Consider the following 56,289-nt stretch of genomic DNA (forward strand, 5'->3'; position numbering starts at 1 on the left):
AACTACTCGCCGCCGCACCACGCGGCATACACGCCGCAATCCTCGGCGCCGCACCAGACCTATTCGTCGACATCCTCGGCGCCATGGCCGAACGCGGCCGAGTCGCCTGGACCGCAGACACCGGAGTCCCCGCCCACGCCACAACCGACGGCCACATACCCACCGCCGGCCTCACAGCAGTCCTCCGACGCGGCATCCGCGTCATCGGCTACCGAGCCTCACACTTCCAACACCTACGAGACCAAGTAGAAGCACTACTGACACCCGAACTCACAGCAGGACGACTCGCCGTAGAGCCCGCAGCCCCGCGCCGCTTCACCGACCTCCCCAAAGAACTAGCCGACACCGCCAACGGCTCACCCCACACAACCGACGCCTACCAGATCACCGACCAACCCGGCCCGCGCATTGACGAACGTGCTGCTCAAAGCGCGTGACCTTCGGGTAGGAGGGCAACCTCACCGTCCACTGAGGTACGCACCTCGATACCGAAGGCGGTGCCCAGGGCGTCCAGAGCGGGCTCGGTAAAGGCTGAACACGGCCGCAGGGCGCGTTGTCCCATATTCAGCTCTGGTCGGGCGCCCTCTCGATGATCAGGTCCCCGGACCCCGGTTCCAGCTCGACCGAATCGGTCAGGTGCAGGTGGCTGCCGGGGGGCACGTCCGCCTGGGCCAACGTGAGGCAGTGCTGGGCGAGTGACACCAGGCCCGCGGTGTTGGCGCGGATGACGACCTCGCCGGCCGCGGCGTCGATCTCGATGCGGAACCCGTCCGCCCAGGCGAACCGCAGCGATCCGCCTGGTTGGTAGTCCGGTAGTGTCACTCGCCGTTCCGTCATTGGATGCATCCGTTTGTGAAGTAGACATCGCCGTTCTAGGCCACGGCCATGCGCCACGTCTTCGGGTCGGGCTGCATGTACTCGAAGTCGCATAGGACCCGCCTCCGTGCTGCCCAGGATATGGCTGTCGCCCCCTCACCGGCGTTGAGCGTGTCGTCCACGTTGAGTTCCTAAGTCCCCCCTTCCGACCCGACACCAGGCGCCTGATAGCGCCCGCTACCCGAAATCGCAGGCTGAAGCCGGGCCTCACACCCCTCGTTCGGGGCGTTCGGAGCGTACGGGGCGTACGGGGCGTACGGGGCGTACGGGGCGTACGGGGCACGGACTCCGCGTTGTGGGTGGTGACCGCGTCGATCGCCCGGTACCCGCGGTCCGGCCATGTCGGTGCCGTAGGAACACCACGACCGGCCTGGCTCGCGGAGGCAACCGCCGCGGCGCCGCCCGCCGGACGGCCATGCGCCGGGACGGTGAATTCAGCGGTATAGCTTGATCTTGAGGGAGGCACCTGCGACAGAGCTGATAGCAGAGCCCATAGAAGCCCTCGGTCCGGAGGATCCGAACCGCCGGCGGCGTCAGCCGATGCGATCGACGCCCTGCTGCTGGACCGGCCGGTGAGCCGCAGGACCGGGCTCGATATTGCTCAAGACAGCGTCCAGAAGCCCTGGGAACCGCGTGTTGAACTCATCGCCCCGCAATCGAGCGCTCTGCTGCCGGCCCTGATGGTTCCGCCAGATCAAGCCTGACTCGCGCAGGATCCGGAAATGATGGGAGGCGTTGGACTTGCTGATGCCCAGCGCGCTGTAGATCACCGAGCACTCGGTCTCGCCGTCGCGCGCCAGCAGCTCCACGATCCGCAGCCGCAGGGGGTCGCTGAGTGCGTGCATCGCCGCTGCCAGGGGCACGTCGGCCGGGTCGGCGTGGAAGGCGTCGCGCATACGGCGAGTCTACCCCGCGGTCCAATGGTTCAACGTTTGTTGTACCTTTGAACTCATGCTGAACCCACGGATATACCTGCTCGCGCTGGGCACCTTCACCGTCGGCACCGAGGGCTACGTGATCGCCGGGGTGCTGCCACAAGTCGCCCGCGACCTGCACACCAGCGTTCCCGTCGTCGGACAGTTGGTCACCGTGTTCGCCCTGGCCTACGCGATACTCGGGCCGCCGCTCATCGCCCGTGCCCATGCGCTGCCGCCGCGCCGGTTGCTGGTCGGCGCCGCGCTGCTGTTCGCCGCCGCCAACGCCGTCGCCGCGCTCGCCCCCGGGCTGGGCGTCCTGGTGGCCGCGCGCATCGTGGCGGCGGCGGGCGCCGCGCTGTTCATGGCGCCGGCGGCCGCGATCGCGGCCGCCCTGGCCCCGCAGGATCAGTTGCCCAAGGCCATCGCCGTCACCGCCACCGGCAACGCCTTGGCTCTGACCGCCGGAGCGCCGCTGGGCACCGTCATCGCCTCCGCTTTCGGCTGGCGCGCGGCGTTCTGGTTCGTCACCGCGCTGGCGCTGGCCACAGCCGCCCTGGTCGCGACCCTGCTGCCGGACGTGCGCCCGGCCGGCGCCGGCCCCGGGCAGCGCGCCGACCTGGCCCGCTCCCCCGGCATCGGCTGGGCCGCCGCGACGACCTTCGCCCTGTTCCTGGCCGCCTACACGCTCTATACCTACCTGTCGCCGGTGGTCGCGGCAGCGACCGGGCGGGGCAGCGGCGCCGTCGCGATGTTGATGGTGACGTTCGGAACCGGCGGCCTGGTCGGCGGACGCCTCATCGGTCACGTCCTGGCCCGTGCCGGCCTGGCCCGCACCCTGCGCGCCGGCTTGGGCGTCGTCGCCTCGGTGATCGCGACCATCGCCGTACTCACCGCCACCGGACCACATCAGGACGCGCACCTCGTCGTGCTCTTCCCCGCGATGCTGATCCTGGGCGCCGCCTGGTGGTGCACGGGCATCAGCCAGCAGACCCGCTTCGTGCTGCTCGCCCCGGGCCAGCGCTCGACCGCACTGAGCCTGCACTTCTCAGCGCAGTTCCTCGGCGTCGCCGCCGCGGGCGCGCTCGGCGGCCTCACGCTGACCGCGTTCTCCGCGACCGGCATACCGCTCGCCGCCGTCGTGATCGCGCTGCTCGCGCAGCCGACTATCAAAAGGCTGCCTTAAACCGCCGCGGCAGAACGCGATAGTTCACACTGGCCCCTGCCTTGCCCTGCCCCGCCCCGCCACGCCCGGGATCGGCATCTCGGGGGCGGGTACGGCCGGCCGATCCGCTCGGCGATCACCGGCCCCGGCATCCGCGGCCCAGAGCCAAGCTTCGGTCGGCACGGGCCGACGCGTAGGGATCGGTCGCCAGGACGGGTCCTCTAGAACACGGCATAGTCTCAGGCCCCCTATACAGTCCGCGCTGTTTGCGGACGGCAAGAACGCTTCAGAATTGCGAAGGGAGTCACCATGGGGCGGGTTGTCCGTTGCTCCTGGTTCTTGGCGGTGCTCGCGGCGGCCGGGTGCTCGTCGTCTGGTCAAATCGGTGCGGCCCGGCCGAGCGCGGCCCAAAACGCCGCCGCTTCCACAGCCACATCCACGTCCACGTCCACAGCCACGCCCACATCGCCGAACGCGAACGCATCGCCTGCGGTCGATGTGAGCGCCTCGGGGACCTTGACGGTCTGGCTCGAGGAACCTGCGCAAGCCACCTGGCCAGATGCCGTGCGCCTCGCCGCCAACAAGTTCGACCAGGCCTATCCGAACGTCAAGATCACCGTGGCTTTCCAGAACTGGAGCAGCGGCTACGCGGCGAAGGCCGAGGCTGCGATCCAGTCGACGACGCCACCTGACGTCGTGGAACTCGGCACCACCGAGACCGGCGGCATCATCAGCCAGGGCTCACTGTCGGACATCACGGCGGACAAAGCCACCTTCGACAACTCTTCGACGTGGCAGGACGTCCTGGCTCAATCGTGCACATCGAACGGCAAGCTCTTTTGCGTGCCGTACTACGCCGCCAAACACGATGGCGTCATCGTCGGCGGCTCGGACCTCGCGATCCCGGCGACGTCACAGCATCGTCTCTGGGCCGAGGCCTGGATCAAGGCGTTCACCTCGGACGCCACCGAGCAGATGTTCGCGCAGAAAGGCAGCGGCGCGCCTGGCGGCTTCACCTACCTCGCCAACACCACCTCGATCCCCTGACCAACGATATCCACGATCCCGCAGCTCAGTGGCGCTAAAGCTGGTGATGGCTGTACCGCCCTCATCGGTTTCCTACTCCTCGCCCACCTTGATCGCGGCGTCGAACAGCGCCGCGGCCGCCGCGCGGGCCGTGGTGGCGGCCGAGGGGTCGCGGTCCATCCGGGCCGAGACTCCGGACCCGTCGTACAGCAGGTGCAGCTGCCGGGCGAGACCTTCGGAGTCGGCGACGCCGGCCTCCCGGGCCAGGTCGGTGAACATCGTCCGCACCCAGTTCCGGTACCGGGCGTTGGCGCACTCGACCGGCCCGCCGGGCTGAGCCTCGGCGCTGGCGGTGATGTGGGCGCAGCCGTTGAAGCCGGGCTCGGTGAAGATCTGGCCTTGGGCGTCGAAGACCCCCAGCAGACGCTCGCGGGGCGTCCGGAACCGGGTCAGGGTGCGCTCGATCCCCTCGCGGGTACGGTCCGTGCGGGCGTCCAAGTAGGCCTGGACCAGCTCGTCCTTGCTGCCGAACACGTTGTAGAGCGAGGCCTTGGCGACGCCGGCCCTGTGCACCACGCGGTCGATGCCGACGGTCTGGATGCCCTCGCTGTAGAACAGCTCATCGGCGGCGGCGAGCAGGCGCTCGCGCACGGACGGCTTCGCGGCAGCCGCGGCGGCCGTGGCGTTGACCTTGGCGGGCATGGATTCCTTCTTCCAGACTGGCGGTACAGTCCATTGCTCGACTCGGGGCCCTATCCGACTCCTACCCGCTTCAACAAGACTAGACAGACCGGTCTTCCCAGTCAACGCGAAGAGGCGGTCCCGCGCCCCGGTGACCGCCTCTGGCGTGCGCGGCCCGGCTAGTCGGCCGCCCTGTTTGCTACCTGTCCAGGAACAGCTTCGTGTGGGTCACGAACCGCTCGGGGTACTGGAAGTGGGCGCCGTGGTTGGCGTCCGGGTAGAGGATCAGCTCGGCGTCCGGCAGGAACTGCTGGAGGATGTAGGAGTTGATCGTCGCGATGATGATGTCGTCGGTGCCGTTGACCACCAGGACCGGGACCTTGATGCTCTTCAAGATCGCGTACGCCGGGTCCTTGGTGGTGCCGTAGGTGTGGATGGCGGTGCCCTGACCGGCATAGACCTGCTCGCCGAACGGGGAGGCGTCTCGGTCCTCGCGGGCCACGATCCGCTCGACGTACTCCCGGCCCAGCTTCTGGCTGGTCTCGGTCGGCGCGAACAGGATCGGCAGCCACATGTCCTCCTGCCGAGGCAGCTTGACGCCGAACAGCGCGCCGATCTCCGCGGGCGACTCGCCGATACCGACGCCGCCGCGGGGGCCGGTGCCGACCAGCACGAGCTTGCGGACCAGGTCCGGCCGCTGGAGGGCGACCTGCTGGGCAACCAGGCCGCCCATCGAGTGGCCGACCAGGTCCGCGGCGGTCAGACCCAGGGCGTCGATGAAGGCCGCGGCGTCGGTGGCCATCTGCTCGATGGTGTCCGGCACCACGCCGGACGTGGAGGCGACTCCGGTGTTGTTGAACAGGATGACCTCGCGATCGGCGGCGAACCCGTCGCCGATCGCCGGGTCGTGATCGTCGAGGTTGCCGATGAAGTGCTGGAAGAACACGACCGGGGTCCGGCCGGAATCCTGGTTGCCGAAGCGGCGGTAGGCGAAGCGGATGCCGCCGGCGTCGACGAACTGGGTGGGGGCGGTGTCGTGTGTGTGGTCGCCCATGGTGGCGCTACTCCTCGGATCGGTGGTTGACGTGCGTCGGCTGGCCGCGCGGTGGTCAGTTAGCAGCCGGTTGGCGGTCAGCTGGTGGTCATGCCGCCGTCGACGTTGAGGATGTGGCCGGTGATGTACGAGGCCTCGTTCGACGCGATGAACACGATCGCGTCGGCGAGTTCTTCGGACAGACCGAGGCGATCCAGCGGGACCTGCGCCACCAGGGCCGCCTTGTTCTGCGGCGTGCCGGTGAACCGGGTCAGCATGCCGGTGTCCGTGGGGCCGGGGGCCACGGCGTTGACCCGGATTCCCGCCTCGGCGACCTCCAGCGCCACCGACTTGGTGATGCCTTCCACGGCGTGCTTGCTGCCGACATAGACCGAGGCCCCGGCCGCACCCGCATGCCCGTAGGTCGAGGAGATGTTGACGATGCTGCCGCTGCCCTGCTTCTGCATGACGCGCACCTGGTGCTTCATGCTCAGGACGACGCCCAGGACGTTCGTGTCGAACGTGTCGTTGAAGCTCTCAGGGCTCTGGTCGGTGATCGGGCCGGGTCGGCCTTCGGTGCCGGCGTTGTTGACCGCGACATCCAGCCGGCCGAACCGGGCGACGGCCTGGTCGACCATGGCGCGGACATCGTCGTCCCGGCGGACGTCGGCGTTGATGAACTCAGCCTCGGCGCCGAAGGCACGCAGCTCCTCGGCGAGTTCCTTGCCGGCCTCGTCACGCCGACCGGTGACGACCACGTTCGCGCCCTTCTTGGCGAAGGCGACGGCCGCGGCGCGGCCGATGCCGGTGAGCGCACCGGTGATCAAAACAACAGGCTGATCCATGTTCATGCTCCTGTGGGTGGGTTTCGTGCGATGGGGGTGCGGTCAGACGGCGGTGCGGGTCAGCCGACGGTGCGGATCAGACGGCGGTGCGTCCGCCGTCGACGGGGACGACGGCGCCGGTGATGTATCCGGCGGCCGGTGAGGCCAGGAACGCGATGACGTCCCCGATCTCCTCGGCCTGTGCCGCGCGGGACAGAAGCGTGGTCTTCCCCAGGGTTGCGATACGGTCTGCCGCGGCGCCGCCGGTATAGGCCGGTCCGGGGGCGATGGTGTTGACCCGCACGCCGCGCGGGCTGTACTCGGCGGCCCAGGAGCGGGTCAGCGCTGCCAGCGCCGCCTTGGTGGCGCTGTAGGCGGCGCTCCCGGCCAGGCCGATCTGCCCGACCATGCTGCCGAGGTTGATGATGCTCCCCCGGCCGCGCTCGGCCATCTTCGGCGCGATGGCGGCGGTGAGGTAGTACGCGCTGCGCACGTTGGCGTCGAACAGCGCGTCGTACTTCTCGGGTTCCAGCTCGGCGCTGGGGCCGAACCAGGAGAACCCGGCGTTGTTGACCAGGACGTCGACGCCCCCGGCCGCAACCGCCAGTTCCCTGATGGCTTGGACGTCGGTGAGGTCGGCGGCGAGGAACTCCGCGCTGCCGCCGGCGTTCTCGATCTCCTTGACCACCGCGGCTCCGCGCTCAGTGTCACGGCCGTGGACCAGGACCTTGAATCCGTCCCGGGCGAGCTTCAGCGCGGCGGCCCGGCCGATACCCGATGTCGCGCCGGTGACCAGGGCTGTGGGCGTCTCGGTCATGATCGTACCTCCGATTTATGATTAGACCGGTCTGTCTAGTCATGGCTTCAGCTAAACAGGCCAACCCTGTCTCGTCAAATCGAGAGGACAAGCATCGATCGGATTGGCCAGCATGCTGCTTATTGACGTCGAAGGAAGCCAGTGCCTACGATTGCCGCACGAACTAGACAGACTGGTCTGGATATTCTCGAAGGCAAGGAACAGCGCATGACCACACGAGAGCCCAAGATCCCCAGGCCCGACCACCCGATCACCGTCGAACCCACCGGCGCGCGGGTCGTGGTTCGCGTCGGCACGCACGTGCTGGCCGACACCACCAGTGCCCTGACGCTGAGCGAGGCCGGCTATCCGCCGGTGCAGTACATCCCGTTGGTCGATGTCGACCTGAGCTTGCTGACGGACAGCACCACCGAGACGCACTGCCCGTAAACCGGCTCTCCGGCGATCGGCAGCTGACCGAAGGCCGCCTACTCCCCCCAGGCGCTGGCCATCGCCCACGCCGGACGGTAGTTCCTCGCCAGCGACTCGTCGAACAGGACCACCAGCGAGTCCGGAAAATACCGCGGTTCGCCGTTCCCGCCGATCTCGCCCAGCGCGATGGCGACGCTCGCGCCGCCTTCGAAGTCGATCCGCGTTGAGAACAGGCTGGGCGGCGCGTCGGTGTCGCTCTCCTGCCATGCGAAGACTACGTTCTGGACCTTTCTGCCCATGATGGGTGCCCATTGCCCCGTCGTATCGGCACGGACACCCACGGATCCGCCCGATTCAGGCACGTCGGCGAGGTAGCCCACTGAGATGCCCTCGACGACGCCGTCCCGCTCCCAAGTGAACGCCGCAACCGTCCGGTCGGCGAGGACGAGGAAGACGTCCAGGTCGACTTCGTGGCACTCGCCTTCGGGGGCCGCGCCGTGGCCGCCGGATCCGGTCTGGCGGTACCAGACCTGCGCGATGGCTGTGGTCGTGAGAGCGGAGCGGATCCCCGCGACGCGGGCGGTGTCCGCCATCAGGACTGGGAGATCCTTCATGGGATGTAGTCGACCTTCCCGAAGTGTTGGAAAGCGCCCGAGTTGCATTCGGTCCCGCAGGCGTCGCGCCATTGCAAGCTACGGCTGCGCTGATGGCTGCGGTGGGCGACGCCGCCGCATACTTACCCAGGGCGGAGAAGTGGCGGCGATACTTCAGTGCCTGCGTTCAGAAGCCGGCCTTCGTCAGTTCCTGCGAGCTGCACCGACCCCGACCACCACTACACCTTCGGGCACTACACCTTCAGGCCCGCGCGCGTCGGTGCCTACGTCGCCGCACATCCGCGCGCCGGGACACCCCCGACACCCCTGACGCCATCCGCCGTACCGCGGGCGTGTCCATCGCCGCGCTCAAGCAGCGTACGACTCTGATCCGAGGCCAGGGTGCTGTGCCGCATCGCCGCGGTCGCGGACAGCACGTACGTCCTCGCAGTCAGTCTGCGCTAACAGAGAACGCGTTAGCAGAGAACAGAGAGAAGAACACTGTGAAGAACAGGTTGTCGAGTAGGTTCGGCCTGCGCGAAAACGGCGGGCTTCCCGAAAGCGCCGACTCATCCGAGAACACCGGCCTGACGCGGCGTGCGCTGGTCGGTGGTGCGGCCGCCGTCACGCTGGGCCTACCCGCAGCCGCCACCTTCGCTCTACCCGCCTCCGACGCCGTCGCGGCGGCGCCGACCGACTCCCCCGGCGGTGGCGACGAGGCGACGTCCCGGGAGCTGGCCCGCGAAGTCCTGCTGGTCAGCGCCGACGAGCAGAGCGATCTCAAGCTCGAGTACCTCAAGATCCTGATCGACGGCCGGCTGCCCGCGCCGACAGCGCGCAAGCGGGTGCTGGTCGTCGGAGCCGGCGCGGCCGGGCTGACCGCGGCGCGCCTACTCATCGCGGCCGGGCACGACGTGGTGATCTTGGAGGCCAACGGCAGTCGGGTCGGCGGGCGGATCAAGACCTTCCGCGGCATCTTCTCCGACCCGCGGCTGCACGCCGAGGCCGGCGCCATGCGGCTGCCGGACGCCCACCCGCTCGTCCTCGCGCTCGGCGACAAGCTCGGCCTGACCCGCCGTCTGTTCTACAACGCCGACGTCGCCCCCGGCGCGGTGTCCACCGGCAAGATCCCGCCGGTGACGTACACCTCGTTCACCGGCGAGACCTGGACCAACGGTCCCGGCGGCACGGGGTTCAGCGCGCCGCCGGCCACCGGACTGTCGCTGATCACCTCGAACGACCTGACCCGGACCCGGAACGCGTACGCGCAGAATCCGAGTGCGCTCAACAGCCTGTTCGGCACGGATCTGGCCACCACGACCACGGCCGCGGCGAGCGCGGCGTTCGCTCCCGTGGTCGTGTCCGGCACCACCCCGATCGCGACGCAACTGGACGGCTGGACGCAGCTCTTCCGTGATTTCGACGGCTACTCCACCCAGCGGTACCTCGTCGAGAACCAGGGCTGGGACACGCCCCGGCTACAGGCCGTCGGCACCGTGGAGAACCTCACCTCACGCCTGCACTACTCGCTGATCCCGACCCTGTTCGACCACGCGCTGATCAGCCCGACGAACCGGTACTGGGAGTTCGAGAACGGGACCGCCTCCCTCACCGACGCCCTCGCGGCCCCGCTGAAGGGCCTGATCCGCACCAACCGCAGGATGACCAAGCTCATCCAAGACGGACAGGGAGTGACGATCGAGACCACCGCCGAGTCGGGAAGCGAAGACTCCTGCGACGGCGCACCGATCGGCCCGGTCGAGACCTTCCACGGCGACTACGCCATCATCGCCGTCCCCTTCAGCGCCCTGCGCTTCTGCCAGATCTCACCGCTGATGTCCTACCCCAAGCGGCGCGCGGTGGAGGAACTCCATTACGACAGCGCGACCAAGGTGCTCCTGGAGTTCAAGACGCGCTTCTGGGAGCGCGGCCCCGGCGGCTTCACCGGCGGCGGCAACATCTCGGACTACCCGAGCCGCTTCACCTACTTCCCCTCGCACGCACCCCAGGGATCCCGCGGCGGCGTGGTGCTCGCGGCCTACTGCTGGTCGGACGACGCGATGCGCTGGGACTCCCTGACCCCGGGCGAACGCTACGCACTCGCCCTGGCCGACATGGCCCGCATCTACGGAAACCAGGTCTACACCGAGTTCACCGGTATCGGCGCCACTCAGTCCTGGGCCAGGGCCCGCTACGCCCTCGGCGAGGCCGTCGTCGTGACCCCCGGCCAACTGCACGAACTACACCCGGCCACGCGCACGGTCGAGGGCCGGGTGCACTTCGCGGGCGAGCACACCAGCCTCAAGCCGGCCTGGATCGAAGGCGCGCTGGAGTCCGCGGTACGTACCTTCCTCGAGGTGCACGCACGCTGATTGAAGCGTCCCGGGTCCCGGCCACGGCGATAGCTTTGACAGCAGGTCAGGACCCGTTGACTTGTACGCACCGCCCGCTAGGGCGGCAGGTACAAGTCAACGGGTTCCAATTTGCTAACTGTGGTGCACCCGATGGGACTCGAACCCACACGCCCGCGAGGGGCCCCGGCTTCTCAGGCCGGGCTGTCAACCAGTTGCAGCACGGGTGCTCGCCGGTGGTCGCGCCGCCGATGGGGGCGCGGCCGCCGGTTGTGCTTCCGGCGGGATTCGAACCCGCACTGGCGGCGTCCTGAACGCCGTGCCTCTGCCGTTGGGCTACGGAAGCTTGTGGTGGTTGGGCTGGGGGCGGACGGAAAAGGGCCGCCCGGCCGGAGGTCTTCCTTCCGGCGGGCGGCCCTGGGACCGTCACGTGGTGACGGTCAGGCCGAGAGCTCCTCCGGAAAGTGCGCAAGGGACAGGGACCGGAGGACGCACAGTCGGGTCGCTTCGACGGTCATGTCCCTGCTCCTTCCTTCGATCTCGGCTTCGGAACTGCTTTGATGGGGACAGTTTGCCGGGTTCGCAGAGTGCGGACAACTGATTTATCCGGCCGGTAAACTTATCCGGCCGGAGCGGAGGGGCGGACGCGGCCGGTGCGCTTGACCGACGCGAGGATCGGCGTCACCTCCAAGCTGCGCACGTCCTCAAGCGCACCGATGGTCGTGGTGAGGAAGGTGTAGAGCGCGCCGAGGTCTTCGGCGGCCACTGCCACCATCAGGTTGGCCGCCCCGGTCGTCGCGGCGGTGAACCGCACTTGGGGGTGGCGGCTCAGGGTGTTGCCGGCCGCTTCCAGGGTCGCGGGGCCGGTGGCGATCCAGAGCAGCGCCTCACTGGCGATGCCGAGCAGGCCGAGGTCCACTTCGCACGCGAGGCGGACCATGTTTGCGGCCAGCAGCGTGTCCAGCCTGCGGCGGACCGTTGATGCGGACGTGTCCAGCAAGGCCGCGAGTTCGCTGTAGCCGGCCCGGGAATTGACGATGAGCTGGTTGATGAGTGCCTCGTCGAATGACTGGATCGCGGGCGCCTCGATGGGCTCGTGCTCGATGGACGTCATCGCTTCCAGCTCCTGCGTGCTCAGCAGCCCGCCGCTCCAGGCGAAGCCCGCCGGGAACACCTTCATCAGGTCGTAGGCGTCCCACGACAGCACGTCGGCGGTAGCGGGCAAGTCCCGCAGCAGCAGCGTGTTGCGCGACTCGGCGCCGTCGAGAAACAGGACACTGCTGATCTCGTTGCCGCCGCCGAGGATGTCCACCCAGATCGTGTCCGGACGCCGCGCCAGCCCGGCGGCGATGGCCTTGATCCGGCTGGGGCGGCAGCGGATCCGCAGGACGATCGGCACGATCCCGGGGAACCGTGCGGGATTGCGCACCGCGGTCAGGCGGAGCGTGCCGTCGTGCAGCAGCGGTGCGGCCCGGCGCACGATCGTGCGCTCGGACAGGCCGAGGAAGTCCCCGATGGTGCGCCACGACGCCCGCGGTGCGGCCATCAGCACCGCCGCGATCCGCCGGTCGGTCTCGTCCAGCTGCGCGCGCCGCGCTTGTCGTGGATCCGCCATCTGGAGCACCTTTCTTGTCTGCTATCGATCAGAGTAGGCCATATCCTCGATGGTTTCCGCCGCTCGGCGATACACCAGAGACGTCCCCACCAACGCAAGGGAAACGCAAGGAAGGTGACATCGATGAACATGCTGAACCGCCCGATCGCCGACACCGAGTCCGGCAACGTCCAGGGAGTCCTTGAGGACGGCATCGCGGCGTTCCGCGGCGTCCCGTACGCGGCCTCCCCGGTCGGCGATCTCCGCTTCGCCGCCCCGCAGCCGCACCCGAAGTGGATGGAGCTGCGCGACGCGTCCCGCCCCGGCCCGTCCGTCCCGCAAAGCGCCTCCCGGCTCGAAGCCGTGATGGGCCGCCGCACGCCGGACTGGGACGAGGACGGCTCGCTCACCCTCAACATCTGGACGCCGCAGCATGCTGACAAAGCCTCCGAGGCGCGGCCCCGGCCGGTCCTGATCTGGTTCCACGGCGGCGGCTTCTCCAGCGGCTCCGGCGGCTGGGACTGGTACGACGGCCGCAACCTGGCCGCCGCCGGCGACATCGTCGTGGTGACCGCCAACTACCGCATCGGCCCGCTGGGCTACCTGTATCTGCCGGAACTCGGCGTGGAGAACCTCGGCACGCAGGACCAGGGCGCCGTGCTCGACTGGGTCGCGCGCAACATCGCCGGCTTCGGCGGGGATCCGGAGCAGATCACGGTCGGCGGCCAGTCGGCGGGCGCCTTCTCCAGCCTCTACCTCGCCGCGTCCCCGACCACCGGGCCCATGGTCAAGCGGGTCATCATGCAGTCGGCGCCGTTCGGGCTGGTGGCGCAGGATCCTGATGAGGCTGCCGAGCACGCGCGCCGCTTCGTCGACGTCCTCGGCCTGACCGGCAGTCTGGACGTGCTCGGCGCGCTCCGAGCCGTCCCGGCCGAGCAACTGCTGAGCGCCTATGGACGACTCGCCGGGGAACTGTCCCGTCCGGGCGACGTCGCGCCGCCGATGTATCCGGTGCTCGGCGGCCCCGGGATGCCCGCGGCGTGGGAGCAGGCGGTCGCCGACGGACGCTTCGACGGCAAGCAGATCCTCGCCGGTACGACGAAGAACGAGATGACAGCGTTCTTCGGCTTCGATCCGCGTATCTCAGCACTCAGCGATGATCAGGCTCGTGCGATCGTGGCCGGTCAGGTCGCGGATGGCGCCGAGCGGTACGACCGCATCGCCAGTCACGGCGCCGCGCCGCGCGACGTCCTCACCGAACTCGTGACCGAAATCGTCTTCCGTGACGGGACGCTGGCCATCGCCGACCACCAGGCCGCCGCCGGTTTCGACACGTACGTCTACGAGTTCGACTACACCCCGATCGACGACCCGGCGCACCTCGGCAGCACGCACTGCGCCGAACTCCCCTTCTTCTTCAACACGATCGACACCTACCCCGACAGCCCCATGCTGGGCCGCCCGACCACCGCGACCCGCGAACTCGCCGCGAAGTTCTCCCGCGCCGCCGCGACCTTCGTCGCCACCGGCCGCCCGGCCGACAGCGACTGGCGCCGCTACGAGTCCGGCGACCCCGGCGACTCTGGCGGCTCCGGCGGCTCCTCGACCGTCCGGCACCTCATCTGAACCCTGAAACGCGTTCATTGACGCGCCCGGTCTCCGGCGCGACACTGGGCCAGCAACATTCATAACCCTGTCACCATTTCACATACGTGAAACATCCATGCTGGGCGGAACAGGAGACCTTCGTGATACGCAGACGCACGACATCCCGGATACTCGCGGCCCTCACCCTCGTCGCCGGCTTGCTGGTGCCGTCGGCCGCGGCCTCCGCCCAGCAGAGCCCGCAGCCGGCAGGAGCGGCGGGAGCGGCGCACGGGTTCCAGATCCCGCAGACCGTCGTCCTCAACGGCGTCCAGATGGCGGTGACCCGAGAACTCGTGCGCGCCGGGGTCCCGGCCTTCCAGACCCCGCTGGCCGAGCTGCGTCAGCAGGCTGACGCCGCGCTCACCACCGGCCCGTGGTCCGTCATGGACAAGCCGCAGCTGCCGCCGAGCAACGACAAGCACGACTACCTGAGTCAGGCCCCTTACTGGTGGCCGACCACGCCCGCCACCACCGCGAACCCGTGGGGCTGCCCGTACGTGCAGAAGGACGGGGTGCGCAACCCGGCGATCGACGACATCACCGACCACGCCGAGCGCGGCGAGATGTTCAACGCCGTCTACGACCTCACGCTGGCCTGGTACTACACCGGCGACCCGGCGTACGCGCAGCGCGCGGCGTTGGACCTGCGCACCTGGTTCGTCGACCCGGCGACCCGGATGAACCCGAGCCTGGACTACACGCAGTTCATCCCGTGCATGGTCAGCGGCCGGGGCATCGGCATCATCGACTTCTCCCAGCAGTTCACCGACATCCTGGACGCCGTCGCCCTGCTGAACACCGGGGCGCCCGGCTGGACCGGCGCCGACCAGGCCGGGATGACGACCTGGAACAAGCAGTTCCTGACCTGGTTGCAGACCAGCAAGAACGCCTCCGACGAGGCCGCCTCGACCAACAACCACGGCTCGTTCTTCGACATGCAGGAGGCGGCGCTCGCCCTGGCGACCGGGCAGCCGGCGCTGGCCCGGTCGATCGTCGTGACGGCGGAGAGCAAGCGGCTGGACGTGCAGATCGCCGCGAACGGCGGGCTGCCGTTGGAGCTGTCGCGCACCCGCAGCTTCCACTACTCCACGTTCGACCTGGTGGCGCTGACCCGGCTGGCGATGATCGGGCAGCATGTCGGCGTCGATCTGTGGCACTACAGCACACCGGACGGCGGCACCCTGTTCAAGGCGGTCGACTTCGTCGTGCCGGCGGCCACCGGACAGGCGGCCTGGACGTATCCGGAGCTCCAGTTCCAGGCGTTCGCCGCCGTCGACGTGGTGCACGCGGCGGCCGATGCCGGGGATCGGACGGCACGCGCCGCCGTGGCGAAGCTTCCGGTGCCTCCGGGTGGGGATTTGTGGCTGCTGCGGCCGGCGCCTGAGCAGTTGGACCCGATCAGCGGTTCGTAGTTAGCAGGAACTCAGTACCGGAACTCAGTACGGGAATTCAGTACGGGAATTACAGCAACTCAGTGCAGGAACTCGGTGAGTAGCGCCAGCAGTACCTCCGGCCGGTCGAGCGGAATGATGTGTCCGCACTCTGCGATGTCGCGTCCGGTGACGTCGTCGGCGATCGGCCGGAGCTGGTGGTAGAGCGCCGGGCCCACTGGCTGCGCGCCGATCGCGAGGGTCGGGACGGTAAGGCGACCACGACCGCCGGCCGTCGCGTCGTCGATCTGGCGGGCGGTGGTGGGCATGGCACGGTAGTGCTCGAAGGCGCAGCGCAGGGATTCGGTACCGGTGTAGGCGGCGGCGAACGCGTCGCGGACATCGGCGGGGATACCGCGTCCCCGCGTTCCGGCTGCCAGGAACCAGTCCACGTATTCGGGCTCGTGGCCGGTCAGGACGGTCTCGGCCAGGCCCGGCACAGCGTGGAAGCCGAACCACCACGGCGCGCCGCCGGACAGGAAGTCCTCGGCACCGGGCAGGCGGCCGAGGAGCGCTTCCATCAATACCAGCTGACGGACGAGGTCCGGGCGGCGCATGGCGAGCAGGAAGGCCGGGGGCGCGCCGGCGTCGATGCCGACGACCGCTGCCGAGTCGATGTTCAGGGCGGCCAGCAGGGCTTCGGCGTCGGTGGCGAGGTTTTCGGCGTCGTAGCCGTCGGCGGCGCGGGTGGTGGCGCCGAGGCCACGCAGGTCTGGGGCGATGACCTGGTAGTGCTCGGACAGCGGGCCGATGACCGCGCTCCACAGCTGCCAGGTGTGGGGGAAGCCGTGCATGAGCAGGAGCGCCGGGCGAGTGCCGGCTCCGCTGACGGCGACGTTCACCTCGATCCCGTTGGCGGGGACACGGAGCAGTTTTATGGGCGGCAGCTCTATTGGCGGAAGTTCCATGGGCGGCAGTTCTATGGACGCGGGCATAGGTTCTCCCAGGTGCGATGCGGTTACCATTGGATATCACGTAACTGTAGGAGAGCGATGGAGCGGCGCCAAGACGGCACTTCTCCGTCAGGTGGTGAGGTGGAAGTGACCGCCCTGGTGGACGACGCGCGTGGCGACCTGTTCGATCCGGCCTGCCCGACCCGCGAGTTGCTGGACCGGATCGGGTCGAAGTGGACGTCGATGGCCGTGAAGGTGCTGGCCGAGGCGGCGCCGCAGGAGGTGCGGTTCGCCGAGCTGCGGCGCCGGATGCCGGGCGTCTCGCAGAAGATGCTGTCGACGACGTTGCAGGCATTGGTACGGGACGGGCTCGCCGGGCGGCGCGTGGAGCCGACCGTGCCGCCGCGGGTGCACTACAGCCTGACCAGGCTCGGGCTGTCGTTGGAGCAGCCGCTGGCTGTGCTGCGGGCTTGGGCTGAGGAGCATATGGCGGAGATCGACCGCGCCAATCGGGAGGCGATCGATGCGATCGCCAGCCAAGGTGGGTCTGCCGGCCTGGACGCACTCGCTGCTCCGGGCGTGTCCGGCACTCAGAGCGCGTCCCCCGGCCAGCCCGCGAACCTGTAGCGCCCCACGGTCCGCAGCCATAGCCTGGACTGTGTGGAGTCCCCAGCCAGTCCGGCGCCGGGGGCCACGGCCTCGACCGGCGTGATCCGTACCCGGGAACTGACCAAGGTCTACCGGGGCACCGACTTCGCCGCCGTCGACCGGCTGGACCTCGATGTGCGGCCGGGTGAGATCTTCGGCCTGCTCGGCCCGAACGGCGCGGGCAAAACCACCACGGTCGGCATGCTCACGACCCGGGTCGTGCCCACGTCGGGGCAGGCGTCCGTCGGCGAGGTGGACGTGGTGGCGCGGCCGGCGCTGGCCAAGCAGCTGCTCGGCGTGGTGTCGCAGCAGAACACGCTGGATCGGCAGCTCACAGTCTGGGAGAACCTGTACGTGCACGGGCTGCTGTTCGGCGTCCCGCGCGCCGAATCGCGCCGCACCGCCGACCGGCTGCTCGACCAGTTCCATCTCGCCAAGTGGGCCAAGGCCTCGGTCTTCGCCCTGTCCGGCGGCATGGCGCAGCGGCTGATGGTGGCGCGCGCCATCTTCCACCGGCCGGCGGTGCTCTTCCTGGACGAACCGACCGCCGGCCTGGACCCGCAGAGCCGGCTGGCGTTGTGGGACATCCTGGGCGAGCTGAACGCCGACGGCCAGACCATCTTGCTGACCACGCACTACATGGAGGAGGCCGACCGGCTGTGCCGGCGGGTGGCGATCATGGACCACGGCCGCATCCTGGCCCTGGACACGCCGGCCGAGCTCAAGCACGGGATCGACGCCGACACAGTGGTAACCCTGCGCGCCCGCGGCGACCTCGACGCGCTCGGCGCCGCGCTGCGCGGGGAGGTCAGCGGCATCACGCGCGTGCGGGCCGCCGGCGGCAGCCTGGAACTGCACCTGCGCGGCGCCGACGGCTCGCTGGCGCGGATCGTCATGGCGACCGAGGCGGCGGGGTACGACGTGGCCGACCTGTCGGTGGCCGCGCCGAGCTTGGAAGACGTGTTCATCGGGCTGACCGGCAAGGAGCTGAGGGACTGATGGCGGCCATGCAATGCATATCGAGACGGCCCGCCGCTCCGACATCGCCGACATGGCTGACGTCGCTGACGTCGCTGACGTCGCCGGCAATAGCGCCGAGCTCCGCGACCGCGTGACGGCGCCGAGCCCGAGGAACCACCTTGTCGACCACGCCGGTGAGGAGCTGAGCAGCTGATGGCGACCGCACGAGCCGACTCCGCCCGGCCCGGCGCCGCGCTGCCCGGCGCCGCCCGGCCGCAGATCCGCTCCCATCCCGCGCGCTCGGCGGCGGCCGCGTCGCGCACCGCGCTGGGGGCGCTCATCCTGCGCGATCTGATGGTGCTGAAGAAGCACTTCGGCGAGTTCGTGGCGCGGACGCTGGTCCAGCCGTTCCTGCTGGTCTTCGTGTTCCTGTACGTGTTCCCGACCATCGGGCAGGGCATCGGGGGCGGGGGTGGGGCGCGCAGCGAGTCGGCGTTCGCGACGGTATTGGTGCCGGGCGTGGTCGGTATCTCCATCATGTTCCAGGGCATTCAGGCGGTGGCACTCCAGCTGGCGTCGGAGTTCGGCTACACGCGCGAGATCGAGGACCGGGTGCAGGCCCCGTGTCCGATCTGGTTGGTGGCCTCGGCGAAGGTGCTCTCGGGGGCGGTGCAGGGCATGATCTCGGCGCTGCTGGTGTTCCCGATCGCGGCGGTGGTGCACGCCAAGGGCGTGCACGCGGACCTGTCGTACCACTGGTGGATCGTGCTGACGCTGATCCCGCTCGCCTGCGTCGCGATGACGTCGCTGGGGCTGCTGCTGGGCACCACGTTCGAGGCGCGGAACATCGGGCTGATGTTCGGGTTCGTGGTGCTGCCGCTGACGTTCCTGGGCGGGACGTACTACGAGTGGACGCGGCTGGCGCCGGTCAAGGTCGGCGGGTTCCCGTGGTTGCAGACGGTGGTGCTGGTCAACCCGCTGATCTACATCAACGAGGGCATGCGGGCGGCGCTGACGGATGCTCCACACATGCACTTGTACGTGGTGTACCCGGTGTTGATCGGGTTTCTGGCGCTGTTCCTCGGCGTGGGGCTGCGCAACTTCAGGCGGCGGGTGCTGTCGTAACGGGTGCTGTCGTAGCGAGTGCTGTCGTAGGAGAAAGAACAATCAGAGCGCGGGCGAAACGGCCGGGCGCCGCACGCCGAACCACTGCATGGCGGCGAACTCCTCGAACCGCTCCACCTCCGTGAACCCCAGCTTCGCCGCGAGACGCCGCGCGCGGTCGTTGGCGACCTGCGTGCAGAGCACCACCGGCTCCCCGGGACGCAGGTCGGCTATCCAGTCCAGCGCAGCCTCGCACGCCTCGGCCGCATACCCGCTCCCCCAGGCGTGCGGGAAGAACAGGTAACCGATCTCGGTCTCGCCGCCCTCCCGACGTACGTGCCCCGGACGCTCCGCGGCCCGCCGGTCGAGCGTTATCAGCCCGATCAGCGCCCCGGCGAGCTCGACCACGAAGAAGCCGAAGCGCTGCCCGGGCACTTCCGGCGCCGTGCGCTCCAACTGATCCCGCGGCCGGCCGCCGCCGATGTAGGCGCCGACTTCCGGCGAGGCGAACATCTCGATGATCGCCGCCCGGTCCCGGGCCTGCGACGCCCGCAGCATGAGCCGTTCGGTCCGGATCGGGGCGGGGGGCCAGGCAGGCTCGGATTGCGACACAACCGGCAAAATATCGCAGGATCCTGAAGGCTGGAATCTCCCGCGCCAGCCGTCCGGCACCGCAGCAGACACCCACCGGCGGTACCTCACCCTTTGACCGGATACGAGTCCTGGGCGCTACTGCCTGTTACGGCGGTGAGGGTCCCGGCGACGACCAAGACCGGGATGCCGAGCAGGAATGGGGCGTGGAGTCCGAGGCGGCTCGCTGTGATGCCGCCGAGGCCGGCCCGGGCGAGGGAGGCCGCGGTGATGACGGCGCCGTTGATGCTGATCACTCGTCCCAGCAGGTGCGCGGGTACGGTGCGCTGGATGGTGGTGCGCGCCTGCACGTTCCAGATGGCGAAGGCCATGCTGCTGGTGGCCAGGACCGCGGCTGTGAGGCTCACTGAGCTCGTCGTGCCCAGGGCCAGTGGCCGGCGGCGGCCAGGGCCAGGCAGGCCAGGGTCGTCATTCTCACTCCGATCCGCCGGGTGAGGGCGGCGGCGAAGAATCCACCGCTGAGGCCGCCAATGGCTAGCGGGAACGCCGCCGCGCGGACGCCGTCGCCCAGATTGGACAGCAGCGTTGCCGACCAAAGCCGCCGATAGGTGCACCCAGCGCCAGTGTCGCCATCCCCGGGCTCCTCGCGATTGGCACTCCACTATTGAGAGTGCCAACGAAATCGGTGTTGGCACTCTCGCGCCAAGAGTGCCAACACTGATTCAGCTGTATCAGCTCCCGTACACCTCGAACGACCACAGCGAATAGCCGTAGCCGGTCCCTCGCGCCGTCCCGTACATCCGGACGTACCGCCCCGACCCGGCTAGGCCGGTCAGGTCCTGCGTGCCGCCGGATCCGGTGGTCGTGTCGTAGATGGTCGTCCAGGTCGTACCGTCATTCGAGGTCTGGATCTGGAACGCCTGCCCGTAGGCCGCCTCCCAAGCCAGCTTCACCTCGTTGATCGTGTGCGTGGCGCCCAGATCCACCTGGAGCCACTGCGGATCGGACGGGTCGCTGGACCACCGGGTGTTCGGGTTGCCGTCGGTGGCCAGGTTCGCCGCGTAGTTGCCGCCGGACTGCGCCGAGGATGCGGTGGTCGGCTTGTTCTGGGCCAGATCGTTCCCGGCCACGGTCCAGGTGAAAGTGGCATTGCCCGCCGCGCCGGTGGTGTCGGTCGCGGTGACGACGGCCGTGGTGGCGCCGTTGCCGGTCGGAGTACCGGTGAGCTGGCCGGTCGTGGTGTTGACGGCCACGCCGTTCGGCAGGCCGGTGGCGCTATACGTGAGTTTCTGCCCGGCCGCCGAGTCGGATGCCCGGATGGCCAGAGGACTGATAGAGGTACCGGCAGCAGAGGTCTGATTGCCGGGGCTGGTCACCGTGATCGTGTTGCCGGGGTGGCCGGACACCGCCGTGAATCCGAGCGCCTGCGCGGAAGCCGGCCGGGTGTCTCCGCCGCTCCCGGAGTTGTCCCAACCCCGCTGCGGGGAGGTGGCGACCGGCAGCGAACCCGAGCCGGTCAGGCTCAGGGCGAGGCCGCTGTACCGGTTGACCAGGCGGTAGGACCCGGTGGCCGTCGAGTGACCGCGTGCGGACGGGGACTGCACGATCGTCTGGATCGACCACTGCTGTCCGGTCGTCGGCGCGGCACCGGGCGCGGCGGCACCAGACGTATCGGCGCCGGGCGTGCCGGCACCAAGCGCGCCGAGCGAGACCGGCGCGTCCCAGGCGCGTCCGGTGTTCGAGGTCGAATTCACCCCGAGCACCCGGCCCGAACCACTGTTGGCGACGGTGAAGAACCCGTCGCCGGTCGGCGTGAACTTCCACGCCTGGGCCGAAGACGCGCCAGCCGAGCCGGCGACCGTCGTCAGCGCCGAACCGCGCTGCGCCAGGTACCGGCCGTCGCCGGCGCCGATCTCATACGACACACCGCTGCTGACCGGACCCTTCGGCAGCGCGGCCGAGGACTGCGGCGCGATCGTCACCGGCGAGTACTCGCTGGTGTAGGTCGAGCAGTAGTACGCGCAGTAGGAACGGAACGTCTTCCCGACGACCGTGGAACTGGTGACCGTCGAGGAGTCCAGGAACCACCGGTACCACGCCGCGTTCGGCAGGCTGGACACCAGCCCCATGTCCGTCCACTTCTGCGTGGCCAGGTCGTCGGTGGTGTAGAAGTGCAGCGGCGTCAAGGTGTTCGTGGCCTGCGCGATGTTGTTCTGCGGCGTGCCGATGTACTTGCCCAGATACGCGTCCCACGCCACGTTCATCACCGCGAGCTGCGAGTTGTCCGGCATCGTGCCGGCCGCGACCTGCGCGCCGACGCTTCCCGAGGTGGACGGCTGGTAGTCGTCCCCAGAGGCGACGTACCCGCTGCCGACGCCCTCGGCCGGGATGATGTCGCTCTCCGGGCCGCCGACGCCGGGGCTCTGCCACGCGCCGTCGTACCACTTGCGCCAGGACGAGGTCGCCATCTTCTGCGAGATCGGGGCGCGCGCCACGTGTTGCAGCCACACCGTCCCGCCGCCGCTCTTGTCCAGGACCCGCGTGGCGTAGAAAGCGTAGAAGTAGCCTGATGCGTAGTCCACGAACAGGCGCTGGTCGCCGTCGCCGTAGTAGTAGGTCTGGTTCGGGAACTGCTTGGTGTCATCCCGGGCGGTGCTGAAGGGCGAGGTGACTGCGTGCCCGGCGATGCTCCAGGTCGCGCCGTGGTCCTTGGAGACCGCGTAGTCGATGGCGTCGTAGTGCAGGCCGTCGCCGAACGGCTGCGGGGTGAACTCGTTGTGGATCAGTCCGTACCACCAGCCGGTGTCCGGGTCGACCCAGGTCCCGGACAGGTCGCAGTAGTTGCGTTCGGCGTATCCGGACCCTGATGGGGCGTTGGTCGACGTGACCCCGGTCGGACTGTTGTTGCAGCGCCAGGTGGTGTCGCCGTTGCTGTCGTTCTTGTTGGCCGGGTTCACCGCGGTGCTGATCGGGGCGAGGGTCGCGGTGTCGAAGTCGCTGCCGGAGTAGAAGCTCCACTGCCGGCTGTCGGTCGCGCCGTACAGCGAATGCGACTGCTGGTAATAGAACTGGCCGTTGGCGTCGGTGTAGACCGAGGCCGGGGTGTCGTCCGGATTCGGGTAGTTCACCGGGGTTCCGGCCGACAACGTGTACTGCGGCGGCGGCGCGGTGGTGGCCTTCCACACCTCAAGGGACTGCGAAGGGTCACACGGTTCCAAGCCGATCCGGGCGTTGTCGGCGGCCGATCCGCCTTGCACTTCCAGGCATTTGCCGGACTTGACGCTGTACACGGTGCCGTCCGGCAGCCACTTGAACTTCTGCTGCGCCGCGCCGGGCGAGCAGGCGTAGAGCTGGGCCAGGGCGCCGTTCGCGTCGGAAGCGCCGGTGATGTCCAGGCACTTGCCGGAGGCGGTCACGCTTCCGTCGCCGTTCCAGGTCCAGTTCTGCGCGGACGAGCCGTCGCAGGCGGCGAGTTGGACGACGTTCTGCGCCTCACCCAGACATTTGCCGCCGATCGTCACCACGCCCGCGGTGGGCGCCGTGGCGGCTGAGGCTGTCGGAGCGGGGGCGGCTGCCACGCCTACTGCCGCCAAGGCCACAGCTCCCAGGGCGGTGGCCACCCTCGTCGGTATCGCCGGTCTCGTTCTCACAGGTCGAACCTCCGGTCGTAGTTAGTTAAAGTAGGATCCAAACTATTGAGGCGGACGTCAATACCCGGGACGATCGCGCATGCCACGATGGGCCGGAACGAAAGGGGCAGGGGATGAAGGCGGATCTGCGGCCGGTGCCGGATTCGACGCCCGCGGTCGGGCTGCTGCGGCCGAGCGACCGCGCGTCGATCCGGCGGGACAACCTCGGCGTGGTGCTGCGGCTGCTGCGCGACGCCGGGCCGCGCTCGCGGGTCCGGATCGCCGCCGACACCGGGCTGCCCAAGCCGACCATCACCGGGCTGGTCGGTGAACTCGTGGCCCTGGGGTTGGCCTCGGAGGGGACGGTCGAGCGCGACGGATCCATCGGGCGTCCGGGGTTGTCAGTGCACTTAGACGGCCGCGACGTGTGCGGGGTCGGCGCGGAGATCAGCGCGGACTATGTCGGCGTGCTGGCGATGACGCTGCGCGGCGAGACGGTCTTCGAGCGGCGCGTGCCGGTCGCGGTCGCGGCCGCCGAGGTCGGATCAGTGCTCGACTTGCTCGCCGGCCTGATCACCGGATGCCTGGCCGACATCGCCGGCCGGGGCGTGCGACCGGCCGGGATCACGCTGGCCGTGCCCGGAGTCGTCGACGTCGCGGCCGGGCGGGTGGACTACGCGGCGAACCTGGGCTGGCGGGACGTGGACGTCCTGGCGGCGGTCGGGCGGCGCCTGGGCCCGGACGTGCCGGAGCTGCGGCTGGAGAACGACGCGAAGCTCGCCGCGGTCGCCGAATACCTGGCGATCGACGACGCCGACGTCCACGACCTGCTCTACGTCACCGGCGAGACCGGCATCGGCGGCGGCATCATCAGCGGCGGGCAGCTACTGCGCGGCGCGGCCGGGTTCGCCGGCGAGATCGGGCACATGCCGCTGGATCCCGAGCGCCGGCCGTGCGCCTGCGGGCGGCTCGGCTGCTGGGAGACGATGGTCGGTCTCAGTGCCCTGCTCCGGCTGGCCGCCGACCCCGGCGATCCGGTCCACGACCCCACGGTGGACGTCGAGCAGCGCCTGGCCGTTCTGATGGCCCGCGCGCTGGCCGGCGACGAGCGGACCCTGGCCGCCTTCGACCGGGTGGCGGCCGACCTGGGGCTGGGCATCGGCCTGCTGGCCGACGTCCTCAACCCGCGCGCCGTGATCCTCGGCGGCTACTTCACCCATGTCGGGGAGCTGATGCTGGACCGGATCCGCTCGGTGGTGCGCGAGCGGGTCATGGCCCCGGACGCCGGCGGCTGCCGGGTCGAGGTGTCCCGGCTCGGGTTCTCGGCACCGGCGCTGGGCGGTGCGCACTCGGCGTTGGAGCGGGTGTATCAGGATCCTGCCGCCAGGCCGTGATCGGGTCGGCTGCGACGCGGTGCGGGAGTCAGGCGGCCGAAATCCGATGGAGCGCCGCCGACTCCGGCACTAAGTTCGGCGGGTGCAAAGCGTCGATGTACTGTTCCTCCACGGATCGCCGGGCGCCGGAAAGACGACCCTGGCCCGGGCCGTCTCCGAAATCCTTCGGGCGGCCGGCCTGCCCCACGGAGTGATCGACCTGGACGAGATCTCCCTGGTGTTTCCGGGTCAAGATCATTCCTTCGCACGTGCGAACCTGAAGGCCATCTATCCCCATTACGCCGCGGTCCCCGGTCTCAGACTCCTGCTGTCCGGCGTCATCGAGGACGAGAAGGAGCTGGCGCTCCTGCGCGAAGCCGTGCCCGGCGCGAACCTCGCCGTGTGCGAGCTGACCGCGCCGGAGGCGATCCTCAAGCAGCGGGTGACGGCGCGCGAGCCGAACGAGTTCTGGCAGGAAGGCCTGCGCCGCTGGGTCGACGTCTTCCACGCGCGGACCGACCTCGACAAGATCCGGGACTTCCTCGTCTCCACACACGACAGGTCGCAGGAGGACTCAGCTCGCGAGATCATCGAAAAGGCCGGTTGGCTGGCCCGGCGGCAATAGCCTCAGGTCGGCGTCGAGGTCAGCGTCGAGGTCAGCGGCGATCAGGGTTCCTCGTCGTCGTAGACCCAGCTCGTCATTCCGAGCAGACCGAACTCCTGCCGCAGTCTCCCAAGCGCCCACTCGGTACCGGCGACTGCTTCTTGGAAGACGCCGACCTCACACGGGTTGGGACTTCTGCGGAGTTCGCTGTCATCGCCCACGCGGGCTTTGAACAGTCCCCATTCGGTGATGAACAGGTCCATACACCGGTCGGACTCGCGCGCACAACCGGCCCAGATCGGCCGGGCCAGGGTCCCCTTGGTGCGCGCGAGGATGTGGTTGATCTCCTCGTCGGCCGCGATCATCCGGGCGGCGAGCGCACGGCTTTGACCGAGGATGTGCGGGCGGCCCAGGATCTCGACGACGACGCTCCTCAGCGAATTCACCGGGTTCCTCTCAGTCCGTCAACGCACGACCGCACGGGCCAGGATAGAGGCGGGTGGGCTCGGCCGCCCGAGATGGCGTGGCCGCCCAGCTGGCGAGGAGCTTGAGCCGGTCTTCGGATGGGGTGCCGGGTTCGGCGGTGTAGGTGATCAGGTTGTGCACGGCTGGGCCGGACAGGGGTAGGTCCAGGGACTGGAAGGTCAGTTCCAGCTGGCCGACATCGGGGTGCTGGAGCCGTTTGCTGCCGTCGTGGCGGATCAGGACGTCGTGCGCGGCCCATACGCTGCGGAACTCGGGGCTGAGGGTGCACAGTTCGCCGACGAGTTCGCGTAGTGCCCGGTCGTGGGGCTCGCGCCCGGCTTCGGCGCGCAGCAGGGCGGCGGTGGCGTTGCCGGCGGCGTCCCAGTCGGCGAAGAAGTCCTGTGCGCCGGGGTCGAGGAAGATGTAGCGGGCGATGTTGGGGCGGCCGCGCTGGTCGGCGGTGGCGCTGTCGAACATCGGCGCGTGCAGGGCGCGGGCCAGGGCGTTGCTGGCGACGACGTCCGTGCGGCCGTCGCGGATGAACGCCGAGGACATCGTCATGGCGTCGAGCAGCCACTGGACCCGGGGCGGGACCTCGACGTCCCGGCGGCGCGAGGGCGTGCGGCTCTTGGGCCGCGATGACCGGGCCAGGTCGAACAGGTAGGTGCGTTCGTCGTCGTCCAGTCGCAGGGCGCGGGCGACCGCGGCCAGGACGTCTTCGGACACGCCGCCGATGTGGCCCTTCTCCAGCCGCGTGTACCACTCCGCGCTCACGCCGGCCAGGACGGCGACCTCCTCGCGCCGCAGCCCGGCGACCCGGCGGCGGGCGCTGGTCGGAAGACCGGCCTGCGCCGGGGTGATTCTGGCGCGCCGGCTGGCAAGGAAGTGCCGGATTTCGCCGCGGTTGCCGGGCTGCTGGTCCATGTCGTTCACGGTAGTCGCTGATCACGGCGCGAGGGGGGTTGAGGTCATACCCCCCATAAAGCGGACCTTCTCCGGTGGGTGCGATCGGGGTCTCCTGGGGATCTAACGTTGCGACACGATCCCGGTGAATGGAAGTAGGGAACATGACGAGCAAGACGTTGACCGCGCCGGCGGTGGCGCTGGGCACGTGGGCCTGGGGAGACAGCGGCCAGGTGGGCGACGGCTATTTCGGCAGTCAGCTGACCGCGTCCGGACTGCGAGAGGTCGTCGACAAGGCGCAATCGAACGGGTTCACCCTGTGGGACACCGCGGCGGTGTACGGCATGGGCCACTCGGAGACGGTCCTCGCTCAGGCGCTGAGGGGCCACGCCCGCGGCGAGTACCAGCTCTCGACGAAGTTCACCCCGCAGATCGCGGGCGACGGCGACGACCCGGTCGCGGACATGCTGGAGCAGAGCCTGGACCGGCTGGGCACGGACTATGTGGATCTGTACTGGATCCACAACCCTGCCGACGTGGCCCGTTGGACGCCGCTTCTGATTCCGCTGCTACGTAGCGGCAGGATCAGGCATGTCGGCGTCTCGAACCACAATATGAAGGAGATCGCTCTTGCCGATCAGATCCTCGGCGAGGCCGGCTTCCGTGTCGAGGCGGTCCAGAACCACTACAGCCTCCTGTACCGGAGCTCTGAGCGCGCGGGCATTCTCGATCACTGCCGCGAGCACGACGTGCGGTTCTTCTCCTACATGGTCCTCGAACAAGGGGCGCTGACCGGCAGGTACAGCCCGGCCCGTCCGCTGCCGGAGGGCAGCAGCCGGGCGGCCGTGTACAACGGCATCCTGCCCCAGCTACAGGCGCTGACGGACAGGATGGGAGCGATCGGCGAGGACCGAGGCGCCTCCGCCGCCGACGTCGCCACCGCCTGGGCCATCGCCAAGGGGACCACCCCGATCATCGGGGTCACGAAGGCCGGTTACATCGACGGGTTGGTCCGAGCTCACGGCATCGCGCTCACCGACGAGGAGATCGCGGAGTTGGAGGCGCTGGCGGACGCCGCGGACGTCGACACGCGCGGCAGCTGGGAGCACGACATGTAGCTAACCCGCGTGGCTCATCTCCTCGCGCACCGCGGCCGCGAACGCGTCGATGTCCGCCTCCGTGGTGTCGAACGAGCACATCCAGCGCACCTCGCCGGTGTGCTCGTTCCAGGTGTAGAAGCGGAAGCGCTTCTGGAGGCGCTCGGTGACGTCGCGCGGGAGGACCGCGAACACCGCGTTCGCCTGCACCCGCTGGGTGACGGTCACGCCCGGCACGTCGCGGACCGCCGTCGCGAGGCGCTGGGCCATCGCGTTGGCGTGCGAGGCGTTGCGCAGCCACAGGTCGCCGGAGAGCAGGGCCTCGAACTGGGCCGAGATGAAGCGCATCTTGGAGGCCAGCTGCATCGACATCTTGCGCAGGTACTGCACGCCGTGCGCGGCGTCGGGGTTGAGCACGACCACGCATTCGCCCAGCATCAGGCCGTTCTTGGTGCCGCCGAAGCTCAGGACGTCCACGCCGGCGTCGGTGGTGAACTCGCGGAACGGCCGGCCCAGGGTGGCGGCGGCGTTGGCCAGGCGCGAGCCGTCCAGGAACACCTTCATGCCGTGCTGGTGCGCGTGGTCGCAGATCGCCTTGATCTCCTCGGGGGTGTAGCAGGTCCCGAGTTCGGTGGACTGGGTGATGGCGACCACCAGCGGCTGCGCGCGGTGCTGGTCGCCCCAGCCCCAGGCGTGGGTGTCGATCAGCTCCGGGGTGAGCTTGCCGTCCGGGGTGTCCACGGTCAGCAGCTTCAGGCCGCCGATCTTCTCCGGGGCGCCGCACTCGTCGACGTTGATGTGCGCGGTGGCCGCGGTGATCACCGAGCCCCAGCGCTCGATCATCGAGTCCATCGCCACGACGTTGGCGCCGGTGCCGTTGAACACCGGGAAGGCCTCGGCGCGCGGGCCGAAGTGGCCCTGGAAGATCTCCTGGAGGTGCTCGGTGTAGACGTCCTCGCCGTAGGAGATCTGGTGACCGCCGTTGGCGACGGCGATCGCCTCCAGGATCTCCGGGTGGATCCCGGCGTAGTTGTCGCTGGCGAAGCCGCGGTAGTCCAAGTCGTGGCGACGGGTGATGGTCACGGGTGGTTCCTTATGAGTCAAAGACGGATTCAGGGCGCGAGGCGGACGCGGGTGCCGTTGACCTCGGCGGCCGGCTGCGCGAACAGCTTCACGATCTCGGCGGCCAGGTCGTCCACGTGGGTGTAGCCGGGGAACTTGCCCTCCGGCTTGGCTTCCTTCATGGCGTCGGTCAGCAGCGCCTTGACCACCAGCACCACCGCGGCCGCGTTGTCGCCGCCCTTCTTGAAGTTGTCGGCCAGCGCCAGGGTCCAGGCCTCGGCGGCGGCCTTGGCCGCGCCGTAGGCGGCGTTGCCGGCGGTCGGGGCGGAGGCCGCGGTCGCCGAGATCAGCACGAAGCGGCCGTCCCCGGCGGCGTCCAGGGCGTCGTGGAAGGCCAGCGAGGTGTGCTGCAGGGTCTGGACCAGCAGCTTGTGCAGCAGGTCCCAGTCCGCCAGCTTGGTCTCGCCGAAGCTCTTCGACCCGCGCCAGCCGCCGACCAGGTGGATCACGCCGTCCACCCGGCCGTAGTCCTTCAGCACGCCCTCGGCGAACGCCTTGGTCGCCTCCGCGTCGAGCAGGTCCACCACGGCCGGGACGGCGCGGCCCGGTCCGACGGCGACCGCCGCGGCCCGCTCGGCGTTCTCGGTCGTGGTGTCGATGCCGATGACGGTCGCCCCGGCCGCGGTCAGGGCCCGCACCACGGCGCCGCCGGCCCCGCCGCCGGCGCCGGCCACCACGACCACGGACTGGTTGTTAAGGCTCATGGTGCTGCTGTCTCCATTCGGACTTCCGCCTCGCGGATCAGTGTGCGGACAGGATATGGGGGCGGGCGCCGGGACGCCGGGGCGCCGAATCAGGCCGTGACGCCCCGGGTCGCCTCGATCACCGGCTTCAGCTTCTTGTTCAGGGCCTCATAGAACATCGACAACGGGAACTCGTCCGGCAGCACCGCGTCGACCAGGCCCTTCGGCGGGCCGTCCAGCGGCAGTGCGGCCGCGCCCTGGGCCCACACCGAGTTCGGGTTCGCGGCGACATATCCGGCGACCAGCTGGTAGGCGGCCATCCAGTGCGCGGGCTTGGGCCGGTCGATACCGTCCCGGTACAGCGTCTCCACCTCGGTGGCCAGCTCGATCACCGCGTCGGCGATCCGGGCCCAGTCCACGGCCAGCCGGTTGTCGGTCCAGTTGACCACGCCGTTGCGGTGCAGGTAGGCGAACAGCAGCTGACCGCCCAGGCCGTCGTAGTTGCGGACCCGGCCGCCGGTGATCGGGAAGCGGAAGATGCGGTCGAACAGGATCGTGTACTGGACCAGGCGGGCGTGCGAGGCGCCGGCGCCGCCTTCGCGCTCCATCCGCACCGCGGCGCGGAACGTCGTCAGGTCGCAGCGCAGCTCTTCCAGCGAGTACAGGAAGAACGGCATCCGCTGCTTGATCATGAACGGGTCGAACGGCAGGTCGCCGTGGCTGTGCGTGCGGTCGTGGATCAGGTCCCAGAGCACGAACACCTCCTGCGTCAGCCGCTGGTCCTCCAGCAGCCGCGCGGCGTCCGGCGGCAGCGACATCTTCAGGGTGGCCGCGGCGGCCGAGGTGACCATCCGGAACCGCGCGGCCTCGCGGTCCTGCATGATCGCGCCCCAGGTGAAAACCGGGGTCTCCCGGACCGCGACGGTCTCCGGGAACAGCACCGCGCTGTTGGTGTCGTAGCCGGCGGTGAAGGCGTCGGCTGCGACGAACTCGATCGGCACGAACTGCGGGTTCGGGTACTTGTCCCGCTCCAGCTCGGCGATCCAGTCCGGCCACACCGTGCGGATGATCAGCGCCTCGAAGTTGCGGTCCAGGTTGCCGTTCTGTGTGTACATCGGGAACACCACGAGGTGTTCGCGGCCGTCCTCGCGTTGCGCGGCCGGGTGGAACGCGCTCAGGGTGTCCAGGAAGTCCGGCACGCCGAAGCCGTCCTCGGCCCAGCGGCGCAGGTCCTTGCCGAAGGCGTCGAGGTAGTCGGCGTCGTGCGGGTACTCCGGCGCCAGGGACTGCACGGCGGCGCCGATCCGCTCGGCCAGGCGCTCGGCCTGCGCGCGGTCGTGACCGCCGGCCTCGAAGTCGATCGAGCCGTCCTTGGACTGCAACGGCCGCAGCTCCTCGATCGCCGCCTTCAGGTCGCCGAAGGCGGCCGAGGAGGCGACCGGGTGCGGCTCGGCGTCGGCCCCGGCGTGCTGCTTGGGCCGGCGCGAGGCCCAGGTGACGGCGTTGATCCAGAGCGCGCGGTGGTCGTAGTCGGCGATCGAGTCGTCGCCGAACATGTCGGAGTCGGCGAACACCGCGACCCGGCCCTTGCCGAACCGGACGCCGACGGCCAGCGGCCGGTCCGCGGGGTCGGCGGTGGGCGAGGAGTTCAGCAGCGGCAGGATGTCGGCGTCCTGGGCGGTGAACAGGGTGCCGGAGCGGTAGAAGCAGACCTCGGCGATACCGGCCAGCACGTCCTCCGGCTCGACCCGGCTCTCCGGCAGGGCGGCCCGCTCGGCCAGCACCCAGCGGGCGTTGCCGTGGTGCCGGCGCGCGGCGTCCTGCACCGTGAAGTGGTCCATGCCCACGCCGAACCGGCCGAGCAGCGCGGCCAGGTTCGAGCCGGTGTCCTGCTCGCTGTCGGCCAGCAGCACCAGACCGCCGCCGGCGGCCACGTAGGACTGCAGGACGTCCAGTTCGGCCGCGGCGAACACCGGGCTGCCGACGCCGGTGGTGCGCTCGCGGGCCGGATCGGCCGGGTGCGCGATCACCAGGACGTCAGAGCCGGCCAGGGCTTCGGGGGCGAACAGGCCGTCGCGGAAGGCGTGGACCTCGTAGCCCCGGCCGCGCAGGAGATCGGCGGCATGCGTGTACCCGGCGTCGGCCGGATTCACGGGATTCATGGCCAGAGCCCTGGCCGGATCGATGGTCCAGGCCTCGCTGTGCGCCTCGTCGAACAAGACTCGCAGGATTCCCGTGTGCTGCTGCCGCATGTGTCACCTCGCCTGATCGTCGGATGAGTAGTGGAAGAAATAGTGTACGACTACTCTACCGATGAAAATCCTTCGGATTCAATCCTTGATCGCCGGATTACCTTGCGTTCGTCGCGGGTAACGGGGCCGCCCGGGTTCGGCGCCCGAGACGAGGGTGCCCCGGACCAGCAGTATGGTCCGGGGCACCCTCGCGGGCAGATCGTGAGCGGCCGATCAGTCGTCAACCACGGTCAGGACGATCTTGCCGCTGGCCCGATTGGTCTCGCCGAGTTCGTGCGCCTTGGCGGCCTCGGCCAACGGCAGCGTGGTGTCGATCACCGGGCGCAGCCGGCCGTCCGCCACCAGGGCGCGGATCGCGGTCAGGCCGCCGAGGTCCGGCTCGACCAGCAGGAAGTCGGAGGTCACCCCGCGCTCGGCGGCGCGCGCCTTCATCGCGGCGTCGACGTTGTAGTTCAGCGCGACCAGCGTGCCGCCGGAGTTCAGGGTGCGCAGCGAGCGATCGAAGTAGTCGCCGCCGATCGCGTCGATGACGACGTCGACCCCGCTCACCGCCTCGGCGAAGTCCACCTCCCGGTAGTCGATCACCTCCTCGGCCCCCAGTCCGCGCACGAAATCGTGCTTGGCGGCGCTGGCGGTGCCGATGACATGCGCGCCGAGCGCCTTGGCGATCTGCACCGCGAGGTGGCCGACGCCGCCGGCCGCGGCGTGGATGAGTACCTTCTGACCCGGCTGCACGTCCGCGAAGTCGTGCAGCGCCTGGTAGGCGGTGAGCGAGGCCAGCGGCAGCGCGGCGGCCTGGACGTGGGTCAGGCCTTCGGGCTTGCGGGCGAAGTGGCGGGCCGGGGCGGTGACGTACTCGCTGTAGCCGCCGGCGAAAGCCGGGAACAGCGGCATGCCGAAGACCTCGTCGCCGGGCTGGAAGAGCGTGACGCCGCCGCCCACCGCCTCGACCACCCCGGAGACGTCCCAGCCGAGGATGACGCCCTCCTCGATGGCGCCGCGGCGGCCCGCCCAGCCGTTGGCGCGGGTCTTCCAGTCGGTCGGGTTGATGGCCGCGGCGTGGACCCGGACCAGCACTTCGGTGAGGCCGGGCTGGGGCTTGGGGACGCGGATCTCCTTGAGCACGCCGGCCGGGCCGGGCTCGGCGGCGACGATGGCGCGCATGGTCGGCGTGGAATTCGAGGGCTGGGTGGAATTCGAAGGCTGGGTGGAATTCGAAGGCTGGTCGGTCATAGCTCCACGGTCCCGGACCGGGCCCGGTCTCGACAGTGGCCCGATGGCCAACATGTGAAAGAATCAGGCCATGGCCAGTTCCTGCTCCCCGCGTCAGTCCGACTCGCCGCCGCACTCCGGCCCGCCGCGACACCGCGTCGTCGTCCTCGCGCTCGACGGCGTGATCCCGTTCGACCTCGGTATCCCGGCCCGGCTGTTCGGCGCCGCGGCGGATCCGGACGGGCAGCCCCTGTACGACGTGGTGACCTGCGGGTTGTCGGCCGGACCGGTGACGACCACCGAGGACTACCAGCTCTATGTCGAGCACGGCGCGGAGGCGCTGGCCACCGCCGACACGGTGATCGTGCCGCCGGCCTACCCGATCGTGGACGAGATCGCCGACGGCGCCGCGCTGGCACCGGAGCTGGCGGCGGCGCTGGCCGGTATCCGTCCGGGAGCGCGCAAGGTCGCGCTGTGCACCGGCGCCTACGTCTTCGCCGCCGCGGGCCTGCTCGACGGCCGCATGGTGACGACGCACTGGAATCAGGCCGAGCACATGGAGGAGCAGTTCCCGGCGCTGTCCGTGGACCCGAATGTGCTGTTCATCGACGACGGCGACATCCTCACCTCCGCCGGCGTGGCCGCCGCGATCGACCTGTGCCTGCACCTGATCCGCACCGACCACGGCAGCTCGGTGGCGAACTTCGCGGCCCGGGCCTGCGTGGTGCCGCCCTCGCGCGATGGCGGGCAGGCGCAGTACATCGAGCGTCCGGTGCCCGCCCCGACCGCGACCGGGACCGGGCCGGCGCGCGCCTGGGCGCTGGAGCGGCTGCACGAGCCGCTGGCGTTGCAGGATCTGGCCGGGCAGGCCCGGATGAGTATCAGGACCTTCACTCGCCAGTTCCGCACCGAGACCGGGCAGAGCCCGGGGCAGTGGCTGACGCGGCAGCGCGTGGATCTGGCGAGGCATCTGCTGGAGGCGACGGATCTGCCGATCGACCGGGTCGCGGAGCGGGCCGGGTTCGGGACGGCCACGTCGATGCGTCAGCATCTGCGGGCTTCGGTGGGGGTGTCGCCGCAGGCGTATCGGCGGACGTTCGCGCGGGTGTAAAACCGCTCGCGGGGCGGGGATCTTCGGGGAAGTCTTGCGGTATGACCACACCGGAGTTCGTCCCGGGCTTGGAGCTGTCGCGGCGCTTCTACCGCGAGGCCGTGCTGCCGATCCTCGACGCGGAGATCGGCGGGCTGCCGCACGCCGCCGCTCGGCTCGGCAGCGGTTCGGAGGTGCTCGGGTTCGACACGGCGCGATCGGCGGATCACGAGTGGGGTCCGCGCTTGCAGTTGTTCCTCGCCCCCGAGGATGTGGCGCGTCACCGCGACCGGCTGGTTTCAGCCTTCGCCCATCAGCTCCCGAAGACCTTCCTCGGCTACCCGACGCACTTCGAGCCGACCGGGGAGGCCGCTGACATCGGATTCATGCAGGTCACCGACGGGCCGGTGCGCCACCGGGTGGAGGTCGCGGACGTGGACGGGTGGCTGACCGGGTGGCTGGGCTTCACGCCGGCCGGCGGGGTGTCGACGGCCGACTGGCTGGCCACGCCGACGCAGCGGCTGCTGGAGGTGGCCTCGGGTGCGGTCTTCCATGACGGGCTCGGGCAGCTCACCGACCGTCGCGAACACCTGGCGTGGTACCCGGGTGATGTGTGGCGGTACGTGCTGGCGTGCCAGTGGAAGCGGATCTCCCAGGAAGAGGCGTTCGTCGGGCGGTGCGGGGAGGTCGGCGACGAACTCGGGTCGGCGGTGGTCGCCGCCCGGCTGGTCCGGGACGTGATGCGGCTGGTCTTGGTGATGGAGCGGCGGTATCCGCCTTACAGCAAGTGGCTCGGGTCGGCGTTCGCGCGGACCACGGCGGCGGCGGTGCTCACCCCGCAGCTGACCGGGGCGCTCGCGGCATCGGATTGGAAGACGCGCGAGCAGCATCTGGTGCGGGTCTACGAGCAGGTGGCGGGGCTGCACAACGGCCTCGGGCTCACCGAGCCGGTCGATCCCCGCACCCGGCCCTACTTCGAGCGGCCGTTCCAGGTCATCGGGGCCGATCGGTTCGCCAATGCCCTGATTCAGACTATTGCGAGCGCGGATATCCGGGCCCTGCCTCAGACCGGGGCGATCGACCAGTTCGCCGACAGCACCGACTTCCTGGGGCGCGCGGAGTTCACCCGCGGCGCCGTCGCCGTGGCGCTCGGCGGCGCTTAACACCCGCGCGCCGCCGACTGCCGGCTGCCGACTCACAAGCGGAACCGCCGCAACCGGAACCGCCACCAGCTGCCGCTACTCCCCCGCGCTCCCCCGCCCATGCCAGGACTCCCACAGCCCGGCGTAAGCGCCGCCGGTCGCGACCAGCTCCTCGTGGCTCCCCAACTCGGCGATCATGCCGTCCTCGACCACCGCGACCCGGTCCGCGTCGTGCGCGGTGTGCAGCCGGTGCGCGATGGCGATCACCGTCCGGCCCTCCAGCACCGCCGCGAGCGAGCGTTCCAGGTGCCGCGCGGCGCGGGGGTCGATCAGCGAGGTCGCCTCGTCGAGCACCAGCGTGTGCGGGTCGGCCAGGACCAGCCGCGCCAGCGCCAGCTGCTGCGCCTGAGCCGGCGACAGGGTCTGTCCCTCGGCGCCGATCGCCGTATGGAGGCCCTCGGGCAGCGCCTCGGCCCAGGCCAGCGCGTCCACCGCGGCCAGGGCGTCGCGGACCTCGGCCTCGGTGGCCTGCGGGCGGGGCAGCACCACGTTCTCGCGCACGGTGCCGGCGAACACGTGGTGTTCCTGGTTCACCAGCGCCACTTGGCCGCGCAGATCCGCGAGCGGCAGTTCCACCAGCGGGACGCCGCCGACCGCCACCGAGCCCGCGCTGGGGCCGTGGATGCCGGCCAGCAGGCGGCCCAGGGTGGACTTGCCCGCGCCGGAGGGGCCGACCATGGCCAGGCGTTCGCCGGCGCGCAGGGACAGGTCCACGCCGTGCAGGACTTCGCGGCCCGGGATGTAGGAGTAGCGCACGTCGCGGGCCAGCAGGTCCTCGCCCTCGGGCCGTTCGCCGGAGGCCTGGCGGTCGGCCGGGACGCCGGCCACGCCGAGCAGCCGGGCCAGCGACGCGCCGCCCACCTGGAGCTGGTCGGCCCAGGCCAGCATGTCGTCGATCGGGCCCATGATCTGCTGCATGTACAAGGTGGCAGCGGTGACCTGGCCGAGGCTGAACCAGCCGTGGATGTAGCCCAGGCCGCCGAACAGCAGGGTCAGCGCCACCGGCACGATGTAGCAGGACTCTGCTGTGGGCCAGAACCCGCAGCGCAGGCGCAGGGTGTAGCGCTCGGCCGCGAACTGGGCCCGGATGTCGTCGTCGGTGCGCTCGATCCGCTGCCGCTGCCGGCCCAGGGCCTCCACGGTGCGGGCGCCGTCCACGGTCTCGGCCAGGCCGTCGGTCAGGTCCGCGTAACGCGCGCTCTCGGCGAGGTAGCCGGCCGGCGCGCGCTTGAGATACCAGCGGAACACCGCCGCGATCGGCGGCACGATGACCAGCAGCGGCAGCACCGCCCACGGGCTGACCAGGGCCAGGGCGCCGATGGTGAGCAGCACGGTGACGATGGCGACCAGCGTGGTGGGCAGGCCGTAGCGGGCGGCCATGCTCAGGCTGTCCACGTCCCGCGAGGACCGCGACAACAGATCGCCGCTGCCGGCCCGCTCCACCACGGACAGCGGCAGCTCCAGCACCCGGGACACGAAGTTCTCGCGCAGCTCGGCGAGCACGCCCTCGCCGAACTTGCCGGCCGCCAGCCGCGCGTAGCGGGTCAGCACGGTCTGAAGCACGAGGAAGAGCGCGATCAGGCCGACGATCGTGTTCACGTGCCCCGCGGTGGTGCCGTGCTGCACGCCGTCGATCAGCGAACCGAGCAGCCGCGGCCCGAACAGCCCGGCCACCGCGGCCAGCGCGAACAGGCCGATGGTCAGCACCAGGTCGCGGCGGCGCTTGCGGGCGATCTGGCCGGCGTAGCGGCGCACCTCGGGGTAGGTCGCCACCGGCAGCGCCTCACGGCCGGCGGACGTGGGCGCCGAAGGCGGAGTGGGAGACAGCGCCATCTCAGTCCTCTTCCCTGGTCACGGTGGCCCGGTAGGCGGGCACGTTCGCCAGCAGTTCGCGGTGCCGGCCCTCGGCCGCGGCCCGGCCGCCGGCCAGGAACACCACGCGCTCGGCCCGGTCGAGCATCAGGGGGCTGGTGGTGAACACCACGGTGGTGCGGCCGGCGCGGGCTGTGGCCAGCCGCTCGGCGATGCGCGCCTCGGTATGGGCGTCCACGGCGCTGGTCGGCTCGACCAGCAGCAGCACCTCGGGGTCGGCGAGCAGCGCGCGGGCCAGGCGCAGCCGCTGCTGCTGGCCGCCGGAGAAGGAGCGGCCGCGTTCGGCGACTACGGCGTCCAGGCCCTCGGGCAGGGCCTCGATGATGTCCTCGGCCGCGGCGGTGTGCAGCGCCGAGGCGAGGGCGGCATCGGTATCGGCGACACCGGGACCGGCCAGTTCGTCGGCCAGCCGCCCGGCGAACAGCCGCGCGTCGTTGTCGGCCACGAGGACCCGCTGCCGCACCTGGTTCAGGGGGAGCGTTTCCAGCGGCGTGCCGTCCAGCGTGACCCCTTCGGCGGCCCGGTAGCGGCCCAGCCGATCGGCCAGCTCCATCGCCTCGGCGGAGTCCGCGGCGGCCACCGCGGTGAACGAGCCGGGCTTGAGGCGCAGGCCCGAGTGCTCGTCGGCGAGCGCGCCGGTGCCCTCGGCGTCCGCGGCGTCATTGGCCGAGCTCAAGCTCGGGCCCGAGCCCTCGGCGAGCGGATGCCGGAGCGCCAGCACCCGGACCACCTTGCCGGCCGCCACGTGCGCCCGCAGGAACCGGCCCCAGGCCTCGGTTATGGTCTGCAACGGCACCACCAGGAACGCGGCGTAGCCGTAGAACGCCACCAGCTGCCCGGCGGTGATCTCGTGGGACAGCGCCAGCCGGGCCGCGAGCCAGGTCACGCCGACCACGAACAGCCCGGGCAGCAGCACCTGCGCCGAGTCCAGCACCGACTCCACCCGGGCCACGCGGACGCCGGCGAAGCGCAGCGACTGGGACTGGGTCCGGTAGCGGTCGGCGAACTCCGGCTCGCCGCCGATGCCGCGCAGCACCCGCAGCCCGGCCACGATGTCGTTGGCCCGGCCGGTCAGCTTGCCCTGCAACGCGCGCACCTCGCTCTGGCGCCGGTGCATGGGCTTCAGGAGCGGGCCGACCAGCGCCATGATCAGCGGCACGCCGATCAGCACCGTGAGCCCGATCCGCAGCTCGGAGCGCAGCAGCAGCACGGCCACCACCACGATGGACACCACCGCGCCGACGAACCGCGCGCTGACGTCCATCGTGGCGCCGATGCTGGAGGCGTCGGCGGTGCCGATGGCCACCACGTCGCCGGTGCCGATCCGGCCGGGCAGGGTGGCGCCGAGCTCGGTGGCGCGCTCGGCGGTGAGCTGCACGGTGCGGTAGCCGGCGGCCAGCCAGTTGGTGACCGCGCACCGGTGCCGCAGGATCCCGGCCAGGCCGGTCAGGCAGCCCAGCCCGAACACCACCAGCGACCAGCGCCACAGCTCGCGGGAGTCCTTCGCGCTCACCCCGGCGTCGATGGCCTTGCCGATCGCGGCCGGCATCAGCGCCTGGCTGAGCATCCACACCACGCCCCAGAAGGCGCCGAGCGTCATGCTCGTCCACTGCTTGCGGACGAGCCAGAACAAGTACCGGGTCGCCGATCTGGTGTCGGGGAGACCGGGGTCCGGTTCGGGGAGGCGCCGCATGATCGCCACGGTAATAGGCGCTCCCGGGAGCAGCCACTGGTTTTAGAGGGCGGAAAGCGACAATTCGCAGCGCGCTGAACGCATATGGCGGCGGAGCCGCGTGGCCTGTGAGCGGCGCCTGGCGTCGCCAGAAGGCCCTTCCCGGCTCCCCGACTCCTACAGCTGGACGTTGCAGGCGTTGAGCGTGCCGGCGCCATCCGTGCCGGCCCAGAAGATCGCTAGTGCGTCGAGGAGCGGCCGGTAGAGCAGCGTGGGCGCGGCGATGCTGGTCTCAGGCAGGGTGTACACGGCGCCGATCGGGTCTGTGCCGTTCCGGATCGCGTCCGGGTTCACCGGCGCGACATTGAGTTCTCCCGCGCCGTCGATCCCGGTCCAGGCGATGCACAGCGGGCCCCCCGGGTAGGCCTGCTCGATCGAGGAGGGTCCGAATCCGCTGCTCTGCGCCGACTTGACCACCGCCGCGGGCAACGGAAAGCCCTGTTTCACCAGGGCGAAGGTGAGGGCGCCGTCCGAGGCGGTCCAGGCCCACAGCGTTTCGCCGTCATCGGTGTTGCGCGCCTGCGCCGGTCCCCGGGCGTCGAAGATGAACTCCGAGGTGCCGGGCGCGCCGAAGACCAGATCCCCGGTCTCCTCGATGAGGACGGACCGGCTGTTCTGGTCCAGGACGCCGAGCTGGTTGACGTCGCTGTGGCCGGCGCCGGTCCAGACCGGCCCGGACGTGGCCGACACGCTGCCGCCGGCCACCAGGGCACGGCCGACGATGTGGCCGGTGAGCTGCCAGGCGCTGGTGTCCACGCCGAGGTCGGCGACGTTGAGCGAGTGCGCGCCGTTGATTCCGGCCCAGGCGAGCTGGGCCGTGTAGCCGGTTGTCAGGGTTCTGCTCAGAGCCGGTGCGTGGTCCGATGAGTCCGCGAGGACCGTCGATCGCAGTGCCGTCCCCGCCAGACCGCCGGCCGAGCCGGTCACGTTCGCGACCGTCAGGTTCCGGCTGTTCTGATTGCCGCGCCAGGCGATGATCAGGTTGCCGGCGAGCTCGGCGACGGCCGGTCCGGCCGTGCTCGTCGCGTCCCACCAGGTGACTTTGTTCGATACCGATGACATGGCTTCCCCCTGGTTCCCCACCATCACACCGCCGGGGCGGGCTGTCCAGGAGGGATTGCCCGGTGAAGCAGATATCTGAGACCGCGGCCGGCTGGCGGTTCCGTATACCGCAATCGTCGCTCTTCGCCCTCTTAGCCGTGCAAACCGCCCCATCACCACCGGCGGTAATCGAACACGTTATTCGAGGCTTGACTCAGGTCCCCGGCTCCCGGTTGGATGAGCCCAGCCATGGCGCCACCCGTGGCGCCACCTGCGGTCGCACCATCACAGCACACACCTTGCAAACCGTCCGCCCATACCCTGTCAGCCTTGTCGCGAGGGGCCGTCTTGAGGATCACGCGCAGGCTCGGCGTCCTGGTCGCCGTCCCGCTCGCCGCGGTGTCCGGCTTCGGCGCCGTGGCGTTGACCGCCTCCGCCGGGCAGGCCTGGCGCAGTGAGCGGCTGTGGTCCCTGATGCACACCTCGGACGCCGCCGGGAAGCTGTTGTGCCGGCTACAGGACGAGCGCACCGCGATGGCGCTGTTGCTGACCTCCCGCCCGGCCCAGATGTCCCCGGACGTCCAGGGCCGGATCGCCGGCGCCGACGCGGCGCTGACCGTCTACCGGCAGCAGATCCGGTCGATGCCGCGGATCTCCCCGGGGACCCGCAATCTGCTCTCCCGCATCGACATGGACCTGGCCCAGCTGACCACGCTGCGCGCGCAGATCAAGGCGCAGGCCGCGCCGGCGCTGTCCACGGTGGTGTTCCAGTACCGCATCGCGATCGCCGACCTGGACCAGCTGCGGACCTCGGTGATCGGCGACGGCGGCGCCTCGCAGCCGGTCGCCACCCGGTTGCAGGCCGCGGACCTGCTGTATCAGGCCTCTGAGGCGACCGGCCAGGAGGAGTCGGACGTGCTGCGGGCGGCGGTCGGGCTGCCGCTGACCCCGGCCGCGTTCGCCGCGATCGCGCACGACCGGCAGTCCTACAGCGACGCGATGGAGGCCTTCGACGACCAGGCCCCGCCCGGTTGGAGCGAGCGTCCGGACCAGGCGATGACCAGCTCGGCGATCCTGACGGCGCAGCAGTTCGAGGACCAGATATCCCGGCTGTCCCCCGGCGATCTGCTGGATCCGGACAAGAACCTGTGGGTGCAGACCATGAGCGCCCGGCGGACCGCGCTGGACTCGGTCCGCGAGGAGATGGACCTGGCCACGATGTCCGCGGTGGCCCGGCTGCGGGACCGGGCCGAGCACATCGCCGAGGTGGAGGCCGCGGCGGTGGCCGGCACCGCGCTGCTGGTGGTGCTGATCAGCCTGCGGCTGGGCCGACCGATGATCAGGGGCCTGCGACAGCTGCGGGACGCCGCGAACGCCGTCGCCTTCCAGGCCCTGCCGGCCGCGGTCGAGGAGTTGCGCACCACCGAGTCGCTGACCGGACTCACCCCCGAGGAGTTCGCCGACCACGCCGGCGACGCGCTGCCGCTGGGCACCGGCCGGGGCGACGCACGAGGCGCGAACGACCCGAAGGACGAATTGGCGGCGGTCGCGCGGGCCTTCAACTCGGTCCACCGCGAAGCTCTGCGCACCGCCGCCGAACAAGTGCTGCTGCGCGCCGGCGTGGGCGCCACCTTCGTGGCCCTGGCCCGTCGCGGCGAGCGCCTGACCGGCGCGCTGACCAGCGAACTGGACCGGGCCGAGCGCTCCGAGCAGGACCCGGACCGGCTGGCCCGGCTGTTCGTGCTGGACCACCTGGCGGCGCGGATGGCCCGGAACAACGAGAGCCTGCTGGTGCTCGGCGGCGAGGGCTCCTCGCGGGTGCGCGAGCGGGCCGTGACGATGCTAGACGTGGTCCGGGCCGCGCTGGGCCGAATCGAGCGGTACACGCGGGTGGATCTGGACAGCGTCGACTCCGCGATCGTCATCGCCCCGCACGCCGTGGACCACCTGGTGCATCTGTGTGCTGAGTTGCTGGACAACGCCACCGCCTTCTCCGCGCCGGACAGCCGGGTGAGCGTCGAGGGCCACCGGATGACCGACCGGGTGATCATCCAGATCGCCGACCGGGGCCTGGGCATGACGCCGGACCGGCGCGCGGAGCTGAACGCCCAGTTGGCCGCGCCGCGGCAGGTGGACAGCTCGACGGTGCGGGCGATGGGCCTGACCGTGGTCGCGCACCTGGCCGCCTGGTACGGAGTCGAGGTCCAGCTGCGGGCCCGGCCCGGCGGCGGGACGGTGGCCGAGGTGGGGCTGCCGTGGACGGTGGTCTCCGAGCACACTGGTTCTGGGCTAGCCGATGGTGGCCTTCCGGCCGATCCGGCGTGGGCTGAGGCGGACGCCGAGGCCGAGGCGGACTGGCCGGAGCTCCCGTTTCCGGACATGGAACCGGACGATGCGCGAGCCGACGCCGAAGACGAGCCGGTCACCGGTCTGGAGCAGACCGTCTCGGGGACCGTCCCCGGACCCTTCTCAGGACCGGCAGAAGCCATCACGCCGATCGTGGTCGCCGCCAACGGAAGCGGCCACGTCAATGGTCTGCTTCAGGCCGACGGCGGCGGCCGAGTCAACGGCGACGCCGCGCCGGACCCCGCGGCAGCCGTAGAATCACAGGACACTGCCAACGCCACGACCCTGAACGGCCTGCCCGTCCGCCGTCCCAAGGAGCACCTGCCGGCCAAGGCCCGGCGGAACCCGGCGCCGCAGGCGCCGGCCCCGTCCCCAGCATCCGCACCGACCGGCGAGCCCGGCAGCCACCCCGAGCCCGCGCAGAGCAAGCCCCGCATCGACCGGGACCCCGAACACGTCGCGGCCACCATGGCCGCCTACGCGCGCGGGCTGACCGGCCGCAGCGGGCCGAAATCGCAGTGACGCACACCCTCACGCCGTCCCCTAGCCCCACAGGAACCCTCTTCCATGAACGAACCCGCACCTGATCTGCACGGCAGTCTCGACTGGCTGCTCAACGACTTCGCCCACGGCACGCCCGGGGTCCGGCACGCGCTGGCGGTCTCCGCCGACGGCATCGTGGTGGCCACCTCGCGGGACCTGGACGAGGAGCAGGGCGAGCAGCTGGCCGCGGTGGCCGCCGGCCTGGTCAGCCTGCTGGCCGGCGCCGCGCGGCTGCTGGACTCCGAGCCGGTGCGCAACAACCTGACCGAACTCGGGGACGGTTTCCTGTTCTCGATGGCGGTCAGCGACGGCGCCTCACTGCTGGTCTACACCGAGCGCGAGTGCGACGTCGGACAGGTCACCTACGCCATGGCCGAGCTGATCAACCAGGTCGGGGACTCGCTGACGCCCACCGCGCGAGCCCGGATGCTCTCCGACGGACACCGGCCGGGGGCGCGCTGATGGCGGCGCCCACGATCGCGGCGAAGATCGTCGTCGCCGGCGGCTTCGGGGTCGGGAAGACCACGCTGGTCGGCGCGGTCTCCGAGATCCAGCCGCTGACCACCGAGGCCGAGATGACGCAGGCCGGCATGGGGCTTGACGACGTCCACCTGATACCGGCCAAACGCAGCACCACGGTGGCGATGGACTTCGGCCGCATCACCATCGCCGAGGACCTGATCCTGTACCTGTTCGGCACGCCGGGCCAGGAGCGCTTCTGGTTCTTCTGGGAGGAGCTGTCCCGCGGCGCCCTCGGCGCGGTGGTGCTGGCCGACGTGCGCCGGCTCGGCGACGCCTTCGCGGTCATCGACTTCTTCGAGGACCGCCGGATCCCGCACGTGATAGCGGTGAACCAGTTCGACGGCGCGCAGGTGTACGGGCACGAGGAACTGCGGCAGGCGCTGGCCCTGGAGGACGACACCCCGCTGCTGATCTGCGACGCCCGGCGCCGGGACTCGGCCAAGGGGGTGCTGGTGACGCTGCTGGAGCACGCGATCACCCAGCAGCGGACGCGCGAGGACTTGTCGGCCGAGGACCGGATGAACTGATGGCCGCGGCCCGGTTCGGCGCCCGTCAGGGCCCTGAGTTCAGCCGCCACCGCCCGCCGTACGGCCGGCGGGCCTTCGCGGCGCTGCTGCTGGCCGCCGCCACGGCCGCCACCGCCGGCTGCGGGTTCGGCGGCGGGTTCGGCGCCGTCGCCTACGGCGACCCCGAGGGCCGCCCGGACAGCCGCACGCCGATCCCGGTGGGGCTGCTGCTGGCCTCCTCCGGGCCCAACGGCCCGGCCGGCAGCGACGTCCGGGACGGGTTCCAGCTCTACGTCGCGCAGCACGGCGGGCGCCTGGGCGGGCGCCCGGCCCGGGTGACGGTCTCCGACGAGGGCCCGGACCCCGAGACCACCGCGACCGCGATGGCCTCGATGCTGTCGCACGGCGCGCAGGCGATCGTCGGCCCGATCGACTACGCCGGCTACGAGGGCGTGGCACCGCTGGCCGACGCCGCGCACGTGCCGCTGGTCGGCGTGGTGCCGCAGCCGGACGTGGCCGACATCAGCTACATCTGGAACGTGGCGTTCCTGTCCACCGAGCCGGGCACCGCGATCGCGCCGTTCATCAACGCGCACGTGAAGACCCCGGTCTTCGCGATCGGCGGCAACTACCCCGGCGAATGGGAGCAGGTGCGCGGGTTCACCGACGCCTTCACCGCGATCGGCGGCAGACTGGCCAACCCGCAGGGCCAGGCGACGTTCACCCCGGCCTCCGGCACCACCGACTTCACGCCGTATCTGTCGGCCATCAAGGACTCCGGCGCGAAGGCGGTGTACTGCGCGTTCACCGGCGCCGAGGCGGTGCGCTTCGTGCAGCAGTACGCGCGCTCGGCGGTGAAGGACGTGCCGCTGTACGCGGTCGGCCTGGTCACCGACGGGCCGCAGCTGTTGCAGGAGGGGTCGGCGGCCACGAACATCACCTCGGTGCTGAACTACTCCCCCGACGTCGACACCGCGGCCAACCGCACGTTCGTGTCGGCCTGGGCCGCCGGGCACGACGGCCAGGAGCCCAGCGACTACGCGCTGACCGGCTACGACGCCGCGGCACTGCTGGACCAGGCGGTGGCCACGGCCGGGCCGAACGCCGGGGCCGAGGCGATCAACGCGGCGATCGGGTCGCTGGGGCGGATCGACAGCCCGCGGGGGGCTTGGCAGCTGGCCTCCACGACGCACGCGCCGATCCAGAAGTGGTATCTGCGGCGGGTGCAGGTGGACGGGACGTCGCTGGCGAATGTGGAGATCGAGGAGCTGGCGACACTGCCGGATTGATCGGCGGTGTACGCGCCGGTGGTCGGCCGCCGCGAGCTGTCGAGCGCGTCCCCTTTATGCTGGCAGGGTTCTTATTTTAGGGGGCTGAGATGGTCGGCGGGATCCGGATCGGCGTGGTCGGCGGAAGCATCGCCGGATGCGCCGGGGCACTGGCCGCGGCGCGAGCGGCACCGGATGCGTCGATAGTCGTCTTCGAACGCTCCTCGGGTGAGCTGCGTGAGCGCGGAGTCGGGATCGGGATCCAGCAGGAGCGGTTCCGCGAACTGGCCGAGGCCGGGTTCCTGGATCCCTCGCTGCCGTCGACGACCAACACGGCCCGGCAGTGGTACGCGCAGGACAAGCCCGGCTCGGACTCCGGGCTCGGCAAGCTGATCGCCGCGCATCCCTTCCCGTTCCAGGCCTACAACTGGGGCCACCTGTACCGGTTGCTGCATGATCGGCTGCCGTCACATGTCGACTACCGCGAAGACACGCGCGTCGTCTCGGCGGCCGCGAACGAATCCGGCGCCTCGGCGACGCTGGCCGACGGCAGCGTCGAACACTTCGATCTGCTCCTCGGCGCCGACGGCTACCGCTCGGTGGTCCGCGAAGCCATGTTCCCCGGCGTCGTCCCCGACTACGCGGGCTACCTGTGCTGGCGCGGCATATCAGACTACGCACAGGTCGAGAAGCTGCTGCCGCCGGAGGCGTTCTTCACGATCGGCTTCCCGCACGGACACCTGGTCTCGTACCCGATCCCCGCCGACGACGGCCGCGTGCTCTACAACTGGGTGCTGTACTCGACGATCCCGCCGGACCTGGCCGACCTGCGCACCGCGACGAGCATCCCGCCCGGCGCCGTCTCGGACACCCTGCTGGACTTCATGGACGCCCTGCTCACCCGCGAACTCCCGCCGATCTGGGCCGAGACCGTCCGCGCAACGGCGCGCGAAGACGTCTTCATCCAGCCCATCTACGACTTCGAAGCCCCCGCGCACGCCAAGCACCGCATGCTCCTACTCGGCGACGCGGGCGCCGTCAGCCGCCCGCACGCCGGCGCCGGCGCGGTGAAGGCGATGCAGGACGCGGCCACCCTCCTGCGGCTGTGGCCCACCGCCTCCGGCCTCGACGACCTCGCGACTCGCTACGACGCGGCCCGCCGCCCCGCCGACCACGCCGTCGTCGCCCTGGCCCGCCGCATCGGCCAGGCCCAGGTGCTGGACGCGGTGGACTGGGCGGCGTTCGAGCAGGAGACGTTCATGCCCTGGCTCACCGCGCAGATGGAGCTGCCGGACGGGACGGAGATAGGCGGCCGGGAGCTGTGAGGCACACCGCGATTGTGAGGCGCACCGCAGTAAGGCGCACCGCAGTGAGGCGTACCGCTATGCGGTAGCCGAGCCTCAAGGACTCGTCACCACCTGCCCCGCGTAAGACAGGTTCCCGCCGAACCCGAACAGCAGCACCGGCGCCCCGGCCGGGATCTCCCGCCGCTCGACCAGCTTCGCCAGCGCTATCGGGATCGAGGCGGCGGAGGTGTTGCCGGATTCGATGACGTCCTTGGCGACCACCGCGTTGACCGCGCCGAGCTTGGCCGCCAGCGGTTCGATGATGCGCAGGTTGGCCTGGTGGAAGACGACGCCGGCCAGGTCTTCCGGGGCGATCCCGGCCCGGTCGCAGACCTGGCGCGCCACGGCCGGCAGTTCGGTGGTGGTCCAGCGGAAGACCGTCTGTCCTTCTTGGGAGAAGCGGTTCGGGCTGCCCTCGATCACCACCGCGCGGCCGCGTTCGGGGACCGAACCCCACAGCACGGGGCTGATGCCGGGCTCGTCGGCGGCGGTCACGACCGCGGCGCCGGCCCCGTCGCCGACCAGGACGCAGGTGCCGCGGTCGGTCCAGTCGGTGACCCGGCTCATGAAGTCGGCGCCGATGACCAGGGCGGTGCGGGCCTGGCCGCAGCGGATGGCCTGGTCGGCCAGCGCCAGGGCGTGCGGAAAGCCGGAGCAGACCACGTTGACGTCGATGGTGGCCGGTGCCTTCAGGCCCAGGCGGGCGGCCACCCGGGCCGCGGTGTTGGGGCTGGCCGCGCCGGCGGTGCTGGTGGCGACCAGGACCAGGTCCACGTCGGCGGCCTCGGTGCCGGCCCCGGCCAGCGCCTTGGCGGCGGCCGCGGCGGCGAACTCGTCCACGGTCTGCCCGGGCTCGGCGATCCGGCGGGTGCGGACTCCGACCCGGCTGGTGATCCACTCATCGCTGGTGTCGACCATCTCCGCCAGGTCGGCGTTGGTCACGACACGATCGGGTTGGCTGTGGCCGAGGGCGGCGATCCGGGAACCGGGCACGCGACGCTCCTTGTCTGCTCGCGGGACGGTTGTTCCCTACTGATCCTCGCGTGCTGAGATCGGCCACCCCGGTCACGGAAGCTCCAAGCGCTTCGTGTCGGCTCTGGCGGGTTCCCCCATAGGCACGCCAAGAAGCGGCGAGAAGCCCGGCACCCCGCGCCGCAAAGCGCGAGGTGCCGGGCTTGCCGGGCCTACGTTGCAGGCTTATGCGGCCTATGCGTATTCCGGCGTCATCACCGCGGCCAGCCGCAGGTGTTTCCCGGCCTCGTCGCCGAGCCCCTGCCGGGTCAGCGTCCGACCGAGCATCAGCCGAGCATACGAGTCAGCCGGATGGTCGTCGAGCGTCGCCTCCAGCACCTTCCTGGCCCGCCCCAACTGCGCGGACGCGAAGTACGCCGAGGCCGCCACCCGACGGATGTTCGGGTCCTGACCGTGCTCGGCCAGCAGCGGCTCCAGCAGCACCAGCGCGCCGAGCGGATCGGACAGCGCGACCAGTGCCTCGGCCCAGCGCAGCCGCTCGACCTCGGGCGGCAGGTCGAGCGCCCGGCCGGCCGCGCCGGAGCCGGCGGAGTCGGCGGAGTCGCCGGAGTAGCTGGAGCCATCGGGGTCACCGGAGCCATCGGCGTCGCCGGCCTCGCGCAGGAACTCGCCGATCGTCGCCGGGGACATCGCGAACTCCAGCAGCTCGCCCCTGACGGCCAGCGTCGGCGAGATCGTGATCCCGCGTGCCTTGCCGATCAGCAGCAGCTCGCGCAGCCGCGCCCGCCCGGCGTCCGAAGCCAGCGCCGCCCCGCCGCCGGGGAACCCGGCACGCTCCGCGACCGCCGCCAGCTCGGCCCGGTCCCGCACGTCATGCGAGGCCAGCAGCTCGGCGGCGACCCGGCCCTGCAACGCCGCGCCGCCGTGCTCCTCGGCGAGCACCAGCAGCCGCAGCGCGTCGCGCGCGGCGTCGGGATCGGCGGGCTCGGTCAGCAGCGGACGCCACACGATCTCGGCGTCGACGCCGGTCCCGGCCAAAGCCACGCGCAGCCGCTCGGCCGCGACGTGGGTCCACGGGTTGGCGACGTCGGCCCACATCTCAATTCGCATAGCGAACTAAACAGCGGCCGAGGCGGGATTCATTCCCGGCGCGGAGCGGCCGCGGCCTGAGCACGCTTTCCCGGTCTGGGCAAGTCCCAACGCCATCAGCCCTTCCCGACCCCGGCGCGCCTCAGCGCACGACCGCCCGCGTTTCACACCGACTCCGGGGCCTGCCGGCCAGCGCTCTCAGCGAGACCCTGCCCATCAGCGCTCTCGGCATGATCCTTCCGATCAGCGCCCTCGGGGAGATCCTGCCGGTCAGCGCGCTCGGCATGGTCCTGTCCATCAGCGCTCTCGGCATCGAGCTCCGCGATGGTCTTCTCCAGCCACGCCCGGTCGGCCTTGCTGCTCGCGGCCGCCAGCTGCAACATCCCCCGGCGGAACCGGTCGGTCATGTCGCGCACCCGCAGCGGCCGGCCGTCGTCGTAGAAGAAGCTCCCCGGCGCGTCCATGAACGCCAGGCGGCGGCGCAGCACCCGCGCCTGGTCCGCCGGGTCCGGCAGGCTGCTGAGGAAGGCCAGCAGGATGAAGAACGAGTGCCGGTCGGTGATCTCGACGTCGGCCGGCGCGCGCAGCCGGCTGAGCAGCTCGGCGCGTCCGGCGTCGGTGAGGCTGAGGACCTGGCGCGGCGCGCCGCGCTCACCGGGTTCGGCCCGGCGGCTCAGGTACCCGGCCGCCTGGAGCCGCTTGATCGCCGGATGCAGCGCGCCGTCGCTGACCGGGCGGACGTGGCCGCTCAGGCCGGAGATGCGGGCCTTGAGGTCGTAGGCGTGCAGCGGCTCCGCGAACAGGAAACCGAGGATGCACAGTTCGAGCACGGGCCCTCCGAACCGGTACGGCTCACTGCCGCGGCCTTCGCGGCGCCACCAATCATACCTCGATCAGAGTTGACACGAATAGAGTTAACTCTTATAGAGTTATAGTCATGACGAGCACCCAGTACTTCCGCACCCACGACGGCATCCGACTCGCCTACCTCGACACCGGCGGCGCCGGCCGTCCGGTCCTGGCGCTGCACGGCGCCTACGGCCGTGGCCGCTCCATGCTCGGGCTGGCCGACCACCTCGGCCCGGACCAGCGCGGCCCCGGCTACCGCGTCATCGCCCTCGACCAGCGCGGCCACGGCTTGTCCGAGCACGCCTCGGACTACGGCCGCCAGGCCTTCATCGGCGACATCACCGCCCTGATCGAGCATCTGGACCTGGGCCCGGTGGCGATGGTCGGCCACTCCCTGGGCGGCATGAACGCCTACCAGGTCGCCGCGCACCACCCGGAGCTGACCTCGGCCGTGATCTCGCTCGACGCGCCGGTGTCGTTCCACGTCCCGGCCAACACGGCCTTCAACGAGTTCCCGGCACGTTTCCCCAGCCTGCGAGCACTGATCGCGGCCCTGGACTTCATCGACGAGCCCCGGCACTTCCTGGAGAGCGTCGTGGAGGAGCCGGACGGCTGGCGCTTCCTGTGGCAGGCCGCCGACATAGCGGCGGTCAAGGAAGGAATCATCGGGGACTGGTGGGACGAGTTCGCCGCCGTGCGGCAGCCGATGTTGGTGATCCGCGGCGGCCGCAGCCCGATCATCCCGCCGGAGCAGGCGGCGGAGATGGCGCGGCGCCGGCCGCAGACCGAGTTCGCCGCCGTCGACGGGCACCACGACTTCTACATCACGCACGCCGCGGAACTCGGCGGCATGGTGCGGGAGTTCCTGGACCGGACCATCGGCCAGGTGGGTTCGCCGACTCAGCAGCACGCCGCAGCCGTCACCGCCTGATCGTCGCCGAGCGCGACAATGCCGCCGCGCCCACCGCGACTCCTACAGTTCCTACAGTTCCTACAAGTCCTACAAGTTCCCGGGCTGCGTCCCCGAGAACCGGGCCTCGACCGCCGCGTACACGCTCTGCCGCGTCGGCTCCAGGTCCAGTTCGGGCAGCCCCTCCTCCGGCGCCCGTCCGGCGAAGGCCGTCGCGTACATGGCCCGACCCTGCGGCGCCGGGGCGCCGCCGGTCGACAGCCCGGTGTCAGCCAGCTCCAACAGCGCCGTGAGCTGCGAGCCCAGCGCGTCGGCGTACTCGCGGGCGCGCCGGATCGCCTCGCCGACCGCCTCGGTGCGGGCCTGGCGGTATACCTCGGAATCGCGGCGCATGCTCCAGATGGGGCCGTCCAGGGACCGGCCGGGGCCGTCGGCGAGGTTGGTGATCATCTCGCCCAGGACGTTGAAGTCCTTCACCACGACCCGGACCCGCACCGAGCCCTGATACGGCCCGATCTTGTCAGTGCGCTTGCTGCGGTGCTCCGGGTACACCGCGATGCGGCCGGTCTCCAGCTTCTCCAGGGCGTCGCCGCAAGTGCCCTTGAGCTGGGCCAGGAGTTCCTTGTTGCGCTGCGTGAGCTGTTCCAGGGTGGTGCGGCGGTCCTTGTCCCGGGCGCTGACCGTGACGGCGATCTCGCACAGTTCCGGGTCCGCCTCGATGGACGCCTCGCCGCGGACGCTGACGATGATGGGGGTGGTGCTCGTGGTGGTGCTGGGGGCTGCTTCCGGCATGCCCCCAGTCTGCCGCAGGGGCGCCGGATCGGCGTCTCAGGACCGCACCAGCCGGGCGATCGCCTCGTTCGCCTCCTTGACCTTGGCGTCCGCCTCCGGTCCGCCGGTGGCCAGCGCGTCGGCCACGCAGTGCGCGACGTGCTGCTCCAGCAGCCCGAGCGCGACCGACTGCAGGGCCTTGGTGGCCGCGGAGATCTGGGTGAGGATGTCTATGCAGTACTTGTCCTCGTCGACCATCCGTTGCAGGCCCCGCACCTGCCCCTCGATGCGGCGCAGCCGCTTGTTGTAGTCGTCCTTGCGGTCGGTGTAGCCGTGCATGACCCGTGTCCCCATCCGTCGTCGTCGCCCTGGAATCATACCCCCATGGGGTAACCGGTCAGCCGGCTCCGATGTTCCCGCCATCACCTACCCACAGTAACGGGCTGAACTGCGCCGACCCGTAAGATTAACGCCATGAGCCACACCGATTCGGGCACCGTCCGGCCCATCACCATTGTCGGCAATCCGGTGCTGCACCACCCCTGCGCCCCGGTGACGGAGTTCGGCGACGAGCTCGCGACGCTGATCGATGACATGTTCGCCTCGATGTACGCCGCCGAGGGCGTGGGCCTGGCCGCCAACCAGATCGGGGTGGCGCTGCGGGTGTTCGTCTACGACTGCAACGACGACGACGGCGTCCAGCACGTCGGCCACATGGTGAACCCGGTCCTGGTCGAACAGCCGGCCGACCGCCGCCAGCTGGACGACTCCCCCGAGGGCTGCCTGTCGGTCCCCGGCCCGCACCACGAACTGGCCCGCCCCGACTACGCCATGGTGACCGGCGTGGACGTCAAGGGCGAGCCGATCACCGTGGAGGGCACCGGCTACTTCGCCCGCTGCCTCCAGCACGAGTTCGACCACCTGGAGGGCCGGCTCTACATCGACCGGCTCGGCAAGCGGCAGCGCAAGAACGTGCTGGCCGAGATGGAGCGGATGCAGGCGGAGAAGGCCGAGAAGGCGCAGGCGGCGGCAGTCGCCGAGGCTGCGACACCGGCCTCGACCGCCGCCAACTGAACTAGGCAGCCGATTTCGAAGGGCCCGCTTCCGCGGGCCCTTCATTCATGCGCTCAGCAGCTCTATCCCCCGCCGCGCGCCGACTTGGAGTTCCCGTTCCCCTGCGGCAGCGGACCGCCGATCGTCCCGCCGGTGGGGAACGAGAGCGACGGCACCGAGGGCTCGGACTTCGTGCCGCTCGGCACCGAGCTCGGCGTGCTCTGCGGGGTCGACGGGTTCGAGGTGGTCGACGACGTCGCGCCGCCGCCGGAGGACGTGGTCGAGGTCGGGTTCGGCGGCACATAGGTGTTGGTCGGGGCCGGCGGCGAGGGCTGGCCGGTGCCGGTCTGGGTCGGCGTCGTGCCGTCGCCGGACGTGGTCGCCCCCGAGGACGGGCTCACCGGGTTCATCGGCGAGGCCTGGCCGTTCTGCGCGCTGAACGTGAACGGCTGCGCGGTCGTGCCGGCCACCGCCTTGTTCATGTAGGCCGACCACAGCGGTGCGGCCACCGCGCCGCCGCCGACGGTGTCCTTGCCGGCCATCCCGTTGATCGTGGTCAGCGCGCCGCCGGGGGTCTGGCCCCAGATCGCGACCGCGGTGGACAGTGTCGGGGTGTAGCCGACGAACCAGACCGAGCCGAGCTTGGTCCCGTCGCCCGGCAGGTCGGTGGTGCCGGTCTTGCCGGCCACGTCGCGGCCGTCGGACAGCTGCGCGCCGGTGCCGGAGCCGTTGGTCACCACGCCCTGCAGGGCCTGGGTCACCTCGTCGGCGACAGCCGGGGTGAAGGCCTGCTTGGCCAGGCTCTGGTGCTTGTAGACGGTCTTGTCGCCCTGCACGACGCTGGTCACCGTATACGGGTCCACCTGCTGGCCGTGCGCGGCGAAAGTGCCGTAGGCCGCGGCCATCGTCTCGGGGTTGGTGGCCACCACCCCCAGCGGCAGCGCGGGCAGCGACTGCTCCTGGGCGCTCACCGGGACGCCGGCGGCGCGCGCCGCGTCGGCCACCTTGGTCATCCCGATCTGCTGGCCCATCTTGACGAACACCGTGTTGATCGACTGGTTCAGCGCGTCCTGCACCGAGACCTGGCCGTAGCTGGTGCCACCCTCGTTCGGGATCACCGCGTCGGAGTTCGGGACCTGATAGGGCGAGTCGCCGTCGAAGGTGTCGCCGACGGTGCCGCCGTTTTGCAGGTAGGCGGCCAGGGCGAAGGTCTTGAACGACGAGCCCGGGGACAGCGTGCCCTGCCAGGAGGCGTTGAAGGCCTGCTTGGCGTAGTCGTCGCCGCCGTACAGGACGCGTACCGCGCCGTCGCCGGGGACGACGGTGGCGATCGAGGTGTGCACGTTGGTGTCCACCGCGCGGGTACCCGGCTTGAGCTGGCTGGTGATCTGCGCCTGCACCGCGGCCGCCGCGTCGTCCTGCATCTTGGCGTCGAAGGTGGTGTAGATGGTGTAGCCGCCGGTGACCAGCTGGTCCCGGGTCAGCCCGGTCTTCTGCTCGGCCTCGCTGATCGCCGCCTCGACCAGATACGGGGACTGGTCGTCGGTCTGGCTGCTGGGCCGGGGCCACAGCGCCAGGGCCGGGAACTGCTGCGCGGCGCGGTCGGCCGGGCTGAGCTTGCCCATCTTGACCAGACCGTCGAGCACGTAGTTCCAGCGGGCCTGGAGCTTGGCCATCACGGTCGGGTCCTTGGGCGCCAGCTCGTAGTAGGACGGCGCGTTCACCAGCGCTGCCATCACCGCGCCCTCGGCCACGCTCAGCTGGCCGACGTCCTTGTTGAACCAGGCCCGGGCGCCCATCTCGACGCCGGAGGCGCCGCGCCCGAAGTACACGGTGTTGAGGTAGCCCTGAAGGATCTGGGACTTGGACTGCTGCTGGGAGATCTTCAGGGCTATGACCGCTTCCTTGGCCTTGCGGGTCAGGGTGCGCTCGTCGGTGAGGTAGGCGTTCTTCACGTACTGCTGGGTGATCGTGGAGCCGCCCTGTGTGGAGCCGCCGCCGAGGTCGTTGACCAGGGCGCGGGCCGTGCCGGTGACCGAGATCGCGCCGTCGGACCAGAAGTTGCGGTCCTCGGCGGACAGGAACGAGTTCTGCACCGGGACCGGGACCTGGGACAGCGGGACGTCCTGGCGGATCTCCGGGCCCCGGCGGCCGAGCACCACGCCGTGGTCGTCGAGCACGGTCAGGTGCTGCTGGGTCACCGCCTCGTTCATCGGCGGGATCTTGACCGACGCGTAGACCGCCCAGGCGCCGCCGGTGACCAGCAGCACGAAGGCGATCAGCGTGGAGGCCACCAGCCGCCAGGACGGCAGCCAGCGGCGCACCCCGGTCTTGCCGCGGCGGGGATAGTCGATCACTCGTTTCCCACCCAGGGCCATGGAAGACGGCTCCTTGTCCAGGCACCTGCCGAGCCGGCCGATCCCTTGCGGTCATTGTCGTCGAACGTCAACACATCAGAACATCGCGATCTGAAGAAAGCGAAAATATCGGGGGGAACCGGACGTGATCCATCTCTCGTCACCGTCCGCCACCTCGCGCTTCCCCATTGAGTAGTTGCGAACTCTTCGCAACTGCAAAATAATCGCAACCGGGGCGGGCCGGTGTCCTCCCCGGCCGCCGGCCCCGGCGGCGCACCGCTTTTCGACCTCAGGGAGCATCCAGCGCCATGACCGCGACCACAGCAGGTGGCACTGAAGGCACCGGCGCGGGTCCCTCGGCCCCGGGCACCGGCGGCGTGGGCACCACCGCGACCGGCGGCTCCCGGCTGGCCCGGATCCGGGCCGCCCTGACCCCGGCCGAGTGGGGCCGGATGGGCGGGATGTTCGGCTTCATCGCGCTGCTGCACGTGGTCGGCTGGGGCATCCTGGCCGCGATCGTGGTGCCGGGGCACTACAAGCTGCAAGGCGGGCTGTTCGGCTTCGGCACCGGCCTGACCGCCTACACCCTGGGTATGCGGCACGCCTTCGACGCCGACCACATCGCGGCCATCGACAACACCACCCGCAAGCTGATGGCCGAGGGCAAGCGCCCGCTGTCGGTCGGCTTCTGGTTCTCCCTGGGCCACTCCACGATCGTGGTCTTGCTGACGCTGCTGCTGGGCCTGGGCCTGAAGGGCCTGGGCGTGCAGTTGTCCGACGACAAGTCCGAGCTGCACAACTTCGGCGGCCTGATCGGGACCGTGGTCTCCGGCTCGTTCCTGTACCTGATCGCGATCATCAACCTGGTGGTGCTGGTCGGGATCCTCAAGGTGTTCCGGCAGATGCGCCGCGGCGAGTTCGACGAGGCCACCCTTGAGGAACACCTCAACAACCGCGGCCTGATGAACCGGTTCCTGGGCCGGGCGATGAAGGCGGTCAACAAGCCGTGGCAGATCTACCCGGTCGGCGTGCTGTTCGGGCTGGGCTTCGACACCGTGACCGAGGTCGGCCTGCTGGTCCTGGCCGGCACCTCGGTGGCCTCCGGTCTGCCCTGGTACGCAGTGATGTGCCTGCCGATCCTGTTCGCCGCCGGCATGTCGCTGCTGGACACCATCGACGGCTCGTTCATGAACTTCGCCTACGGCTGGGCCTTCTCCAAGCCGGTGCGCAAGGTCTTCTACAACCTGACGATCACCGGGCTGTCGGTGGCCGTGGCGCTGATCATCGGCACCATCGAGCTGCTGAGCATCCTGCAGGACAAGCTGAACCTGACCGGCGGCTTCTGGGACTGGGTCGCAGGCCTGAACCTGAACAGCATCGGGTTCGCCATCGTCGGGATGTTCCTGCTGGTCTGGCTGGCCGCGATGGCCGTGTGGAAGTTCGGCCGGATCGAGGACAAGTGGACCGCCGCGCTGCCGGTGGCCGAGGAAGTTACCGACCAGTAGGATCATGGCATGACCGCAGCAGAACAAGAGCCCTTCGACGTCGGCGCCTTCCTGACCGCCGCCGTCCCCATGGTCGGCACGCTGGCGCTGGAGTACGTCGAGACCACCGCGCAGCGCGCCGTGCTGAAGTTCCGCGACCAGGCCGCGTACCGGAACCACATCGGCGGACCGCACGCCGGCGCGATGTTCACGCTGGCCGAGTCCGCCTCCGGCGCGATCGTCACCGCCGCGTTCGGCCACCTCATGGCTGAAGCCACCCCCCTGCCCACCACCGCCACCATCGACTTCAAGAAGGTCGCGCGCGGTGACGTCACAGCCACCGCCACGCTCGGCCGCCCCGTGGACGACATCGTGGCCGAGCTCAAGGGCGGCGCCCGCCCCGAGTTCCCGATCCACGTCGCCATCCAGCGCGATGTC

The 56,289-nt window shown here is 70.4% G+C and carries 51 protein-coding genes, 2 tRNA genes and 1 pseudogene (1 of these 54 only partly in view); 25 read left to right on the plus strand and 29 right to left on the minus strand.

The genetic code is table 11. The features are described from left to right. The coding region (locus tag IZR01_RS13365) for a hypothetical protein (protein ID WP_194923997.1) at nucleotides 1-437 on the plus strand (437 nt) is incomplete at its 5' end. A gap of 127 nt (nucleotides 438-564) precedes the next feature. Here IZR01_RS13365 and IZR01_RS13370 read toward each other — a convergent pair. Next, nucleotides 565-837: an Imm32 family immunity protein gene (locus IZR01_RS13370; RefSeq protein WP_194892593.1), complete on the minus strand. Its 273-nt coding sequence runs from the start codon at nucleotides 835-837 to the stop codon at nucleotides 565-567. 572 nt (nucleotides 838-1,409) lie between these two features. Continuing rightward, nucleotides 1,410-1,772, minus strand: coding sequence for an ArsR/SmtB family transcription factor (locus IZR01_RS13375; protein WP_194892592.1), 363 nt, complete (start codon nucleotides 1,770-1,772; stop codon nucleotides 1,410-1,412). 55 nt (nucleotides 1,773-1,827) lie between these two features. Between IZR01_RS13375 and IZR01_RS13380 the strand changes: the two genes are divergently transcribed. Both IZR01_RS13380 and IZR01_RS13385 read left to right on the plus strand, forming a co-directional pair. After that, nucleotides 1,828-2,976 (plus strand): MFS transporter, encoded by a 1,149-nt coding sequence (locus IZR01_RS13380; RefSeq protein WP_194923998.1) that lies wholly within the window; start codon nucleotides 1,828-1,830, stop codon nucleotides 2,974-2,976. A 324-nt stretch (nucleotides 2,977-3,300) separates the two neighbouring features. Then, complete coding sequence (locus IZR01_RS13385; RefSeq protein WP_323747000.1) at nucleotides 3,301-4,002, plus strand: extracellular solute-binding protein; 702 nt, start codon at nucleotides 3,301-3,303, stop codon at nucleotides 4,000-4,002. 72 nt (nucleotides 4,003-4,074) lie between these two features. Here the strand turns inward: IZR01_RS13385 and IZR01_RS53210 are convergent, their stop codons facing one another. The 4 genes from IZR01_RS53210 to IZR01_RS13405 all read right to left on the minus strand — a co-directional run bounded on the left by IZR01_RS53210 (nucleotide 4,075) and on the right by IZR01_RS13405 (nucleotide 7,336). After that, entirely contained in the window at nucleotides 4,075-4,683 is a 609-nt protein-coding gene (locus IZR01_RS53210; protein ID WP_194892589.1) for a TetR/AcrR family transcriptional regulator, read from the minus strand. Nucleotides 4,684-4,861: 178 nt separating this feature from the next. Further along, nucleotides 4,862-5,716 carry an alpha/beta fold hydrolase gene (locus tag IZR01_RS13395; protein WP_194892588.1) on the minus strand — a complete coding sequence of 285 codons (855 nt, stop codon included), beginning with the start codon at nucleotides 5,714-5,716 and terminating at the stop codon, nucleotides 4,862-4,864. A 77-nt stretch (nucleotides 5,717-5,793) separates the two neighbouring features. After that, nucleotides 5,794-6,540, minus strand: a complete 747-nt coding sequence (locus IZR01_RS13400) for an SDR family NAD(P)-dependent oxidoreductase (RefSeq protein WP_194924000.1) — start codon at nucleotides 6,538-6,540, stop codon at nucleotides 5,794-5,796. 76 nt (nucleotides 6,541-6,616) lie between these two features. Then, nucleotides 6,617-7,336: an SDR family NAD(P)-dependent oxidoreductase gene (locus tag IZR01_RS13405; protein WP_194892586.1), complete on the minus strand. Its 720-nt coding sequence runs from the start codon at nucleotides 7,334-7,336 to the stop codon at nucleotides 6,617-6,619. Between the two features lie 207 nt (nucleotides 7,337-7,543). Between IZR01_RS13405 and IZR01_RS13410 the strand changes: the two are divergent. Further along, a pseudogene (locus tag IZR01_RS13410) lies at nucleotides 7,544-7,762 on the plus strand (DUF427 domain-containing protein); the annotation flags it as partial. 41 nt (nucleotides 7,763-7,803) lie between these two features. Here the strand turns inward: IZR01_RS13410 and IZR01_RS13415 are convergent. Then, nucleotides 7,804-8,361, minus strand: coding sequence for a hypothetical protein (locus IZR01_RS13415; RefSeq protein ID WP_194892584.1), 558 nt, complete (start codon nucleotides 8,359-8,361; stop codon nucleotides 7,804-7,806). A 482-nt stretch (nucleotides 8,362-8,843) separates the two neighbouring features. On the opposite strand from IZR01_RS13415, the gene IZR01_RS13420 reads away from it, so the two are divergent. Continuing rightward, entirely contained in the window at nucleotides 8,844-10,712 is a 1,869-nt protein-coding gene (locus IZR01_RS13420) for a flavin monoamine oxidase family protein (protein ID WP_194924001.1), read from the plus strand. Between the two features lie 121 nt (nucleotides 10,713-10,833). Here the strand turns inward: IZR01_RS13420 and IZR01_RS13425 are convergent. The 3 genes from IZR01_RS13425 to IZR01_RS13435 form a co-directional block, all read right to left on the minus strand. Beyond that, nucleotides 10,834-10,921: transfer RNA gene (locus tag IZR01_RS13425), tRNA-Leu, on the minus strand. Nucleotides 10,922-10,964: 43 nt separating this feature from the next. Further along, a tRNA-Leu gene (locus tag IZR01_RS13430) sits at nucleotides 10,965-11,037 on the minus strand. A 273-nt stretch (nucleotides 11,038-11,310) separates the two neighbouring features. Continuing rightward, a complete protein-coding gene (locus IZR01_RS13435; protein ID WP_194924002.1) occupies nucleotides 11,311-12,306 on the minus strand; it encodes an Lrp/AsnC family transcriptional regulator in 996 nt (331 codons plus the stop codon). A gap of 123 nt (nucleotides 12,307-12,429) precedes the next feature. On the opposite strand from IZR01_RS13435, the gene IZR01_RS13440 reads away from it, so the two are divergent. Both IZR01_RS13440 and IZR01_RS13445 read left to right on the plus strand, forming a co-directional pair. Further along, complete coding sequence (locus tag IZR01_RS13440; protein WP_228559378.1) at nucleotides 12,430-13,911, plus strand: carboxylesterase/lipase family protein; 1,482 nt, start codon at nucleotides 12,430-12,432, stop codon at nucleotides 13,909-13,911. A 122-nt stretch (nucleotides 13,912-14,033) separates the two neighbouring features. After that, nucleotides 14,034-15,344, plus strand: a complete 1,311-nt coding sequence (locus IZR01_RS13445) for an alginate lyase family protein (protein ID WP_323746998.1) — start codon at nucleotides 14,034-14,036, stop codon at nucleotides 15,342-15,344. A gap of 59 nt (nucleotides 15,345-15,403) precedes the next feature. Here the strand turns inward: IZR01_RS13445 and IZR01_RS13450 are convergent, their stop codons facing one another. Continuing rightward, the gene (locus IZR01_RS13450) at nucleotides 15,404-16,270 is read right to left on the minus strand and encodes an alpha/beta fold hydrolase (RefSeq protein WP_194924003.1); all 867 of its coding nucleotides are present in this window, start codon (nucleotides 16,268-16,270) and stop codon (nucleotides 15,404-15,406) included. Nucleotides 16,271-16,354: 84 nt separating this feature from the next. Here IZR01_RS13450 and IZR01_RS13455 point away from each other — a divergent pair, with 84 nt between their 5' ends. Genes IZR01_RS13455 through IZR01_RS13470 form a run of 4 tightly spaced genes read left to right on the plus strand, consistent with a single transcriptional unit; the run spans nucleotide 16,355 to nucleotide 18,988 of the window. Then, entirely contained in the window at nucleotides 16,355-16,882 is a 528-nt protein-coding gene (locus IZR01_RS13455; RefSeq protein WP_194924004.1) for a winged helix-turn-helix transcriptional regulator, read from the plus strand. Between the two features lie 33 nt (nucleotides 16,883-16,915). After that, nucleotides 16,916-17,902 (plus strand): ATP-binding cassette domain-containing protein, encoded by a 987-nt coding sequence (locus IZR01_RS13460; RefSeq protein WP_194924005.1) that lies wholly within the window; start codon nucleotides 16,916-16,918, stop codon nucleotides 17,900-17,902. Nucleotides 17,903-17,915: 13 nt separating this feature from the next. Then, nucleotides 17,916-18,077, plus strand: coding sequence for a hypothetical protein (locus IZR01_RS13465; RefSeq protein WP_194924006.1), 162 nt, complete (start codon nucleotides 17,916-17,918; stop codon nucleotides 18,075-18,077). Further along, a complete protein-coding gene (locus IZR01_RS13470) occupies nucleotides 18,077-18,988 on the plus strand; it encodes an ABC transporter permease (protein WP_228554093.1) in 912 nt (303 codons plus the stop codon). The genes IZR01_RS13465 and IZR01_RS13470 overlap by 1 nt, the downstream gene beginning before the upstream one ends. Nucleotides 18,989-19,030: 42 nt before the next feature. Here IZR01_RS13470 and IZR01_RS13475 read toward each other — a convergent pair whose 3' ends face one another. From IZR01_RS13475 to IZR01_RS13485, 3 genes are all read right to left on the minus strand, one after another. Then, nucleotides 19,031-19,525, minus strand: a complete 495-nt coding sequence (locus tag IZR01_RS13475) for a GNAT family N-acetyltransferase (protein WP_194892596.1) — start codon at nucleotides 19,523-19,525, stop codon at nucleotides 19,031-19,033. A 140-nt stretch (nucleotides 19,526-19,665) separates the two neighbouring features. Beyond that, a complete protein-coding gene (locus IZR01_RS13480; protein WP_194924007.1) occupies nucleotides 19,666-19,965 on the minus strand; it encodes a hypothetical protein in 300 nt (99 codons plus the stop codon). A gap of 324 nt (nucleotides 19,966-20,289) precedes the next feature. After that, nucleotides 20,290-23,178, minus strand: a complete 2,889-nt coding sequence (locus IZR01_RS13485; RefSeq protein WP_194924008.1) for a discoidin domain-containing protein — start codon at nucleotides 23,176-23,178, stop codon at nucleotides 20,290-20,292. 143 nt (nucleotides 23,179-23,321) lie between these two features. Here IZR01_RS13485 and IZR01_RS13490 point away from each other — a divergent pair, with 143 nt between their 5' ends. Beyond that, nucleotides 23,322-24,581, plus strand: coding sequence for an ROK family protein (locus IZR01_RS13490; protein WP_194892575.1), 1,260 nt, complete (start codon nucleotides 23,322-23,324; stop codon nucleotides 24,579-24,581). Nucleotides 24,582-24,663: 82 nt separating this feature from the next. Next, on the plus strand, nucleotides 24,664-25,185 hold the full coding sequence (locus tag IZR01_RS13495) for a P-loop nucleotide/nucleoside kinase family protein (protein ID WP_194924009.1): 522 nt from the start codon (nucleotides 24,664-24,666) through the stop codon (nucleotides 25,183-25,185). Between the two features lie 41 nt (nucleotides 25,186-25,226). On the opposite strand, the gene IZR01_RS13500 is transcribed toward IZR01_RS13495, so the two are convergent. Then, nucleotides 25,227-25,610 carry a hypothetical protein gene (locus IZR01_RS13500; protein ID WP_194924010.1) on the minus strand — a complete coding sequence of 128 codons (384 nt, stop codon included), beginning with the start codon at nucleotides 25,608-25,610 and terminating at the stop codon, nucleotides 25,227-25,229. A 10-nt stretch (nucleotides 25,611-25,620) separates the two neighbouring features. After that, nucleotides 25,621-26,553: a helix-turn-helix transcriptional regulator gene (locus IZR01_RS13505; protein WP_194924011.1), complete on the minus strand. Its 933-nt coding sequence runs from the start codon at nucleotides 26,551-26,553 to the stop codon at nucleotides 25,621-25,623. Between the two features lie 143 nt (nucleotides 26,554-26,696). On the opposite strand from IZR01_RS13505, the gene IZR01_RS13510 reads away from it, so the two are divergent. Continuing rightward, nucleotides 26,697-27,650 carry an aldo/keto reductase gene (locus tag IZR01_RS13510; protein ID WP_194892571.1) on the plus strand — a complete coding sequence of 318 codons (954 nt, stop codon included), beginning with the start codon at nucleotides 26,697-26,699 and terminating at the stop codon, nucleotides 27,648-27,650. On the opposite strand, the gene IZR01_RS13515 is transcribed toward IZR01_RS13510, so the two are convergent. From IZR01_RS13515 to IZR01_RS13530, 4 genes are all read right to left on the minus strand, one after another. Further along, nucleotides 27,651-28,712, minus strand: a complete 1,062-nt coding sequence (locus IZR01_RS13515; protein WP_194892570.1) for a threonine aldolase family protein — start codon at nucleotides 28,710-28,712, stop codon at nucleotides 27,651-27,653. A gap of 29 nt (nucleotides 28,713-28,741) precedes the next feature. Then, nucleotides 28,742-29,455 carry an SDR family oxidoreductase gene (locus IZR01_RS13520; RefSeq protein WP_194892569.1) on the minus strand — a complete coding sequence of 238 codons (714 nt, stop codon included), beginning with the start codon at nucleotides 29,453-29,455 and terminating at the stop codon, nucleotides 28,742-28,744. 89 nt (nucleotides 29,456-29,544) lie between these two features. Further along, on the minus strand, nucleotides 29,545-31,686 hold the full coding sequence (locus IZR01_RS13525; protein WP_194924012.1) for a DUF6421 family protein: 2,142 nt from the start codon (nucleotides 31,684-31,686) through the stop codon (nucleotides 29,545-29,547). Between the two features lie 213 nt (nucleotides 31,687-31,899). Next, on the minus strand, nucleotides 31,900-32,850 hold the full coding sequence (locus IZR01_RS13530; protein ID WP_194924030.1) for an NADP-dependent oxidoreductase: 951 nt from the start codon (nucleotides 32,848-32,850) through the stop codon (nucleotides 31,900-31,902). 139 nt (nucleotides 32,851-32,989) lie between these two features. Between IZR01_RS13530 and IZR01_RS13535 the strand changes: the two genes are divergently transcribed. Together IZR01_RS13535 and IZR01_RS13540 are read left to right on the plus strand one after the other, a co-directional pair. Beyond that, on the plus strand, nucleotides 32,990-34,009 hold the full coding sequence (locus tag IZR01_RS13535; RefSeq protein WP_194892567.1) for a GlxA family transcriptional regulator: 1,020 nt from the start codon (nucleotides 32,990-32,992) through the stop codon (nucleotides 34,007-34,009). 41 nt (nucleotides 34,010-34,050) lie between these two features. Then, on the plus strand, nucleotides 34,051-35,151 hold the full coding sequence (locus IZR01_RS13540; protein ID WP_194924013.1) for a DUF4037 domain-containing protein: 1,101 nt from the start codon (nucleotides 34,051-34,053) through the stop codon (nucleotides 35,149-35,151). Between the two features lie 75 nt (nucleotides 35,152-35,226). Here IZR01_RS13540 and IZR01_RS13545 read toward each other — a convergent pair whose 3' ends face one another. The 3 genes from IZR01_RS13545 to IZR01_RS13555 all read right to left on the minus strand — a co-directional run bounded on the left by IZR01_RS13545 (nucleotide 35,227) and on the right by IZR01_RS13555 (nucleotide 39,856). Then, on the minus strand, nucleotides 35,227-37,023 hold the full coding sequence (locus IZR01_RS13545) for an ABC transporter ATP-binding protein (RefSeq protein ID WP_194924014.1): 1,797 nt from the start codon (nucleotides 37,021-37,023) through the stop codon (nucleotides 35,227-35,229). Between the two features lies 1 nt (nucleotide 37,024). Continuing rightward, on the minus strand, nucleotides 37,025-38,755 hold the full coding sequence (locus tag IZR01_RS13550; protein ID WP_194924015.1) for an ABC transporter transmembrane domain-containing protein: 1,731 nt from the start codon (nucleotides 38,753-38,755) through the stop codon (nucleotides 37,025-37,027). 156 nt (nucleotides 38,756-38,911) lie between these two features. Continuing rightward, on the minus strand, nucleotides 38,912-39,856 hold the full coding sequence (locus IZR01_RS13555; protein ID WP_194924016.1) for a hypothetical protein: 945 nt from the start codon (nucleotides 39,854-39,856) through the stop codon (nucleotides 38,912-38,914). A 327-nt stretch (nucleotides 39,857-40,183) separates the two neighbouring features. On the opposite strand from IZR01_RS13555, the gene IZR01_RS13560 reads away from it, so the two are divergent. The 5 genes from IZR01_RS13560 (at nucleotide 40,184) to IZR01_RS13580 (ending at nucleotide 46,345) form a co-directional block, all read left to right on the plus strand. Continuing rightward, nucleotides 40,184-42,703, plus strand: a complete 2,520-nt coding sequence (locus IZR01_RS13560) for a sensor histidine kinase (RefSeq protein ID WP_194924017.1) — start codon at nucleotides 40,184-40,186, stop codon at nucleotides 42,701-42,703. A gap of 45 nt (nucleotides 42,704-42,748) precedes the next feature. Then, a complete protein-coding gene (locus tag IZR01_RS13565) occupies nucleotides 42,749-43,186 on the plus strand; it encodes a roadblock/LC7 domain-containing protein (protein WP_194892561.1) in 438 nt (145 codons plus the stop codon). Next, nucleotides 43,186-43,773 carry a GTP-binding protein gene (locus IZR01_RS13570; protein ID WP_194892560.1) on the plus strand — a complete coding sequence of 196 codons (588 nt, stop codon included), beginning with the start codon at nucleotides 43,186-43,188 and terminating at the stop codon, nucleotides 43,771-43,773. Before IZR01_RS13565 ends, IZR01_RS13570 begins: the two co-directional genes overlap by 1 nt. Next, nucleotides 43,773-45,041 carry an ABC transporter substrate-binding protein gene (locus tag IZR01_RS13575; protein WP_194892559.1) on the plus strand — a complete coding sequence of 423 codons (1,269 nt, stop codon included), beginning with the start codon at nucleotides 43,773-43,775 and terminating at the stop codon, nucleotides 45,039-45,041. Before IZR01_RS13570 ends, IZR01_RS13575 begins: the two co-directional genes overlap by 1 nt. A gap of 89 nt (nucleotides 45,042-45,130) precedes the next feature. Continuing rightward, nucleotides 45,131-46,345: an FAD-dependent monooxygenase gene (locus tag IZR01_RS13580; RefSeq protein WP_194924018.1), complete on the plus strand. Its 1,215-nt coding sequence runs from the start codon at nucleotides 45,131-45,133 to the stop codon at nucleotides 46,343-46,345. Nucleotides 46,346-46,420: 75 nt separating this feature from the next. Here the strand turns inward: IZR01_RS13580 and IZR01_RS13585 are convergent, their stop codons facing one another. From IZR01_RS13585 to IZR01_RS13595, 3 genes are all read right to left on the minus strand, one after another. Further along, the gene (locus IZR01_RS13585) at nucleotides 46,421-47,359 is read right to left on the minus strand and encodes a beta-ketoacyl-ACP synthase III (RefSeq protein WP_194892557.1); all 939 of its coding nucleotides are present in this window, start codon (nucleotides 47,357-47,359) and stop codon (nucleotides 46,421-46,423) included. A 213-nt stretch (nucleotides 47,360-47,572) separates the two neighbouring features. Continuing rightward, complete coding sequence (locus tag IZR01_RS13590; protein ID WP_267254806.1) at nucleotides 47,573-48,436, minus strand: tetratricopeptide repeat protein; 864 nt, start codon at nucleotides 48,434-48,436, stop codon at nucleotides 47,573-47,575. A gap of 155 nt (nucleotides 48,437-48,591) precedes the next feature. Then, nucleotides 48,592-49,257, minus strand: a complete 666-nt coding sequence (locus IZR01_RS13595; RefSeq protein ID WP_194924020.1) for a PadR family transcriptional regulator — start codon at nucleotides 49,255-49,257, stop codon at nucleotides 48,592-48,594. Between the two features lie 107 nt (nucleotides 49,258-49,364). Here IZR01_RS13595 and IZR01_RS13600 point away from each other — a divergent pair, with 107 nt between their 5' ends. Further along, nucleotides 49,365-50,207 (plus strand): alpha/beta fold hydrolase, encoded by an 843-nt coding sequence (locus tag IZR01_RS13600; RefSeq protein WP_194924021.1) that lies wholly within the window; start codon nucleotides 49,365-49,367, stop codon nucleotides 50,205-50,207. A 69-nt stretch (nucleotides 50,208-50,276) separates the two neighbouring features. Here IZR01_RS13600 and IZR01_RS13605 read toward each other — a convergent pair whose 3' ends face one another. Both IZR01_RS13605 and IZR01_RS13610 read right to left on the minus strand, forming a co-directional pair. Then, complete coding sequence (locus tag IZR01_RS13605; RefSeq protein WP_194924022.1) at nucleotides 50,277-50,978, minus strand: SIMPL domain-containing protein; 702 nt, start codon at nucleotides 50,976-50,978, stop codon at nucleotides 50,277-50,279. A gap of 36 nt (nucleotides 50,979-51,014) precedes the next feature. Continuing rightward, nucleotides 51,015-51,311 (minus strand): metal-sensitive transcriptional regulator, encoded by a 297-nt coding sequence (locus IZR01_RS13610; protein WP_228559382.1) that lies wholly within the window; start codon nucleotides 51,309-51,311, stop codon nucleotides 51,015-51,017. A 120-nt stretch (nucleotides 51,312-51,431) separates the two neighbouring features. On the opposite strand from IZR01_RS13610, the gene def reads away from it, so the two are divergent. Further along, complete coding sequence (gene def, locus IZR01_RS13615) at nucleotides 51,432-52,031, plus strand: peptide deformylase (protein WP_194924023.1); 600 nt, start codon at nucleotides 51,432-51,434, stop codon at nucleotides 52,029-52,031. A 62-nt stretch (nucleotides 52,032-52,093) separates the two neighbouring features. On the opposite strand, the gene IZR01_RS13620 is transcribed toward def, so the two are convergent. After that, nucleotides 52,094-54,388 (minus strand): transglycosylase domain-containing protein, encoded by a 2,295-nt coding sequence (locus IZR01_RS13620; protein ID WP_194924024.1) that lies wholly within the window; start codon nucleotides 54,386-54,388, stop codon nucleotides 52,094-52,096. Between the two features lie 287 nt (nucleotides 54,389-54,675). On the opposite strand from IZR01_RS13620, the gene nicT reads away from it, so the two are divergent. Both nicT and IZR01_RS13630 read left to right on the plus strand, forming a co-directional pair. Beyond that, nucleotides 54,676-55,872 (plus strand): Nickel transporter NicT, encoded by a 1,197-nt coding sequence (gene nicT / locus IZR01_RS13625; RefSeq protein WP_228554091.1) that lies wholly within the window; start codon nucleotides 54,676-54,678, stop codon nucleotides 55,870-55,872. Between the two features lie 9 nt (nucleotides 55,873-55,881). After that, nucleotides 55,882-56,289 carry the 5' portion of a DUF4442 domain-containing protein gene (locus tag IZR01_RS13630; protein ID WP_194892550.1) on the plus strand. Its footprint extends 57 nt past the window's final position, so the window shows 408 of its 465 coding nt (coding positions 1-408); the start codon lies at nucleotides 55,882-55,884; its stop codon lies beyond the right edge, outside the window.

Origin of the sequence: Catenulispora pinisilvae (genome assembly GCF_015356865.1) — a bacterium.
Classification (GTDB): domain Bacteria; phylum Actinomycetota; class Actinomycetes; order Streptomycetales; family Catenulisporaceae; genus Catenulispora; species Catenulispora pinisilvae.

Coding starts and splice junctions, on each gene's coding strand:
- IZR01_RS13370 (WP_194892593.1), bottom strand. CDS start 837: ATGACGGAACGGCGAGTGACACTACCGGACTACCAACCAGGCGGATCG.
- IZR01_RS13375 (WP_194892592.1), bottom strand. CDS start 1,772: ATGCGCGACGCCTTCCACGCCGACCCGGCCGACGTGCCCCTGGCAGCG.
- IZR01_RS13380 (WP_194923998.1), top strand. CDS start 1,828: ATGCTGAACCCACGGATATACCTGCTCGCGCTGGGCACCTTCACCGTC.
- IZR01_RS53210 (WP_194892589.1), bottom strand. CDS start 4,683: ATGCCCGCCAAGGTCAACGCCACGGCCGCCGCGGCTGCCGCGAAGCCG.
- IZR01_RS13395 (WP_194892588.1), bottom strand. CDS start 5,716: ATGGGCGACCACACACACGACACCGCCCCCACCCAGTTCGTCGACGCC.
- IZR01_RS13400 (WP_194924000.1), bottom strand. CDS start 6,540: ATGGATCAGCCTGTTGTTTTGATCACCGGTGCGCTCACCGGCATCGGC.
- IZR01_RS13405 (WP_194892586.1), bottom strand. CDS start 7,336: ATGACCGAGACGCCCACAGCCCTGGTCACCGGCGCGACATCGGGTATC.
- IZR01_RS13415 (WP_194892584.1), bottom strand. CDS start 8,361: ATGAAGGATCTCCCAGTCCTGATGGCGGACACCGCCCGCGTCGCGGGG.
- IZR01_RS13435 (WP_194924002.1), bottom strand. CDS start 12,306: ATGGCGGATCCACGACAAGCGCGGCGCGCGCAGCTGGACGAGACCGAC.
- IZR01_RS13440 (WP_228559378.1), top strand. CDS start 12,430: ATGAACATGCTGAACCGCCCGATCGCCGACACCGAGTCCGGCAACGTC.
- IZR01_RS13450 (WP_194924003.1), bottom strand. CDS start 16,270: ATGGAACTTCCGCCAATAGAGCTGCCGCCCATAAAACTGCTCCGTGTC.
- IZR01_RS13455 (WP_194924004.1), top strand. CDS start 16,355: ATGGAGCGGCGCCAAGACGGCACTTCTCCGTCAGGTGGTGAGGTGGAA.
- IZR01_RS13465 (WP_194924006.1), top strand. CDS start 17,916: ATGCATATCGAGACGGCCCGCCGCTCCGACATCGCCGACATGGCTGAC.
- IZR01_RS13470 (WP_228554093.1), top strand. CDS start 18,077: ATGGCGACCGCACGAGCCGACTCCGCCCGGCCCGGCGCCGCGCTGCCC.
- IZR01_RS13475 (WP_194892596.1), bottom strand. CDS start 19,525: ATGCTGCGGGCGTCGCAGGCCCGGGACCGGGCGGCGATCATCGAGATG.
- IZR01_RS13490 (WP_194892575.1), top strand. CDS start 23,322: ATGAAGGCGGATCTGCGGCCGGTGCCGGATTCGACGCCCGCGGTCGGG.
- IZR01_RS13505 (WP_194924011.1), bottom strand. CDS start 26,553: ATGGACCAGCAGCCCGGCAACCGCGGCGAAATCCGGCACTTCCTTGCC.
- IZR01_RS13510 (WP_194892571.1), top strand. CDS start 26,697: ATGACGAGCAAGACGTTGACCGCGCCGGCGGTGGCGCTGGGCACGTGG.
- IZR01_RS13520 (WP_194892569.1), bottom strand. CDS start 29,455: ATGAGCCTTAACAACCAGTCCGTGGTCGTGGTGGCCGGCGCCGGCGGC.
- IZR01_RS13525 (WP_194924012.1), bottom strand. CDS start 31,686: ATGCGGCAGCAGCACACGGGAATCCTGCGAGTCTTGTTCGACGAGGCG.
- IZR01_RS13530 (WP_194924030.1), bottom strand. CDS start 32,850: ATGCGCGCCATCGTCGCCGCCGAGCCCGGCCCGGCCGGCGTGCTCAAG.
- IZR01_RS13535 (WP_194892567.1), top strand. CDS start 32,990: ATGGCCAGTTCCTGCTCCCCGCGTCAGTCCGACTCGCCGCCGCACTCC.
- IZR01_RS13540 (WP_194924013.1), top strand. CDS start 34,051: ATGACCACACCGGAGTTCGTCCCGGGCTTGGAGCTGTCGCGGCGCTTC.
- IZR01_RS13545 (WP_194924014.1), bottom strand. CDS start 37,023: ATGGCGCTGTCTCCCACTCCGCCTTCGGCGCCCACGTCCGCCGGCCGT.
- IZR01_RS13550 (WP_194924015.1), bottom strand. CDS start 38,755: ATGCGGCGCCTCCCCGAACCGGACCCCGGTCTCCCCGACACCAGATCG.
- IZR01_RS13555 (WP_194924016.1), bottom strand. CDS start 39,856: ATGTCATCGGTATCGAACAAAGTCACCTGGTGGGACGCGACGAGCACG.
- IZR01_RS13565 (WP_194892561.1), top strand. CDS start 42,749: ATGAACGAACCCGCACCTGATCTGCACGGCAGTCTCGACTGGCTGCTC.
- IZR01_RS13570 (WP_194892560.1), top strand. CDS start 43,186: ATGGCGGCGCCCACGATCGCGGCGAAGATCGTCGTCGCCGGCGGCTTC.
- IZR01_RS13575 (WP_194892559.1), top strand. CDS start 43,773: ATGGCCGCGGCCCGGTTCGGCGCCCGTCAGGGCCCTGAGTTCAGCCGC.
- IZR01_RS13580 (WP_194924018.1), top strand. CDS start 45,131: ATGGTCGGCGGGATCCGGATCGGCGTGGTCGGCGGAAGCATCGCCGGA.
- IZR01_RS13590 (WP_267254806.1), bottom strand. CDS start 48,436: ATGTGGGCCGACGTCGCCAACCCGTGGACCCACGTCGCGGCCGAGCGG.
- IZR01_RS13600 (WP_194924021.1), top strand. CDS start 49,365: ATGACGAGCACCCAGTACTTCCGCACCCACGACGGCATCCGACTCGCC.
- IZR01_RS13605 (WP_194924022.1), bottom strand. CDS start 50,978: ATGCCGGAAGCAGCCCCCAGCACCACCACGAGCACCACCCCCATCATC.
- IZR01_RS13610 (WP_228559382.1), bottom strand. CDS start 51,311: ATGGGGACACGGGTCATGCACGGCTACACCGACCGCAAGGACGACTAC.
- def (WP_194924023.1), top strand. CDS start 51,432: ATGAGCCACACCGATTCGGGCACCGTCCGGCCCATCACCATTGTCGGC.
- IZR01_RS13620 (WP_194924024.1), bottom strand. CDS start 54,388: ATGGCCCTGGGTGGGAAACGAGTGATCGACTATCCCCGCCGCGGCAAG.
- nicT (WP_228554091.1), top strand. CDS start 54,676: ATGACCGCGACCACAGCAGGTGGCACTGAAGGCACCGGCGCGGGTCCC.